Genomic DNA, 57,671 nt, shown 5'->3' with positions numbered 1-57,671 from the left:
TCTGCGACCAGGCCCAGCCGCAGATCAAGAAGATCACTGACGCCAACGCCTCCATCGAGAAGCAGACGGCCGACGAGAGCAAGCCGGCCGACGTCCAGAAGACGGACTCGGCTGCCTTCCAGCAGATCTCCGACGCGTACAAGTCGCTGGCCGACAGCCTCAACAAGGCCGGGGAACCGCCCGTCGAGGACGGCGACAAGACCCAGCAGGAGGCGGCCAAGGAGCTGACCGCGTCCTCCGTCTCGTACGCCGACCTCAAGAAGAAGGTCGACGCGCTCGACACCGGCGACCAGGCGAAGTTCGCCGACGGCCTCAAGGGCGTGGCCGACCAGCTGAACACCATCAGCAAGAGCAGCGACGACGCCCTCAAGAGGCTGGAGTCCGGCGAGCTCGGCAAGGCGATGCAGAAGCAGCCCGGCTGCCAGAAGCAGACCGCCTCCGCGCCCTCCTCCGCCTCGCCCGCCGCCGGTGGCGCCGCCTCCGGGCAGGCGTCCCCCTCGGGCTCGGCGTCGTCGTCGGCGAAGCCCTCGGAGTCGGCGAAGCCCTCGGGGTCCGCCACGCCGTCGGAGTCGGCCAAGGCGTCAGAGTCGGCCAAGCCGTCCGAGTCGGCCAGGCCCTCGTCCTCGGCGAGCGCCGAGTAGCACGCGCGCGGCGGCGCCCCGACGCGTCGCGGACGCCCTCTCGCACGGCCCGGTCCCCAGGTGGGCGCCGGGCCGTGGGTGTTTGTCGGCGCGAGCCGCCACAATGGCGGGGTGAGTACGACCAGTGTTCCCACCGACCCGCCCGCCGGCCTGCCCGTGCCCGACCGCGCGGCCCGGCTCCGCGAAGCCCTGCTCGCCGCCGACTTCACCGCCGACGGCCTGCTCGACCTGCTCGGCGCCCCCGCCTACGCCGCGCTGGCCCGCAGCGAGACGGTGCCCGCCCTGCGCGCGACGCGCGGCGACACTCCGCTCGACACGCTCGTGCGGCTGTTCCTGCTCCAGCAGCCCGTCGCCCACGAGCGTGTCAGGGCGGCCCTGCCGGGCGACGAGGCCCTGGAGGACGGCTGGCTCACCCGGACGGGTGAGGAGGTGCGCGCCGCCGTTGACGTGCGGCCGTACGGCGGTCCCGAGGGGCAGGACTGGTTCATCGTCTCCGACCTCGGCTGCGCCGTCGGCGGTGCGGGAGGCGCGAGCGGCCGGGCGGACGCGGCGATGGTCCTCGGGGTCGGCGGCGCCTCCACCACGCTCGCCGGGCTCACCGTCCGCACGCCCGTCGCCTCCGCCCTCGACCTCGGCACCGGCTCCGGCATCCAGGCGCTGCACGCCGCACAGCACGCGACCCGCGTCACCGCCACCGACCTCAACCCGCGCGCGCTGGCCTTCACCCGGCTCACCCTCGCCCTGTCCGGCGTCCCCGGGGCGGAGCTGCGCGAGGGTTCGCTCTACGACCCGGTGGGCGACGAGACGTTCGACCTGATCGTGTCCAACCCGCCGTTCGTCATCTCGCCCGGCGCCCGGCTGACGTACCGGGACGGCGGCATGGGCGGCGACGACCTGTGCCACACGCTCGTCCAGCAGGCGGGAGCCCGGCTGAACGAGGGGGGTTACGCGCAGTTCCTCGCCAACTGGCAGCACGTGGACGGCGAGGAGTGGCAGGAGCGGCTGCGCTCGTGGGTGCCGCGCGGCTGCGACGCCTGGATCGTGCAGCGCGAGGTCCAGGACGTCACGCAGTACGCGGAGCTGTGGCTGCGCGACGCCGGGGACCACCGCACCGGCCCCGAGGCCTACGCCGAGCGGTACGAGGCGTGGCTCGACGAGTTCGAGGCGCGCGGGACCAGGGCGATCGGCTTCGGCTGGATCACGCTCCACAAGTCCGGCTCCGAGGAGCCCTCGATCACCGTCGAGGAGTGGCCGCACCCCGTCGAGCAGCCGCTCGGCGAGACCATCCGGGCCCACTTCGAGCGGCAGGAGTATCTGCGCACCCACGACGACGCGGCGCTGCTCGCCGACCGGTTCCGCCTCGCCGACGAGGTGGTGCAGGAGCAGGTCGGGCTACCGGGCGCCGAGGACCCGGAGCACGTGGTGCTGCGGCAGAACCGGGGCATGCGCCGGGCCACCACGGTGGACACGGTCGGCGCGGGCTTCGCGGGCGTCTGCGACGGCGAGCTGGACGCGGGCCGCATCCTGGACGCCATCGCCCAGCTGATCGGGGAGGACCCGGTCCTGCTGCGCGACCGCACCCCGGAGTCGATCCGGATGCTGGTCGGACAGGGCTTCCTGGAGCCGGTCGGGCAGTGACGCGCGCGCCTCTGGCCGCTCGTCGGGACGGCCCTGGGCGATGGGCCGCGTACGACAGCTGAGGGAGGGGCGCTCCCGCACGCGGCGGGGGCGGCCCGGTGGAAGGCGCCGGGTGCGGGCAGGGGGGCAAGGGGGTGAATTCGGCCAACCCCACCGGTCCCCGCCGTATCGCCCCGCCCCGCCCGCCGCATCCGTTCACCCCGGCCCCTGCCGTCCCTGCCGACCCCGCGCGCCCGTGCGTCGCGGCCCGGCCGGACGGGGTGCGGCCGTTCACCCGGAGTTCGCCGGGACTCCTTGCGCGGGTGCCAGGATCCGCGCCATGAACGGGATGGGTGGGGCGGAGGCCGGTCCGGCCGTGTTCGCGGGGACGGTCTTCGTACTGTTCGGGGGCGCGCTGCTGCTGTGGACGGGGGTCCGGGTGCGCCACCGGGTGCCCGTGGCGGACGGGGCGGGCCTCGTGGCCTCGGCGGCGCTGGCCGCCCTCGTCGGCGCGCTTTTCCTGGCGGCCGGGGTGTGGTCCTTCACACGCCTGTGAGTCCCGGGGGCCCCGGGCGCCGCGCCGGGCCGCCCGGATCCGTTTCCGGCCCTGCGCTGGGACGAAACGCTTTTCGGAACGCATCGGGACGGTCCAGGCGGCAGACTCGCCGTAAGTCGGGTTACCGTTCGAGTGGCCGCTGCGGGCTTTTGCTGTTTGACACGGGGGCGGGTTGTACCGTCACACTCCGCAGCGACCGTACAGCCAGTACGTGCCACCCGAGTGCCGACCGGAGAGAAGAGCGAAGTTGTCCCCGACCAGCGAGACCGCAAAGGGCGGCCGCCGACTCGTCATCGTCGAGTCTCCTGCCAAGGCGAAGACGATCAAGGGCTACCTGGGCCCCGGTTATGTCGTCGAGGCGAGCGTCGGGCACATCCGCGACCTGCCGAACGGCGCCGCCGAGGTGCCCGACAAGTACACCGGCGAGGTGCGCCGCCTGGGCGTGGACGTCGAGCACGACTTCCAGCCCATCTACGTCGTCAACGCCGACAAGAAGGCGCAGGTCAAGAAGCTCAAGGAGCTTCTTGCCGAGTCCGACGAACTCTTCCTCGCCACCGATGAGGACCGCGAGGGCGAAGCCATCGCGTGGCACCTCCAGGAAGTCCTGAAGCCGAAGGTCCCCGTCCACCGGATGGTCTTCCACGAGATCACCAAGGACGCCATCCGGGACGCCGTCGCCAACCCGCGCGAGCTCAACCAGCGCATGGTCGACGCCCAGGAGACACGCCGCATCCTCGACCGCCTCTACGGCTACGAGGTCTCGCCGGTGCTGTGGAAGAAGGTCATGCCGAGGCTCTCGGCGGGCCGCGTCCAGTCGGTGGCGACCCGGCTCGTGGTGGAGCGGGAACGCGAGCGCATCGCTTTTCGTTCTGCTGAGTACTGGGACCTGACCGGGACGTTCTCCACCGGCCGGGCGGGCGACGCCTCCGACCCGTCCTCGCTGGTGGCACGGCTCGCGGCGGTCGACGGCCGCCGTGTGGCGCAGGGCCGCGACTTCGGTCCCGACGGACAACTGAAGAGCGACGTCCTCCACCTCGACGAGGCCAACGCCCGGGCCCTTGCCGCCGCCCTCGCCGACTCCGCCTTCGCCGTGCGCTCGGTGGAGTCCAAGCCCTACCGCCGCTCGCCGTACGCCCCGTTCCGTACGACGACGCTCCAGCAGGAGGCCTCCCGCAAGCTCGGCTTCGGGGCCAAGGCCACCATGCAGGTCGCCCAGAAGCTGTACGAGAACGGCTTCATCACCTATATGCGTACGGACTCCACCACGCTCTCCGAGACCGCGGTGTCGGCGGCCCGTGCGCAGGTCACGCAGTTGTACGGCGCGGACTACCTCCCGGAGAAGCCGCGTACGTACGCCGGCAAGGTCAAGAACGCGCAGGAGGCGCACGAGGCGATCCGTCCCTCGGGCGACCGTTTCCGCACTCCGGCCGAGACGGGCCTGACCGGTGACCAGTTCCGGCTCTACGAGCTGATCTGGAAGCGGACCGTCGCGTCCCAGATGAAGGACGCGACCGGCAACTCCGTCACCGTGAAGATCGCGGGCCGGGCGAGCGACGGGCGGGACGCGGAGTTCACCGCGTCCGGCAAGACGATCACCTTCCACGGCTTCATGAAGGCCTACGTCGAGGGTGCCGACGACCCGAACGCGGAGCTGGACGACCGCGAGCGGCGTCTGCCGCAGGTCTCCGAGGGCGACGCGCTGTCGGCCGAGGAGATCACCGCGGACGGCCACGCGACCAAGCCCCCGGCCCGCTACACCGAGGCCTCGCTGGTCAAGGAGCTGGAAGAGCGCGAGATCGGCCGTCCTTCGACGTACGCGTCGATCATCGGCACGATCCTCGACCGCGGCTACGTCTTCAAGAAGGGCACGGCGCTCGTCCCGTCCTTCCTGAGCTTCGCCGTGGTCAACCTGCTGGAGAAGCACTTCGGCCGGCTCGTCGACTACGACTTCACCGCGCGCATGGAGGACGACCTCGACCGCATCGCGCGCGGCGAGGCCAAGTCCGTGCCGTGGCTCAAGCGCTTCTACTTCGGTGAGGGCGAGGCCGGAGCGGGCACCGCCTCCGACGCCGGGAACGGCGACGGGGACCACCTCGGCGGTTTGAAGGAGCTGGTCACCGACCTCGGCGCGATCGACGCGCGCGAGATCTCCTCCTTCCCCGTCGGCAGCGGGATCGTGCTGCGGGTCGGCCGCTACGGGCCGTACATCGAGCGCGGGGAGAAGGACGCCGAGGGCCACCAGCGCGCCGACGTGCCGGAGGACCTGGCACCCGACGAGCTGACCGTGGAGCTCGCGGAGGAGCTGCTCGCCAAGCCGAGCGGCGACTTCGAGCTGGGCACCGACCCGGTGAGCGGCAACCAGATCGTGGCGAAGGACGGCCGGTACGGGCCGTATGTCACCGAGATCCTTCCCGAGGGCACGCCGAAGACGGGGAAGAACGCGGTCAAGCCGCGTACGGCCTCGCTCTTCAAGTCGATGGCCCTGGACACGGTCACGCTCGAGGACGCGCTGAAGCTGATGTCGCTGCCGCGGGTGGTGGGCACCGACGCCGAGGGCGTCGAGATCACCGCGCAGAACGGGCGGTACGGGCCGTATCTGAAGAAGGGCACGGACTCGCGCTCCCTGGAGACCGAGGACCAGCTCTTCTCCATCACCCTGGAAGAGGCGCTGGCGATCTACGCGCAGCCCAAGGCGCGTGGGCGCGCGGCCGCGAAGCCGCCGCTCAAGGAGCTCGGCACCGACCCGGTCAGCGAGAAGCCCGTCGTCGTGAAGGACGGCCGCTTCGGCCCGTACGTCACGGACGGCGAGACCAACGCGACCCTGCGGACCGGGGACAGCGTGGAGGAGATCACGCCGGAGCGCGGGTACGAGCTGCTCGCCGAGAAGCGTGCCAAGGCACCCGCCAAGAAGACGGCGAAGAAGGCCGCCGCCAAGAAGGCGCCCGCCAAGAAGACCGCGGCGAAGAAGACGGCCGCCAAGAAGACCGCGGCCACGGCGAAGAAGGCTCCGGCCAAGAAGACGGCCGCGAAGAAGACGGCCGCGGCCGAGTAACCACCGACGGCCCCGGGGGGCCGGACGGACGCGGACGGCACGCGGAACGGACGCGGGACCAACGCGGATCGGACGCGGGTCGTACGTGGAACGGACGCCGAGGGCGCGGCCGGGGTGATGCCCCCGGCCGCGCCACCCGCGAGAGGAATCCGCCCGTATGTTCGGGCGGCCCCTCGGGGACCTGGGCGCTCCGGATAGGCTGGGCGGATGACGCGAGCCGAGCATCCCCAGAGCTCCGAAGGCGCAGGGACGACCCCCACGGTCGTGAGCCCCGTCTCCGACGCCCTTGCCGCCGACTCACGCGAGCGGGCCGTACGCGCCCTGTTGCGCATCCCTCCGTTGCGGCGGTTGTGGAGCGCGCAGTTCGTGGGCGCGACCGGTGACGCTCTGGCCGTCCTCGTCCTGCTGCTGCTCGCGCTCCAGGCGGCGGTCCTGGAGGAAGCCCTCGGCGGGGGCTACCGGGGCGCGGCCTTCGCCGTGGCCGCGGTGCTCGGGGCGCGCGCCTTCGCGACGTTCCTCTTCGGGGCCGTGCTGCTCGGGCCCGTCTCCGCGCTGACCGCGCCCGGCGGCCCCCTGGACCGGCGCTGGACGATGATCGGGGCGGACGGCGTACGCGCCGCGCTGCTGATCGTCGCGCCGCTGTGGATCGACTGGACCCCCGACAACGCGCTCTTCTTCCTGCTGGGCACCGCCTTCGTGGCGGGGGGCGCCGAACGGTTCTGGACGGTGTGCAAGGAGAGCGCGGCGCCCGCGCTGCTGCCCGCGCCGCCGCTGGAGGGCGCCGCCGTGCGCCCGCTGCCCGACCACCTGGACGCGCTGCGGCGCCTTTCACTGCGGACGACGTTCGCGTCCATGCCCGTGGCCGCGGCCGCCCTGCTGGTGGCCGTGCTGGTCGGCAAGGTGTTCGGCAAGGGCATCGACTGGTTCACGCTCCACCAGGCGGCCCTCGGCTCGTATCTGGCGGCCGGCCTCTTCGCCGCGTCCGTCTCCGTCCTGGCGATGCTCCAGCTTCCGGACTCCACGACTCCGCGCGCCCGCTCGCCGCTGGAGGGGCTGCGCAGGCCCTCGACCGGCACCGGCCCCGACAAGGGGCGTACGGGCGCGGTCCCGCTGCTCGTCCTGGCCTGCGGCGCGGTCGCGGGCGCGATCGCCGCGGCGGCGGCCGTCGCCGTACTGCACGCGGCCGACCTCGACGGCGGCCCGGCCTCGTTCGCCCTGCTGGTCCTCGCGCTGATCGGCGGCACGGGCGCCGGCGTCCGCGTCGCTCCCAAGGTGCTGCCGGTGCTGTCGCGGCGGCGCCTGCTGGCGCTCGCGATCGCTGCCACCGGTGTCGCGCTGCTCGCGATGGGCCTGGTCCCGGACACGGCGACCGTGCTGTTCATCGCGCTGGCCGCCGGGGTCGCGGCCGGTGTCGCCGCCAACAGCGGCCACACGCTGATCGACCAGGAGACCGAGGAGTACCGCCGGGCCCGCACCACCGACCACCTCCAGGCGGTCGTCCGGGTCGCGATCGGCCTCGGCGCGATCCTCGCCCCGCTGGTCGCCGCAGCCATCGGCCCGCACCGCCTCGCGGGCGACGGCTTCGTCTTCGCGCACGGCGGTGCCGGGTTCACGCTGATGCTGGTCGGCGCGCTGCTGCTGCCGGTCGCCGCGGTCGTCCTCGCCAAGACCGACGACCGCCAGGGCGTACCGCTGCGGCACGATCTGCGCGACGCGCTGCGCGGCGCCGACCCGGTGCAGGCCCCGGCCGCCACCGGCTTCTTCATCGCCCTGGAGGGCGGGGACGGCGCGGGCAAGTCCACCCAGGCGCAGGCGCTGGCCGAGTGGATAAGGGCCAAGGGTCACGAGGTCGTGGTGACCCGCGAGCCGGGCGCCACCCCGGTCGGCAAGCGGCTGCGCTCGATCCTGCTCGACGTCTCCAGCGCCGGTCTGTCCAACCGCGCGGAGGCCCTGCTGTACGCGGCGGACCGCGCCGAGCACGTCGACTCGCTGGTCCGCCCCGCCCTGGAGCGCGGCGCGATCGTCATCTCGGACCGCTACATCGACTCCTCGGTCGCCTACCAGGGCGCCGGGCGCGACCTGTCGCCGACCGAGGTCGCCCGGATCAACCGCTGGGCGACCGGCGGTCTCGTGCCGCACCTGACGGTGCTCCTCGACGTCGCGCCGGAGACCGCGCGCGAGCGGTTCACCGAGGCGCCGGACCGGCTGGAGTCGGAGCCGCCCGAGTTCCACGCGCGCGTACGTGCCGGGTTCCTCACCCTCGCGGCCGCCGACCCGTCGCGCTACCTGGTGGTGGACGCGGCCCAGGAGCCCGAGGCGGTCACCACCGTCGTACGCCATCGGCTCGATCAGATGCTGCCGCTCTCCGAGGCCGAGGTGAAGGCCCAGGAGGAGGCGCGCCGGGCGGCCGAGGAGGAAGCCAGGCGCAGGGCCGAGGAAGAGGCGGCGCGCAAGGCCGAGGAGGAGCGCCTGGAGCGCGAGCGCCAGGCGCAGCTCGCCAAGCTGCGCGCCGAGGAGGAGGAGCGCAAGCGGCGCGAGCTGGAGGAGGCGCGCCGCCGCGAGGAGGAGCGCCAGGCCGAGGAGGCGCGGCTGCGGGCCGAGGAGGCCAGGCGCCTCGCCGAGGAGGAGCGCGTCCGGCGCGAGGCCGAGGCCAGGGCCGCCGCGGCCGAGCAGGAGCGGTTGCGCAAGCAGGCCGAGGAGGAGGCCCGGCTGCGCGCCGAGGCCGAGGAGCGCCGCCTGGAGAAGCAGCGCAAGGCCGAGGAGGCGCTGCGGCGGGCGGAGGAGGCCCGGCGGCTCGCCGAGGCGGCGACCGCGGCGGCCGCTGCGGCGGCGACGGCTTCGTCCGCCACGGCTGCCACATCTGCCACATCTGCCACGGGGTCGAACGCTGCGGGTGCGGGCACGCGTGCCGGTGCGGCGAAGCGCGGGGACGAGACTCCGGCCACGCGCGCGAAGCGGAAGCCCGCAGCCGCTTCGGCGCCGGAGTCGGCCGCCGAGGTGACGGTCCCGACGCCCGTCGTGGATCCCGCGGCGGGCCGCGGGACCGGCCCCGCGACGAGCCCTGGAGCGGGCGTCGAGGGGAACCACGGGGTGAGCCCCAACGAGGTCACCCAGCAAGTCCGGGTCCCGGGCGCGCACACTCCCGCCCCGGACGCCGAGACCACGGTTCTGCCGCAGTTCCCGGCCGAGGCCGAGGAGACGACGGTCCTGCCGCCCGTGCGGGACGCCGAGGAGACGACGGTGCTGCCGCCCGTGCGGGACGCGGACGAGACGGCCGTGCTGCCGTCCGTAAGGGAAGGGGCCGGGGACGGTGACGGTGACCGGTTCCCGCCGGGGATCTTCCGCGACGAGCGGGAGCGGCCCGGGCGGGACCAGTCCGGACCGGAGCAGTCCGAGCGGCCGAACGAGCGGACGCGGGAGCTGCCGCAGGTCGACCCGGAACGGCTGGGCGCGGATTCCGGCGCGGAGGCCGGGCCCGAGGCACGGCCGAAGGGGGGCAGGCGGCCCAAGCGGCGGTCGGACTGGGCCGAGGAGACCCCGCTGGACGATCTGCCCACGCTCGCCGACGAGCTGCTCGGACCGCACCCGGACGACGATGACGACCGCCGGGGCCGCCGCCGCTGACCTGCGTCGCTGACTTGCACCGCTGATTGCGTCGTTGACCTGTGGGAAGGCCGCCCCGGACGGGATTGTCCGACCCCTGGCCCACAATGGGGTCGTAGCGGGGACGTACGGGGCGGAACAGAGCGCGGAGGCGGTGACCCATGACGGTGTGGGACGACCTGGTCGGCCAGGACCGGGTGCAGGAGCAGCTGGCCGCGGCCGCGCGTGACGCCGACGCGCTGGTGACCGCGGTCTCGGCCGGTGAGCCCGTGCCGGACGGGTCGAAGATGACGCACGCGTGGCTGTTCACCGGTCCGCCGGGATCGGGCCGCTCCACGGCCGCGCGCGCGTTCGCCGCCGCGCTCCAGTGCGTCAGCCCCGACCGCCAGCTGGGCGGTCAGCCCGGCTGCGGGTTCTGCGACGGCTGCCACACCGCGCTGATCGGCACGCACGCGGACGTGCAGATCATCCGCACCGACCTGCTCTCCATCGGCGTCAAGGAGACCCGCGACCTGGTCCGGCGCGCCCAGCTCTCGCCCGCCGTCGGCCGCTGGCAGGTGATCGTCATGGAGGACGCCGACCGGCTGACCGAGGGCGCGGGCAATGTGCTCCTGAAGGCCGTGGAGGAGCCCGCGCCGCGCACGGTGTGGATGCTGTGCGCACCCTCGCTGGAGGACGTGCTGCCCACGATCCGCTCGCGCTGCCGCCATCTGACGCTGCGGACGCCGCCGGTGGAGGCCGTCGCCGATGTGCTGATCCGCCGTGACGGCATCCCGCCGGAGACCGCCCTCGCCGCCGCCCGCGCCACCCAGGGCCACATCGGCCGGGCCCGCCGGCTGGCCACCGACGAGCGCGCGCGGGCCCGCCGGGCCGCCGTGCTGAAGGTGCCGCTGCGGGTCGAGGACGTGGGCGGCTGCCTCAAGGCCGCCCAGGAGCTGGTCGACACCGCCGCCGAGGACGCCAAGCAGCTCGCGGACGAGGTGGACGTGAAGGAGACCGAGGACCTGAAGGCGGCGCTCGGCGGCCAGGCCGGGGGCCGTATGCCGCGTGGCACCGCCGGGGCGATGAAGGAGCTGGAGGACCGCCAGAAGCGCCGCAAGACGCGTACGCAGCGCGACAGCCTGGACCTCGCGCTCACCGAGCTCACCGGCTTCTACCGCGACGTCCTGGCGCTCCAGCTCGGCTCCCGCATCGCCCTGGCGAACGAGGAGGTGCGCGACGGGGTGGACCGCATCGCGCGCGGCTCCACGCCCGAGCGCACCCTGCGGCGGATAGAGGCCGTCCTCGCCTGCCGCGAGGCGCTCGACCGCAATGTGGCGCCCCTGCTCGCGGTGGAGGCGATGACGCTGGCGCTGCGCGCGGGCTGAAGCGCCCGGGCGCACGCTGCCGCCGGTGCCCGCCGGTGCCCGCCGGTGCCCGCCGGTGCCCGCCGGTGCCGCGCGGAACGAGCGCGGGCCGTGCCGGTCGCGCCGGTGCGACACGCCGTCGCGCCGGTTGACCGGCTCACTCGTACGAGCCGTCGTGCGGCGGCCGACGGGGCACATGCCGTCACTCGCCGGTTACGCTCCGGGCATGGACTCCAGGCGTCTGCTCCGTTCCTCCGCCCTCGCCGTCGCGACCGCGGGGCTCCTCGTCTCGGGATGCTCGTCCGGCGGCTCGTCCACCACCGCGACGGCCTCCACCACCTCGGCGTCGGGCGCCCAGACGTCGGCCGCGCTGCGCGCGTACTACCGGCAGAAGCTCACCTGGCGGGCGTGCGGCGTACCGGGCTTCGAGTGCTCCACCATGAAGGCGCCGCTCGACTACGGCCAGCCGACGGGCCCCGCCGTCAAACTCGCGGTCGCCCGCAAGAAGGCCACGGGCCCGGGCAAGCGGATCGGCTCGCTCCTGGTCAACCCGGGCGGCCCCGGCGGCTCGGCCGTGGGCTACCTCCAGCAGTACGCGGGCCTCCGCTACCCCGACCCGGTCCGGGCGCGGTACGACATGGTGGCCGTCGACCCGCGCGGCGTGGCCCGCAGCGAGCCCGTCGAGTGCCTGACGAACCATGAGATGGACGCGTACACCCAGGTCGACCAGACCCCGGACGACGCCGCCGAGAAGACCGCGCTGGCGACCTCGTTCAAGAACTTCGCGCAGGGCTGCGAGAAGCGCTCGGGCAAGATCCTGCCGCATGTCTCCACCGTCGAGGCGGCCCGAGACATGGACCTCCTGCGGCAGCTCCTGGGCGACGAGAAGCTGCACTACGTGGGCGCCTCCTACGGCACCTTCCTGGGCGCGACCTACGCCGAGCTCTTCCCGGACCGCACCGGCCGCCTGGTCCTCGACGGGGCGATCGATCCGTCCCTGCCGGCCCTGGAGATGAACCGCGACCAGACGGCGGGCTTCGAGACGGCGTTCCAGTCGTTCGCGGCGGACTGCGTCCCGCGCAAGGACTGCCCGCTGGGCACGGCCTCGGTGGCGGACGCCTCGGCGCGCCTGAAGAAGTTCTTCGCCGAGCTCGACGCCAAGCCCATCGGGACCGGCGAGTCCCGCAAGCTCGGCGAGTCGCTCGCCACGACCGGCGTGATCGCCGCGATGTACGACGAGACGACCTGGTCCGAGCTGCGCACCAGCCTCACGCGCGCGATGAACGGCGACGGCGGGGGCCTGCTGACCCTGGCCGACTCGTACTACGAGCGGGACGCGGAGGGGAAGTACGCGAACCTCATGTACGCCAACGCGGCCGTGAACTGCCTCGACCTGCCCCCCGCCTTCTCCGGCCCCGACGCGGTGGCCGCGGCGCTCCCGTCCTTCGAGAAGGCGTCCCCGGTCTTCGGCGAGGGCTTCGCCTGGGCGATCCTGAACTGCGCGTACTGGCCGGTCAAGGCCACCGGCACCCCGCACCGCATCGAGGCGAAGGGGGCGGCCCCGATCGTGGTGGTCGGCACCACCCGCGACCCGGCCACCCCCTACAGATGGGCGCGGTCCCTCGCCTCCCAGCTGTCCTCCGGCAGACTCCTCACCTACGAGGGCGACGGCCACACGGCGTACGGCCGTGGCAGCGACTGCATCGACACCGCGATCAACACCTACCTCCTGGAGGGCACGCCCCCGCCCGCCGACAAGAAGTGCACCTGAGCTGCGCCGACCCCCTCGAACAGGGGTGGTCAGGAGCACCCCGCGGAACTGTGTAGACTTGGCCGCGTTGCTGATCGCACCACGGTGCGCACGGCGCGCCGCCTTAGCTCAGTTGGCCAGAGCAACGCACTCGTAATGCGTAGGTCTCGGGTTCGAATCCCGAAGGCGGCTCGGAATCACCCCAGGACTCACTCGCCGTGACCTGGGGTTTTTTCATGTCCGGAGCATGGTCCACGCCCAGTGCGCTTGATGGGCGCGGTGTGCGCACTGCGACGCTCCGGCCAGGCCCGGCGGGGTGATCGCCGCCTGGGCGCCGGTCGGCGGTGTCCCGCCATCTCGTCGACGGGCGCCACGCCAGAAGCCCCGCAGTGGCGTATCTGCCCGGCTCAAGTTCCTGGCGCCCGTGCGTGTGGTTGGGCGATCATGGGCGGATGTCGTCCACGCCGCTCAGTACGCACGAGGCTGCTCAGTTCGAGAGGTTCCGGGGCCGGTTGGAGGCCATCGCCTATCGGCTCCTCGGGTCGGCCGGTGACGCCGAGGACGCGGTGCAGGACACGTTCCTGCGCTGGCACGCGGCCGACCGGGCGCGGATCGAGGTGCCCGAGGCGTGGCTGACCAAGGTGCTCACCAACCTCTGCCTCAACCAGCTCACTTCGGCGCGGGCCAGGCGCGAGACCTATGTGGGGGAGTGGCTTCCGGAACCGGTCCTGGCCGGTGACCGGATGCTCGGCCCGGCCGACACCGCCGAGCAGCGCGAGTCGGTCTCCCTCGCGGTGCTGACCCTCATGGAGCGGCTGTCGCCCAACGAGCGCGTCGTGTACGTCCTGCGGGAGGCCTTCGCGTACTCGCACCGGGAGATCGCGGAGATTCTTGATCTCACCGAGGCCAACTGCCAGCAGATCTACCGGCGGGCCAAGCAGCACGTCAGCGCGGACCGGTCCCGGGTCAAGGTCGACGCGGCCGCCGCGCGGAAGATCGTCGAGGAGTTCCTGGAGGCTGCCCTCAGCGGTGACACCGAGCCGCTGATCCGGTTGCTCGTCGATGACGCGGTCAGCGTCGCCGACGGTGGCGGCCGGGTCAGCGCCCGCCGCAGCCCGGTCGTCGGGGCGCTCGGCGTCGCGCGGTATCTGCGGGGGCTCTTCCGGCCGACCGCGGCCAAGCGGGCGCAGGTCGGTGGCGCCGTCGCCCTCCATTCCGCCGTCGTCAACGGCGGTCCTGCCGTGCTCATCGAGGTCGGCGGGAAGATCGCCGGTGTGATGTGCCTCGACACCGCCACCGGCCGTATCGAGGCACTCCACATCCAGGTCAACCCCGAGAAGCTGGAGCGCATCACGCGTCAGTGGGTGGCCGAGGGCGCCCATGTGCCGGTCGTGAAGGTGTGGTGACGCAGGTCACAGCTGTCATCTGTCAGGGATCGTCGGGCTGTCCGGTTCAGGAGGTGCACGCAGCCAGAGGGGCCGGGCCGACAGGCCGGCCGGGCCGGACAGGAGCCAGTCATGAAGCACCGCATTGTCGTCCTCGGGGCCGGGTACGCCGGAGTCGTCACCGCCGGTCGTCTTGCCAAGCGACTCCACCGTGACGACGTAGAGATCACCCTGGTCAACGGCGACCCGGACTTCGTCGAGCGGGTGCGGATGCACCAGCTGGCGAGCGGCCAGGACCTGCCGAGCCGCCCGCTGCGAGAGCTCTTCGCGGGCACGGGGGTACGGGTCCGCACGGCGTTCGTCACCTCCGTCGACGCCGACCGCAAGACCGTCCACCTCGAAGGGGAGGGCGGCAGGGGCACCGTCGCCCCCCACGGCACTCTGACCCACGGCACCCTCACCCACGAGGCGCGCGGCCATGACACCCTCGCCTATGACACCCTCGTCTACGCCCTCGGCAGCACCGTCGCCGACCACGGCGTCCCCGGTGTCACCGAGTACGCCCACCACCTCGCCGGGAAGCAGGCCGCGCTGCGGCTGCGCACGCGGCTGGGCGAGTTGGCGCCCGGCGCGAACGTACTGGTCGTCGGCGGCGGCCTGACCAGCATCGAAGCGGCCACCGAGATCGCCGAGGCGCACCCGGAGCTCAAGGTGTCCCTCGCCGCGCGCGGTGGCGTCGGCGACTGGCTCAGCGACAAGGCCCAACGCCATCTGCGCACCGCGCTGGACCGGTTCGGCATCACGGTCCACGAGCGGACCGACATCACCCGCGTCGAGGCGGACCGTGCGGTCACCGGCGCGGGCGGCGAGATCGCGGCGCAGGTGACGGTGTGGACCGCCGGTTTCACCGTCCACCCGATAGCGGCGGCCAGCACCCTGGAGGTGTCGGAGACCGGGCGGATCGTCGTCGACTCCACCCTGCGCTCGGTCTCGCACCCCGATGTGTACGCCGTCGGTGACGCCGCTCACGCGATCGGCGCGGGCGGCCGGCCGCTGCGGATGGCCTGCGCCACGGCGAACCCGATGGCGTGGCTGGCCGCCGACGCCCTTGCCGCGCGGCTGACGGGACGCAAGGTGCCCGACGCTCCGGTCGGCTATGTCGCCCAGTGCATCAGCCTCGGCCGCCGCGACGCGATCTTCCAGCGTGTGACCCACGAGGACCGGATGACGTCCTTTGTCGTCACGGGCCGGGCCGGCGCCCTCATCAAGGAGTTCATCGTCGCGGGCACGGTCTGGGGCCTCTCGCACCCGACCAACATGTTCCCGAGCCTCCGCCACCGCGTGGTGGCGAGCCCCGAGCCCGCGAACGCCCAGCCCGCGAGCCCCGAGCCCGCGGGCACCGGCGCGGCCGAGGTTCCCTTGGCCGCGACTCGGTGATCCGGGTCAGTAGTAGTCCTCGTGCTTGCGGTCCCGTCCCGTCGGGGTCAGTTCATGGCGTTCGAACTGCACCGTGTAGTCGTAGTCGTCCACCATGACCGCGTAGGCGGGCGGGACCTCGGGGTCCTTCGGCTCGGTGATGCCGAGGATCGCGCCGAGGCGGCCCGCCAGTTCCGGGCGGCGCGGGGAGTCGGTGATGCGCACTTCGGCGTAGAAGTGGAACGCGTCTTCTGCGGTCTGCTCCATGGCGGTCTTTCCGTTTCCTGCTGTCTGGGCGCCCGTTCCTGCTGTCCGGGCGCCTGCGCCGTCCACTGTCTCATTTGTGTGTGATCTCCCCGTCGAGGGATACGTTCAGATGGCTGCCGTCCCGGCTCAGCCAGCCGAGCTGAGCCTTGCCCTTCTTGCTCAGCTGCACGTCCCACTCGAACGGCTGGCCCGCCGTGCGCGACGGTCCCTTGATCCACTCATTACCGAAGCGGTCGATGTAGCCCTTGCGTGTCCCCCGCGGCAGGCCCGAGTTCACGTTGACGTCCTGCGACGGTACGAACCGGATGCGCCCGGAGGTCGGCAGCTGGGCTTCCTTGATGAGCCCCTTCACTCCGGTCCGCGGCTTCTGCGTCGGCACCGGCTCGTCACACGTCTTCAGCCCCAGCGGGTCGATCATCGACAGCGGCGTGTCGACGTACCCGTGGTGGTTGGGCGCCGGGTCGAGGCCGAGGGGGTCCGCCGACAGATAGCGGGCGGTCTCCGGGTCGTAGTAGCGGAAGTAGTTGTAGTACAGGCCGGTTTCGGGGTCGGCGTACTGGCCGGGGAAGCGCAGGGGGCAGTCGGCCGAACCCTCGGCCGGAGCCGTGGCATGGCGGGCACCCCACAACACGTGGTGGTGCTGCCACGCCAGCTCGCCGTCGACACCGACCAGTTCCGTCGGGGTGCCCGCCGTGTCGGTGATGACCGCGTGGAAGCGGACCGTGCGGTCGGCGGTGGTGTCCTCGGCCAGCGACGACAGGAGGGAGACGCCGCCGGTACGGACGAGGGGGCGGTGGCCGGTCTGGGTCAGCGGGGTGTGCGTGCCCGGGGCGTAGTCCCAGGCGGTGACCCGGCCGTCGGGGGCGGTCTGCTCGGCGAGGCGGGTGTCGTCCCAGGTGAAGCCGGTGCGCTCGGCCTCGGTGCCGTCGTCGAGCAGCCGGTACTTGGCTATTCGGCGGCCCATCGGGTCGTACGCGTACTGCCAGCGCTCACCCTCGGGGGTCACCGCTTCGGTGAGGCGGTCCTCGGCGCTCCAGCTGTAGGTCCAGCTCTGGCGCTTGCCGTTGAGGAGCTTGCGTGTGCGCCGGACCAGCCGCCCCTGGGCGTCGTGCTGGTACCTGGTGTTCCCCGACCGGCGGATCAGGGTCCCCTCGAACTCGCGCGCGTCGGCCGTCCCGTCGGGCTCGGTGGTGCTCGTTGCTCCGGTGGCGGGCGCGGCGGCCCGGGTCAGATTGCCGGAGCTGTCATACGCGTACGTCTCGGTCCAGCCGTGCGCCCGGACCTCCATGACGCGGCCGACCGGGTTGGTGAGGAACTGCCTCGTCCCCGAGGACAGATCGCGGATCTCGGTCAGGAAGCCGTCCGCACGGTAGGCGTAGGTGCGGTGCTGGAGGAGGCGGTCCGCCTGGTCGGAGCGGCCGGTGGAGGACAGGGAGGTGAGGGACTGGGAGGCCAGTCGGCCCCCGGCGTCCCAGGCCTGGTGCAGGGTGACCCCGTCGCCGAAGCGGCGCGAGGTCTCGCGGCCCGCCGCGTCGTACGCGAAGGTCAGCGTGCCCGCGTCCGAGGACAGTTCGACCGGGCGGCCGGTCGGGCTGTACGACCAGCGCGAGAGAAGGCCGGACGGGGTGGTCCGGCCGACGAGCCGCTCGCACGCGTCGTACTCGTACGTCGTGGTGCGCCCGTTCACCGTCTCGGCCGTCACCCGGCCGAGAGCGTCGCGCGCGAGGACGAGCTCCGCGTCGGCGTTGACCGCGCGGACCAGATGGCCTGCCGCGTCATAGGTGTACGTCGTCACAGCGTCCGCGCCGGAGCGCTGTTCGGTGATGCGGCCGAGCGGGTCCCGGGTGAAGTGCAGGGCCTCGCCCGCACCGTTGGTGCGCGAGACCAGCTCGCCCGCCGCGTTGTAGCTGTAGGTGAGGGTGCGGCCGTTGAAGTCGGTCTCGGCGGTAGGGCGGCCGGTCTCGTCGTAGGTGTAGCTCCAGGTCAGGCCCTGGGCGTTGGTGACGCCCGTGAGCCTGCGCTCGGTGTCGTGGGTGAAGGTGTAGGTGGTGCCGTCGGGAGTGGTGCGGGTGGCCGGGACGTCGAAGTGACCTGCCGTGTGGCGGGTGGTGTGGCCGGCCTGGTCGGTGTGGGTGAGCGGATTGCCCTCGGAGTCCCAGGTCCAGGACTCCGTGGTGCCGTCGGGGTGCTCGCGGCGGGCCGGTTTGCCCTCGGTGGTCCAGGTGGTGCGCGTGGTGTGGCCCAGGGGGTCGGTGACCTCGACCGGGCGGCCGAAGGCGTCGCGGCGGATGGTCGTGGTGTGGCCGAGTTCATCGGTGACCGCGACGGGGATGCCCGCCGCGTTCGGGGTGACCCTGCGCACGCCGCCGAGGGGATCGGTGACCGAGGTCAGGTGACCCAGCTCGTTGTACACATGGCTGGTCCGCGCGCCGAGCGGGTCGGTGGTGGTGAGGAGGTTGCCCTGTTCGTCGTAGGTGTGGTGCCAGGTGGCTCCGCCCGGTTCGACGACTTCGACGGCCTGGCCCAGCCGGTTGTAGGCGGCGCGGGCCACCGAGCCGTCGGGCAGGGTGAGTCCGGTGAGGTTGCCGTGGTCGTCGTAGGTGTACCGGGTGGTGCGGCCGAGGGGGTCGGTGCTGGCGAGGGGGTTGTCGCCGCGCTCGTCCCACTGGGTGCGGGTGGTGTGGCCGAGGGCGTCCGTCTCCTCGACGACCAGGCCCTCGGTGTTGTAGCGGTGGCTGGAGGTGTGTCCGAGGGAGTCGGTGTAGGTGGTGGTGCGGGCCGTGTCGTCGTAGGTGAGGGTGCCGGAGAGGATGCCGTCGACGCCTTCGGTGCGCACGACACGGCCGCGCTCGTCGTACACGTAGGAGAACCACGTGCCGTTGCGGTCGGTCCAGCGGGTCATCCGGCCCTGGTCGTCGTAGGCGAACGTCAGGGGCTCGCCGCTGGAGTTGATGACCTCGCTGAGGTTGCCCGCGTCGTCGTAGGCGTAGCGCATCACCACGGTGCCCGCGTCCGGCGGGAGCTGGCCGGTGTAGCGGTCGGGGGCCTGCTCCAGCAGACGCAGGGCGGTGATGCGGGGCCCGTGGGAGTCGACGGCGAGGTAGTAGCCGCCGGAGTGGCGGATGCCCTCGGGGACGCCGCCGGCATTGCGCTCGATGTCGATCCGGGCGCCACTGCGATCCTGCCAGGCGTCGATGGGCAGGTGGAAGATGCCGGGGGTCGCGGAGTTCAGCGGGGTGCTGAAGGAGCGGACGACCCCGGTGGCCGGGTCGGTGACCGTCATGACGCCGTCCGGCTTGCCGTCCCACTCCAGTGGCCAGCGCGGTCCCTTGACCGGCAGCACCGGCTCGCCCGGGACGGGCACCGGGTAGACCAGGCGCATGCCGTCCGCGCCCGCGAAGACGACGCCCTCACTGTCGATCTGGACGCATTCGTCGAGGGTCGAGATCCAGGTGGGGCCGAAGCACACCCCGCCCCGGTAGGAGGACAGATGGGTGCGCTCGAAGACGAACGGGAAGGAGGCGGGCAGGCTCAGGTCGGTCTGCGACATCAGCATCGCGCCGGTCGCCACGTCGATCGGCTCGCCCACGCACCGGGTGCGCTCGCAGTTACGGGCCGCGGGACCCAGCTCCACCAGGTCGGGGCGGAGCGAGGGCGGGCGCAGCATGAACGGGGTGGGGTTGGTGAACGCACCCTCGACGCCCGCCTTCAGCACCCCGCTGCCGGCCCCCAGCGCCCCGCCGAAGATCATGCCGTCCTTGGCGGCCTGGTTGATCTCGTCCAGGCTGAAGCCGCTCTGCAGACCGGTGGCGATCTTCAGCGGCTGGGCCACGGCCAGGTCGACGGTGACCGACTCGACGCCGCCGAACGCCGCCGCCACCAGCGTCCCCGCCGCGATCTCCGCGACCGTGGTGGACACCGCGACGCCCAGCGTGGCACCCATTTCGATGATCACATCGGCCGCTGCGACCGCCGCCCCGGACGCCAGGCCCGCGGTGAAGAACGCCAGCGCGATACCACCCGCGATCACCGCCGCGTCGATACCGATCTGCGTCCACAGCTTGGTGATCGCGTCGTCCACCGCGTCCGCGAACTTCTCCAGCCCCTCCGCCATCTTCCGCGAGGACTTCGACAGATCGCTGAGCCAGCCCGCGTCCTTGCCCTTGGCGTACCGCTCCCAGAACGTGGTGAAGGTCTCGATCGCCTCACCCTTGTTGTTGTGGATGAGCGAGGACGCCGTGTTGTTGACGGGCGTGCGCACGTCGTCCACCGCGTCCGCGAAGGTCCGCCACGCCTGCGCCGCGTGCCGCAGCGTGCCGGAGTTCGCGTCCGGCCACCACATCCCCAGCTTGAGCAGGACCTTCTTCGCCTCGTCCTCGATGCTCACTTCGCACCGTCCTGATGCGGCCCCTGCGGCTCCTGCGGCTTCACCTTGGCGAACATCCCGGCGATCAGCTCGTCGTTGTCCACATGCCCGTCCGACATGTCGATCATCGCCTCGTGGATGCTCGTCAGTCCGAGCACCAAGATCCCGGCCCCGCGCTCGATCGCCTTCTGCTGCGGCTCGTAGGCGTCCCCGAACGCCTTGCCCTGCTCGTCATCGCCCCAGGGCTTGCCGAAACCGTCCAGCGCCTTCACCAGATTCGTCAGCGCCGTACTCAGGTTCTTCGCCTGCTCGTGGAACACCGGAGCCGACAGCTTCAGATCAGCCGTCTTGATGTCCAGAACCTTGCCGTCGTCGCCCACCCGGCACCTTCCCCCGTCGATCCGCACCCGCCCCTGCGTCTGCGCGTGCAACCCCTCGACCGTAAGAGCCTCAGGTCAAGGCATCGCAAAGCGCATGTCGTGGATGGGTAACGAAAGGCCAGGCCGGAACCGTTCCGACCTGGCCTCACTCGTTCGGGTGACGTTTTGGTGCGGGTACTTGATGATCAGTCAGGCGTCAGGCGTCAGTCGATGCCCTGCGCGAACGAGAACACCCCGTACGGGTCGTATTTGGACTTGATGTACGACAGCCGGTCGTAGTTCGCGCCGTAGTACGCGTTGCGCCAGTCCGTCAGCGCCGGGTCGATGAAGTTCTGGTAGGACTCGCCCCGCGAGATCGGGTCGACCGCGGTGAAGCCGTTGTCGACGAAGCGCTGCCCCGAGGCGAGCTGGTCGCCCGAGAGGATGCCGTAGGCGAACGTGTAGTACGACATCAGCAGGGTGCTGTCGCGGTGGACGTACGCCGTCGAGCTCCGCGAGACCTTGTTGGCGGCGCCGCCCAGCGCCATGATCTCGAACTTGTGGAAGTGACCGGCCGTGCGCTCGGTGTCGAAGACGCCGACCAGCCGCGCCCACTCGGTCTCCGAAGGAGATCTGCTCAGCAGCCGGCCGCGGCCCAGGACGTGGCCGAACGGGGCGAGCTTGCCGTTCGCCGGGTCCCAGGTGTTGTTGTGGCACTGCTGCTGCGAATACGAGCCGCAGCCGAAGATCTTCATCATCGCGGACTTGTAGGTGTCGGTATAGACGTTCTGCTGGATCGGGGCCGCGCCGGTCAGGGCGATCAGCCGGGCGATCTCGGTGTCGAACTCCGCGCGCGTGCCGATCGAGGTGACCAGGAGCGTCACCAGAGGGGCGTTGCCCGCCGCCGAGTCGAACAGGTCGATGTTCGAGCGGCTGCCGAACGTGGTGGGCGCGGTCTCCAGCCACTGGGTGAGGCCGTGCATCGCGCCGACCGCGTGGTCGTAGCTGAACAGCAGCTCGGCCACGTTCAGGTTCGGGACGGCGGTCGGGGTGACCGTGTACTGGGTGACGATCCCGAAGTTGCCGCCGCCGCCACCGCGGATCGCCCAGTACAGGTCCGGGTTGGAGGTTGGGGACGCGGTGACCTGACGGCCGCTGGCGAGGACGACCCTGGCCGCGGTCACCTTGTCGGCGCCGAGCCCGGAATTGCGGGTGAGCAGGCCGACGCCGCCGCCCTGGAGGAAGCCGCCGACCGACACGGTCGGGAACATGCCGCCGGGTATCGCCAGGCCGCTCGCGCCGAGCCCGTTGACGACGTCGACCAGCTGAGTACCGCCGCCGATGGTCGCCGTGCCGGAGCCGGCGTTCACCGCGTTCAGCCGGGAGACGTCGATGACCAGGCCGGTGGTGGTGGAGTAGCCGCCGCCGCTGTGGCCGCCGCTTCGGGCCGTCACCGGGATGTCGTTGTACTGGGCGAAGATCAGGCTGGTCGTCACGTCGTCGGCGTTCGCCGCGTACACGACGGCCTGCGGATTGGTGAGGCTGTACTGGCCGTACTCGACGGTCTTGGCCGCCGTGTACGAGGCGTCGGACGGCAGCACGAGCGTGCCCGTCAGACGCGCGCGCAGCCGGTCCCACTGGCCGGCGGTCGTGGCGGTGGCGGTGGTGAACCCCGACAGCGACACGGCCGCTGCCCCTGCGCCCGCCATCCCGATGAACGACCTGCGTGTGATCATGCCTTGCTCTCCCCTGTGATCCTCATCGATCTCCTGAGCCTGCGGTCGCTCCGGGACCATCCGGGGTCCTTCGATCCCCCGCGGACCTCCCCCCGTGATCCCCCGCGTCCGAGGGATCGGAATCCTGCCACGTATCGCGCGCAACGGGTGGGGCAGTTGGCCAGTACGGCGCGGCCTCGACCCATGCTCAAGTCCCACTGGAGCAGGGCATGTTCGAGGTTCGCTCCTCCCGCAGTGCCGTTCAAGTGTGGACCCCGCCGCGGACTTCAAAGACGAGCGCGCCGCCTAGGCTGAGCTGTCGGCGACCACTACGGAGCGGGTGTTTCATGGCGGACTCTTGGGTCAATTACGCGGGGCGGATCGGGGCCGACCTCCATGTGGAACTGGCCGGATCCGGCAGTCGGCGGGCCGCCCTCACGCGCGCGTTGCGCTCGGCCGTCCAGGAGGGGCGGCTCGCGCCCGGGACCCGGCTGCCGCCGTACCGCTCGCTCGCCGCCGACCTCGGGCTCGCGCGCAACACCGTCGCCCAGGCGTACGCCGAGCTCGTCGCCGAGGGCTGGCTGACCGCACGCCAGGGCTCCGGCACGCGCGTCGCGCCGCGCGCCGAGCCTGTACGGTCCGCCCGCGCGGCCGCGAAGACGCAGCCGCGGGCCGCCGCTCCGGCACACAACCTGATGCAGGGGCAGCCGGACGCCGGATCGTTTCCGCGCGGCGCCTGGCTGTCCTCGGCCCGCCGTGCGCTCAACGCGGCCCCCAACGAGGCCTTCGGACCGGGCGACCCGCAGGGCCGTATCGAGCTGCGCCGGGCTCTCGCCGACTACCTCGCGCGCGTACGTGGAGTGCGCACCACGCCCGACCGCATCGTGGTCTGTTCCGGCTTCGCCCACGCCCTGCGGCTCCTCTTCGGCGGCCAGGTGCTGCGCGGCCCGCTGGCCGTGGAGTCGTACGGGCTCGCCTTCCACCGCTCCCTCCTAACCGAGGCGGGCGTACGGACCGTGCCGATCGGGCTCGACGAGCAGGGCGCGCGCGTGGCGGAGCTGACCCGGCACCTGGAGCTCAAGGGCGTACGGGCCACACTGCTCACTCCCGCCCACCAGTTCCCGACCGGCGGACCGCTGCACCCCGAGCGACGCGCGGCCGCCGTGGACTGGGCACGCGCGCGGGGCCGGGTGCTCCTGGAGGACGACTACGACGGCGAGTTCCGTTACGACCGCGAGCCCGTCGGGGCGGTGCAGGGGCTCGATCCCGAGCGGGTGGTCTACCTCGGCTCGGTCAGCAAGAGCCTGTCTCCCGCGGTGCGGCTGGGCTGGATGGTGCTGCCCGAGCAACTCGTCGAGCCGGTGCTCGCGGCGAAGGGTCTCCGTGAGGCATGGGTGAGCGTCCCGGACCAGCTGACCCTCGCGGACCTGATCGAGAGCGGCGCGTACGACCGGCATGTGCGGCGGATGCGGCAGCGCTACCGGGTCCGCCGGGACCAGCTCCTCGCCGCCCTCGACGAGCACGCCCCGCACATCACGGCGGCCGGGATCGCGGCCGGGCTGCACGCGGTACTGAGACTCCCGCCGGGCACCGAAGGGGCCGCTCTCAGGGCTGCGGGCCGGCAGGGGATCGCCCTGGACGGACTCGCCGGATACCGTCATCCGGACGCGACGATGCCCGCCCAGGACGGTCTGGTGGTCGGCTACGCGACTCCGCCCGACCACGCCTATCAGGCGGCGCTGGACGCGCTGTGCAGGGCGCTGCCGCCCGCGCCGTGATCTCGGCCCGGGCATTGTCGGACCCTGACTTTAGGCTGGGAGCCACGGAGATCGGCGGGGGAGCGCGGGGAGCGGGGGAACGACGCACATGACGGAATTGACGGACTCGACGGAGCTGGCGGATGGGGCGGGACTGGTGGGTCCGAAGGGTGGGAATGAGGTGCGGGTCCTGGCGGAAGTGACGGATCTCGTCGGGGAGTTCGACGGAGAGCGGATCAGCTGTGCGGTGGCGGAGCCGGACGGAGTGATCCCTTCCGTCACGGTCGTCCTGCTGCACGGCGCCGGGGCCGGCGACAAGGCGCGGCTCGCGGAGCTGGGCGTGGACTTCCGCTCCCGTGGCCACCGCGTTCTCGCCCTCGACTTCTCCGGACATGGCGCCTCCAGCGGTGAACTCGTCGAGCTGAGCCTGGAGCGCCGCTTCCGACAGGCGCGGGCGGCGATCGACGCCTTTGTCCCGCCCGGCCAGAGCCTGGTCCTGACCGGCTTCAGCATGAGCGGCCAGACCGTCGCCGACCTGGTCGCGCACTACGGCTCCAGGGTCGCGGGAATCGGCTTGTGCGCGCCCGGCGTGTACGCGGACGCGGCCTGGTCCGAACCGTTCGGGGCCGAGCCCGGAGCGCCGGGCACACCGCCGGACGCGCCCGTCTCCCGCTTCACGGAAATCCTCCGTACGCCCGACAGCTGGCGCGGCTCGCGTGCCCTGGAGGTTTTCCGGGCACTGCGCACCCGGGTGGTCCTGGCCGTGCCCGAAGTGGACGAAATAATTCCGCACGCCGTGACCGAGGCCGTGACCGAGGCGCTGGCCGCCGGAAACGAGTCCCGCTTCACCCGCTTGGTGTTCGAGGGCGCGCACCATCGCCTCGGGGTCTGGTTCAAGGAGCACCCGGCCGAGCGCGGACGGTTCGTGGACGCGGTCCTGGACGACCTGGGTGCGGACGGATGGGAGTTGACCCGCCGATGGGTGGACGAGTCCCTCCCCGAGGGCGAACACGTACGGGACGCGGCGGCCCTTCGGGGCGGCTGGACTTCGCAGATGCGCGTGGTGCGTACGGAGGAGACGGGAACCAGGAGTGACAGCCGCATACGTAAGGGGGCCGGAGTCGGCGTCCGTGCGGAGGCTGGTGACGACGTACGTACCGAGGATGGCGACGGCATACGTGCCAAGAGCGGCGACGGCGTGCGGAGGGAGTTGGTCCTGCGGTCCTTCGCCAGGCCCTTCTACCGGCGGCACGCGGCCGGCCTCCTCGCGCGCGAGGCTGCGGTGCTCGGGCTGCTGGCCGGGACGGACGTGCCCGCACCCGTTCTCGTGGCGGCCGACCCGCAGGGGAAGCACTGCGACCATCCGTCACTGCTGATGACTCGCCTGGAGGGTGCGGTCCGGCTCGACGAGGAGGATCTGGAGCGACGGATCGCGCTGCTCGCGCGGCAGTTGCTGGAGATTCACCGCATCCGAGTGCCGCAGAGCTTGCGGCCCAGGGAGTACGAGCCGTGGACCTCCGCCGAAGGTGTGCGTGTCCCCGAGAACACTTCGCGGCCAGACCTCTGGGGCCGGGCGACCGACGCCATACGGCAGTCACCGCCTGCGTATGAGGGGAGCTTCCTGCACCGGGACTTCCACCCTGGGAACGTGCTGTTCAGCGGTGCGGGCGATGAATTGCGGGTCAGCGGGGTCGTGGACTGGGTGGAGACGTCGTGGGGTCCGGCCGCGCTCGATGTGGCGCACTGCTCGACGGCGCTGGCGCTGCTGCACGGGGACGGGGCCGCGCGGGAGTTCGTGGCGCGGTACACCGCCGAGGGCGGACGGCTGGGCGGCGGGCTGCTGTACTGGCAGCTCCTGGACGCGCTGGCCTACGCGCCGGACGCCGAGAAGGTCGCGGGCCCGTGGCGGGAGTCGGGGCGTACGGATCTGACGCCCGAGCTGCTGGCCGGGCGACTGGAGGGGTACATCGCGTCCCTGCTCGACGCGAAGGCGGAAGAAGTCGGAGCGGCTTGAGAGACCGCAGCCGCACCTGCCGCCGTGGTTGCGGTTGCGGTTGGGATCGCGGTTGCGGTTGTTGGGCGTCTGGGCGGCGGCGCGTTCCTGAGCGCACACCGGCGCAAGAACAGGTACGGGCATCGGCACGGCATCGGCCGCGAGGTCCACATGCGGCGAACGGATCAGGCATACGCGGAGGCGGCGCGGACCGGTACGGAAGCCGGGTGAAACATTCTTCGGCCCCTGGCGCGTCAATGAGGTGTAGGGGAGGTCAAGGGGTCGGGGGAGAGCATGAGAAGGCCGGTGCTGCAGAAGCAGCCGAGACAACGGCGCCAGGCGCGCCAAGCACACACGGATGAGTTCCTTGAATTCGCGTCCGGCCGCACGGCCCACCTTTTCCGTGCCGCGTGCCTGCTGACCAGCGGAGACACGCATCTCGCCGAGGACTTGGTGCAGGAGACGCTGGGGCGGATGTACGCCATGTGGGGACGGATGTCCCGGATCGACAACCCTGCGGGATACGCGCAGACGATCCTTGTGCGCACGTTCCTCACCCACCGGCGAAGGCGGTCGGCGGACGAACGACCACTCGGGGAACTGCCCGACCGCGCCGTGACCACGGGCGGCGACCCGGCCCTGCGACTCGCCCTGCTCGACGCACTCGCCCGGCTCGCTCCCAAGGACCGCGCGGTCGTGGTCCTGAGGTACTGGGAGGACCGCAGCGTGGAAGAGACGGCGGACGTGATGCGGGTCAGCTCGGCAGCGGTCCGCACCCGCTCGGTGCGCGCGCTGGCCAAGCTGCGCGAGCACCTGGGCAGCAGTCTGGCGGAGCTCGCCGCGCTCTGACAGCAGGCACCCATGACTACGCAGGCAGCAAGGCAGCAAGGCAGCAAGGCGCCCCCGGGCAATGCGCACGCATCCAGAACTGAGAACCACGAACCACAAAGCACAGCCACTGACCACGAAGCGAGGAGTGGGGTTCCACCATGCCTTTTGAAGACCAGCTCGGTGACGCGATGCGCAGCACCGGTGACGGCTTCGTCCCGCAGGACAGCCGTGCGCTGCTCGACGGCGCATTGATCAGCGGTCGCCGTCGGGTGGCCCGACGCCGGGTCGCCACGGTGACCGGCAGTGTGGTGGCGCTGGCCGCGGTGGGGCTCGGCGGCGCCTGGGCGACCGGAGCGGTCGGTGGCTCCTCCGGTGACAACGGCGGCTCCGGTGGCTCAGGTCATGGCACGTCGGCGTCGGTGGCGGCGCCGCCCAGGTCGACGCTCCCGGACCGGGTGTCAGTCAGCGCGGAACAGATGGTCAAGAACCTCATCGCCCTGCTCCCGCAGGGGAAGACGAGCGGTGAACAGGGCCGGGGCTCGGGCGGCGAGGATGACAAGGTCTCGATGCCAACCGCCTCCGTCGTCTTCGACGACGGCAAGGGCAAGGGGGCGATCAGCATCGCGCTGAGCACCATCGATCCGGCGGGCCAGAGTGCCGCCGAGTATGTGACCTGCCCGTCGAAGGCGGTCACGGACTATGACCACTGCACGGCCGAAGCGCTGCCCGACGGCTCGCGGTTCATGCTCTTCCAGGGGTACGAGTACCCGGACCACCGGGAGGAGACGAAGAACTGGCGGGCCACCCTGGTCACCCCGAAGGGCGTGCTGATCGACGCGAGCGAGTACAACGCCCCTGCCGAGAAGGATGCGAAGACCACCCGGGTCGACCCGCCACTGACGGGGGGGCAGATGAAGGCGCTGGTCACTGCCGAGGTGTGGAAGACGACCATGGCAGGCGCGAAGGTGCCGCGCAGTGAACCGGTGCCGCGGGGTGAGCCGAGCGGCGCCTCGATGCAGCGGGAGCTGGTCGCCTCTCTGCCGAAGACACTCAAGGTCGTCGACCAGGGGAACCAGGGTGGATACGCGTTCGCGGTCGTGGACGACGGCAAGGGCAGAAGCCTGGTCGGCATCAACGTCCAGCCCGGAATGCGAGACGTGCCGCTTCAGGGCTCGGTGTCGACGCTCCCCAACGGCACTCGCGTCGGCGAGGAGCAGCGCCCGGGAGAGAAGGGTGGCGCGGGCGTGGTGTGGTGGACGGTCGACACGATCCGCAGCAACGATCTGCGCGTGGTGATCAGCGCGTTCAACACGGGCAACCAGCACGACCCGGCGACGCGCGCCACGCCCGCGCTGACGATGTCCCAACTGAAGGCGATAGCCCTGGACCCGAAGTGGGACACGCTGCGCTAGCCCCGCTGCGCCGGGGGCACGGCGTATGGCGTCCCGGCGGGCCGCGAAGCCGAGCACGCCGGGCGGGTTCGTGCCCCTCGCCGGGCCCGGGCCGCCGCCCTCCGGGCCCCAACCCCAGCGCAGGGGAGGCTCCGCCCCAGCCACGGGTGAGGAACCACTCCGGCGTGAGGCATCGGTGAGCACCGCCCCGGCGTGAGGCGCCGCCCCAACACGGGCGGGGCACCGGTGAGCACCGGCCCAGTACCGTTGGGCCCCAGTGAGCCTCCGCCCCAGCGCCGCTTCCCGTTAACACCGTTGCCCCCGGCCGGCAGGGAACCGGCCAGGCACTGGCGACGGCCAGGGCGCCTCACTTCGCCTCCGAGTACCGCTCCACCACCGCCGTCGTGAACGGGAACCTCACCGGGGTCTCCCCGAAGGCGATCCGGCCGGCCAGCGCACCGGCCGTGCGGATGGCTTCGACCACCTGGGGCGCCTCGGCCTCGGGGCAGTGCACGACGACCTCGTCGTGCTGGAAGAAGACCAGCTCGGCGCGCATCCCGGCGGTGGCGAGCTCCTGGCGCAGGGCGGCGAGCAGCAGCAGGGCCCAGTCGGCGGCGCTGCCCTGGACGACGAAGTTGCGGGTGAAGCGGCCCCGGGCGCGGGCGTTGGTGGACGCGTAACCCGGGGTGAACTCCGCGTCGGGGGAGGGGAGGTCGCCACCGCCCTCCTGGGGGAGTCCCGCCTCGCCGTCGTCGTCCGCTCCGGCGGCGGGCGGGCTGGTGCGGCCGAGCCAGGTCCGTACGAGACGTCCCTCCTCGCCCGCCTTCGCGGCATCGTCCACGTAGGCCACGGCTCGGGGGAAGCGGCGGCGCAGGGCGGCGAGGTTCTTGAGGCCGTCGCCGGACGTCTGACCGTAGATCGCGCCGAGCAGCGCCAGCTTGGCGTGGTCGCGGTCGCCGGAGAAGGCGCGGTCGGACAGGGCGGTGTAGAGGTCGCCGTCGTGCCCGGCCACCTCCATCAGCCCCGGGTCACGGGAGATCGCGGCGAGCACGCGGGGTTCCATCTGGTCGGCGTCGGCGACGACCAGGCGCCAGCCCTCGTCGGCCACGACCGCCTGCCGGATGACCTTGGGGATCTGGAGGGCGCCCCCGCCGTTGGTGGTCCAGCGGCCACTGACGGTGCCGCCCGGGGTGTACTCGGGGCGGAAGCGGCCGTCGCGCACCCAGTCGTGCAGCCAGCTCCAGCCGTGGGCGGTCCAGATCCGGTACAGCTTCTTGTACGCGACCAGCGGGGCCACGGCCGGGTGGTCGATCTCCTCCAGGGCCCAGCGGCGGGTGGAGGTGAGCCGGATGCCCGCTTCGGCGAACGCCTTGATGACGTCGGCGGGCAGGTCGGGACGGACCCGGCGGCCGAAGGCGGCCGACACCTGGTCCGCGAGTTCGGCGAGGCGGCGGGGCTCGCCGCCGCCCGCGTACCGCTCGCCGAGGAGGTCGTGGAGCAGGGCGCGGTGGACGTCGGCGCGCCAGGGCACGCCCGCGCGGTGCATCTCGGCGGCCACCAGCGTCCCGGCAGACTCGGAGGCGGTGAGCAGCCGCATCCGGCCGGGGTGCTCGGCCCTCTCGTGCCGCCGCTGCTGCTCCGCGTAGACCTCGACCAGGGCTTCGAGGGGGAGGGCGGTGCCGCTCGGGGGCTCGAAGAGGGAGGACTGGCGGCTCGGCTCGGCGGCGCGGGCGGGCGGGTCCGCGGGGACGGGAAGGTGGTGCAGCCGAGCCCAGGCCGCAGCCGCCGAGCGGGGTTCGCCGAGGCGGCCCTCGTGGCCGAGGAGGAGCAGTTCGGCGGCCTCGACGTCGTAGCACCGGTCCACGCGGACGCCGGCGGCGAGCAGGCGCGGGTAGACGTCGGCGGTCGAGCGCCATACCCAGCGCCCCACGTCCGGGCGGGAACGGACGGCCTCGGCCAGGTCGGGCTCGTGCGCCACGGGCCCCTCGGGCAGCCCGTCCCGCCCGAGGGCGACGAGCCGCGCGCCGCCGTCCTCGGTGGGGTCCAGCGCCCACTTGTCGTTCACGAGTGCGAGTGTGGCACCGGCTACTGACATCGGCGTCCGGTGGCGCGACGGGCGCGGCGCCGCCGCAGAGGCCGGGGGACCGGTTCGTGGATGTGTTCGGCAGCTGCGACGATCTGTGCGGTCGGGCACGCACGCGTAAGGAGACACTTCGATGCCGGTGGGGCACACGGTGGAGCGGGCGCTGGCCGCCGCGTTGTACGCGGAGGGCGACGCGGATCTGGACACGGGAGCGTCCCTGCTCGCCGCCGATCCTTCCGCCGACGCCGAGCTCGCCCTGCGTGGGCAGGAGCTGGTCGGGCGGGCGTGGGAGCGGGGGTGGCAGCCGGCGGATGTCGTACGGATGGTCCGGCGTGAGCTGGCGGAGCCGCACGTACGGGTGGCGGTGGAGCTGATCTCCGTACAGCTGAAGCGGTACGACAGGCTGCCGGGGCGGTGGGGCTCGCAGATGGAGGCCCTGGAGGCGCTGGCGGAGGACGGCCGTGGGAGTGGCGAACGGGTGCCGGACCGCTTCACGCGCGCGACGACGGTGCTGGAGCTGTACCGGCTGCTGCTGCGGCTGCCCGCGATCGAGCCGGTGGGGCCGGTGCCGGGGGCGTCCGTGTACGTACCGCCGACGCACGGGGAGCCGAAGACGCTGACCCGGATCCGGGGGTTGCTGGCCAAGGCGGAGGCGACGGAGTTCCCGGAGGAGGCGGAGGCGCTGAGCGCCAAGGCACAGGAGCTGATGGCGCTGCACAGCATCGACGAGGCGGTGCTGGCGGAGGGGCGCAGGGGGGACGCGCCGGGGGCGTGCCGGATCGGTGTGGACGCGCCGTACGAGACGGCCAAGGCGATCCTGCTCGACGCGGTGGCCTCGGCCAATCACTGCCAGGCGGTGTGGAACGGGGAGTTCGGCTTCTCCACGGTCGTGGGCTACGAGGCCGATCTGGAGGCGGTCGAGCTGCTCTACACCTCGCTGCTGGTGCAGGGGACGGCGGCGATGACGCGGGCGGAGGCGGCGCAGCGGGCGGGCGGACGTAAGCGGACGAAGACGTTCCGTCAGTCGTTCCTGCTGGCGTACGCCAATCGCCTGGGGGACCTGCTGTCGGCGACGGCCCGCCAGGTGGAGTCCACGGCCTCCGCCGACCTGCTGCCGGTGCTGGCGACGAGAGCGGTGGCGGTCGCGGGACGGGCGGAGGAGATGTTCCCCCGGACGGTACGGACACGGGTGCGGGGGGTCACGGATGAGGCGGGGTGGCGGGACGGCAGAGCGGCGGCGGACCGGGCCCGGCGAGCAACGAACCGCCCAAGCCTGCCCCCGCCCTGACCCCTCCCAGGTCGCCCCGGCCCCGAACCCCTCCCGGGTCGCCCCGGCCCCGGGCCCCTTTCGGGTCGCCCCGGCCCCGGGCCCCTTTCGGGATGGCCTTCGTCCTGCGCTCCTTCCGGGCCTGCCTGCGCCCCGGGCCCCCTTTCGGGATGGCCTCCGTCCTGAGCCGCTTCCGGGCCTGGCCCCGCCCCGGCCCCTTTCCGGGCCTGCCCGCTTCTGAGCCCCCGTTCCGGGCTGCCGTCCTCGCCCCCGTTCCGGGCTGCCGTCCTCGCCCCACTGCCGGTCTGCCGCCCTCGCCCCCTTTCCGGGCTGTCGCCCTGGCCGTATTCCGGGACCACCTCCCGCCCCGAGCCCCACAGTTCCCGAACCCCACAGTTCCCGACCTCCCCAGTGCTGCCCCTTCCCGAGTCCCCCGGGCGACCCGGCCCTTCAAACCCGGGCAACCCGGTCCTCCAAAAGGAGCGACCCCCCGCCCCCCGATACGCTCGGACCATGGGCTGGGTCGCCGCGTTGAAGGAGGCTGGGCGGTCGGGGTTGAGCGTGGAGCGGCGGCGGCTCGAACCCGCCGTGGCGCTGCGCGGTGCCGCCGGTGTCGCCCTCGTCGTCGGCGTCAGCCTGGTCGCGCTCGGGCCGACCGCCGCCGTGAGCTCCGCGTTCGGCGCGTTCCAGGCGGCCATCGCCACCTTCCAGCGCAGCTGGCGCCCCCGTCCGGTGCTGGCGCTCGCCTCCGGGGCCAGCCTCGCCGTCTCCACCTTCCTCGGCTACCTCGTCGGCGCCCATTCCCCGTTCTTCCTGGCCCTGCTCGCGCTGTGGACGTTCACGGCGGGCCTCGCCTGGGCGGTCGGCCCCACCGCCGGGATCATCGCCTCCTCGAACGTGGCGATCATGCTCGTCACCGTCACCCTGCCCACCTCGATCGCGGCTGCGGCCGGGCACGCCGGCATGATCGCGGCGGGCGGTGTCGTCCAGGCCGCGCTCGTGGTGCTCGTCCCGATCCGCCGCTGGGGCGCCCAGCGCGACGCGCTCGCCGACGCCCTCGCGGCCGTGGCGGACTACGCCCGGCGCCTCCGGCACGACCCGCGCGCGCCGTTCGATCCGCAGCCCCTGATGACGGCCCGGCTCGCCGCGGCCGTCACCCCACGCGAAGCCCGCCGCCGCCCGGCGGAGCTGCACGGGTCCCGGGGCGTCGCCGAGCGCATCCGCCCGGTCCTCGCCTCCCTCGCGGACCCCGCGATCGGCGCCCCGCAGGAGGGACCCGAGCGCGACCGGGTGCGCGAGCTGCTCGGTGCCGCCGCCTCCGTGCTCGACGCGGCGGCCCGGGCGATCCGGCACGGCGAGGCCGTGCGCATCCCCCCGCCCGCCGAGGCCGCCCTGCGCACGCCCGACACCGGTGCCATCCTCACCGGCCCCGCCGGGCGCGCCGCCGCCCGGCTGACCGCGCTCCTCGGCGACGTCATGGAGACGGCAGAGGGCACCGGCGGCGAGGGGGCCGGGCCGCTGCTGCGGCCCACCCTGCCCCGGCTCGTCCCGCTCGCCCTCGCCACCATGCGCAAGGAGCTCGGCCGCCGCGACTCCCCGGTCTTCCGGCACGCCGCCCGGGTCTGCGCGGTCGCCGCCACCGGCTACCTCCTCGGCAAGGCGCTCCCGCTCGGCCACGGCTACTGGGCGCCCATGGCCGCCGTCATGGTGATGCGCCCGGACTTCTCCCAGACGTACTCCCGCGCGGTCGCCCGCTTCGGCGGCACCCTGGTCGGCGTCGCCCTCGCCACGGGCCTCGTCCAGCTCACCCACCCGGGCCCGGGCCTGTCCGTCACGCTGGCGGTGGTCTGCGCGTTCCTGATGTACCTGCTGATGCGTACGGGGTACGCGGCGGCCAGCGCGTGCGTGTCCGCGTATGTGGTCTTCCTGCTCGGCACCGGGGGTTCGCAGTGGACCCAGACCGTTCCCGACCGGGTGCTGCTCACGCTGCTCGGCGGGGTGCTGGCGATGGCCGCGTACGCGCTGTACCCGGCGTGGGAGACGCCCCGGCTGCGTACCCGGCTCGCCGACTGGCTGACTGCCTGCGGGCGGTACGTGGCGGCCGTCACCGAGCGGTACGCCGATCCCGCGACCGCCGCCGACCAGGTACGCCGGGCGCTCCTCGACACCCGCGCGGCCCGGCTCGCCTGGCAGGAGGCGCTGGAGCGCGCCACCCACGAGCCGGTGCGCCACCGGGGGCTTTCCCGGTCGGCGGCCGAGGAGGCCGGGCGGGCGGTCGAGCAGCTCGGCCGGATCGCGATGCTGATGGAGGCGCACGTCCCCGAGCGGGGCGCGCCCCCGGTCCCGGCCGTCGGGGCGTTCGCCGGGGCGCTGCGCCGGGCCACCGAGCGCGGCGCGCGGGCGGTGCGGGAGCGGCGGGTGCCTCGGTGGGACGAGGTGGAGGAGGCGCTGGCCGCGTGGGACGAGGAGGCGGCGCCCGACCGTTCCGACCGGGTGGTGCGCAAGGGCGCGGGGTTGCTGCTGCACCGCCTGACGGAACTCTCGGACGCGCTCGCCCCACCCGCCCCGCCTATGGCAGTCAAGGACGCCGGGCCTGCCTCCCGCAGGGGTAGTCCGTGAGGAGTGAGGTCCGGGTCCCCTCGCCCGCCTTGCCGATGGCCGTCAAGGACTCCGCGCCCATCTCCCGCAGCGGTAGTCCGTAAGGAGAGTGCAATCCGCGCCCCACTCCCGCAGCCATAGTGGGCAGGGAGGGTGCGGTCCGGGTCAGGGGGTCGGGAGGCCCGTTGTCGGGATGGCCGTCGGCAGTTTCCCGTCAAGGTCAGACTTGGTGAAGGTGTCGGTCTTGCCGCCCTCCCACTTCACCGTGAGGGTCTTGCCGTCCTTGCTCAGCGACGGCATGCCGGCCGCGCGGTCGGTGTTGCCGTCCGCGCACTTGAGCTCGATCATCGCCATGCCGTTGTCGCTGACCGTGCCGCTGCACGTGTGTTCGCCGCCGAGTGCCACCGTCGTGCCGCTGATCACCAGCGCGGTCGGCCTCCCCTGGAGGACGGCCGCCCAGGCTCCGGCGATGTCCTTGGCGGCCACCTTGCCGCCACCGCTGCTGCCGTTGCCGGTGCCGCCGCTCGCGGTCGGGCTCGCGCTCTGCCCGCCCTCGGGGCTCTTGTCCTTGGACTTGTCGCCGCTGTCCGAACTGGAGCACCCGGCCAGGGCGAGACAGGCGGCGAGGGCCACGGCGCCCGCCCCGTCACGTACATGCCTGCGCACTGTTGTGTTCCCCTTGCTTCGACGATTTCCGGACGCGACAAGCTACCAGCGCGTGAACCTTGCGGGCGTGGGACGCGTCTATACCCAGTGGACGAGTAGTCCAACCCGGTGGAATTGCCTGTAACGACCCGAGTACCGCGCGTGCACGTGCATATGCTCATGCAGGCGCACATGAACACGGCTATGATCCGGGGCAGTTGACCTTTCACAGATGTACGTCTGCACATCCCCCCGGGAGCGACCTTGCACCACGCGTACAACGGCATGGCGGCAACGGAGCTTCAGGGTGTCGTCTGGCAGAAGAGCCGCCACAGCAACTCCCAGGGGACGTGCGTGGAGTTCGCGCGACTGCCCGGCGGGAGGGTCGCCGTTCGCAATTCGACGTTTCCCGACGGCCCCGCGCTGGTCTACACGCGCGCGGAGATCGAGGCGATGCTCCTGGGCGTCAAGGACGGGGAGTTCGACCACCTGATCATCGACTGATCACCGACTGATCAGCCACTCCCGAAACGCGAACGGGCCCCCGCGCGGGGGCCCTCATGACGTACGGGTGCGACGAGTACGACGCGTACGACGGGTACGGCGCGTGCGACGGGTACGGAAAGAAGATGCCCGTCCGGGCTCAGTCGGCCGGCTGGAGACGGAACAGAGCCCAGACCACCTTGCCGCTCAGCGTCCCGGTGAGCGGGTGCCAGCCCCAGGAGTCGCTGAAGGAGTCCACCAGGAACAGGCCGCGCCCCGACTCGGCGTCGCAGTCGTCGGAGCCGGGCGAGGACGGACAGTCCATGCTGGGGTCGCGCACCGCGCACACCAGCCTGCTGGTCCAGCGCATCAGATGCAGCCGCACCGCCGGAGCCTCCGGCTCGCGGGCGGTGTCGCCGGGCAGTGCGTGCCGCAGGGCGTTGGTGACGAGCTCCGAGACGACCAGGGCCACCTCGTCGAAGCGCTCCGACAGCTCCCACTGGCCGAGCGTCTTCTTGGTGAACTGGCGTGCCCCGCGCACGGCTTCGAAGCGGGCGGGCAGCGCGCAGGAGGCGGAACTGGCCACTGCGGAGGGGTCGATGGGCGGGAGGGCCTGCCTTAAAGGCTCCAACGGCTCCAGCATGGTCGATCCATTCGTCCCCATGCGAGGCACTCCCGGGATTCGCGGCCGTGGCGGTACAGGCGAACGTGGCGTACAGCAGAACACAACGCTAGGCACAGCAGGACACAAGACGAGCACGCAGGTGCGCGAGGACCATGGTTCCGAATGGCCGCTCCTGATGCAAGGGCAGATGCACGTGCACGCGCCGGGCCTGTCCGAACCCGTGGTGATTGTTGCTCATTTCTTCCCGCGGCCGATTTCGGAGCTTGACCATTTCCGTAATCGAATGAGTACGGGGTGAAGCGTTTTGGTGGCAGACTGCCGTGCACCGTCGGTTGGGGAGGGACAGCGAAGTGACCGCAGGAGAGTCGAGCGGGTCGGTGGTCCGGCGCATTCTGCTGGGATCGCAGCTCAGGCGCCTGCGCGAGTCCCGGGGCATCACCCGTGAGGCCGCCGGGTATTCGATCAGGGCGTCCGAGTCGAAGATCAGTCGTATGGAGTTGGGGCGGGTGAGCTTCAAGGCGAGGGATGTCGAAGACCTGCTGACGCTCTACGGGGTCACCGACGACGCCGAGCGCGCGTCGCTCCTGGGGCTGGCGAAAGAGGCCAACATCGCGGGCTGGTGGCACAGTTACGGCGACGTGCTGCCCGGCTGGTTCCAGACGTACATCGGCCTGGAGGGCGCTGCCTCGCTCATCCGGGTCTACGAAGTGCAGTTCGTCCACGGCCTGTTGCAGACCGAGGCGTACGCCAACGCCGTCGTCCGGCGCGGCATGCCGGGCGGCTCGAGCGCGGAGATCGACCGGCGGGTGGCGCTGCGCCTGGAGCGCCAGAAGGCGCTGGTCTCCGAGCGCGCCCCGCAGTTCCACGCCGTCCTCGACGAGGCGGCGCTGCGTCGCCCCTACGGCGAACGGGACGTGATGCGCGGCCAGTTGAAGCACCTCATCGAGGTGTCCGAGCAGCCGAACGTGACCCTCCAGGTGATGCCGTTCAGCTTCGGCGGCCACGCCGGTGAGAGCGGGGCGTTCACCCTGCTGCGCTTCCCCGAGTCCGACCTCTCCGACATCGTCTATCTGGAGCAGCTCACCAGCTCGCTCTATCTGGACAAGCCCGAGGAGGTCGCCCAGTACGAGCGGGCGATGGAACGGCTCCAGAAGGACAGTCCGGGACCGGAGGAGAGCCGCGATCTTCTCCGTGGACTGCTCCAACTCATCTGATACGTCAGTACGATGACGTCACATCAGGGTTGTGTACCGGAAGCGGGGGACACAGTGGACGCGACGACGGACACGGTGGCGGCGCAGTGGCAGCAGTAAGGAATGGCATGTCCTTCTTCACCGACCTGGCCCACCAGTACATCGACGGCGAGTGGCGTACCGGCAGCGGGTCGTGGGACATCATCGACTTCGATCCGTACAACGGGGAGAAGCTCGCCGCCATCACGGTCGCCACGGTGGACGAGGTCGACGAGGCCTATCGCGCGGCCGAGCGCGCCCAGGTCGGCTGGGGTGAGACCAACCCCTACAGCCGAAGACTGGTCTTCGAGCGCGCGCTGCGGATCACCGAGGAGCGCGAGCCGGAGATCATCGAGGCGATCGTCACCGAGCTGGGCGGCACCCGCCTCAAGGCCGGGTACGAGGTGCACCTCGCCAAGGAGTTCCTGCGCGAGGCGATACAGCTGGCGATACGGCCGGAGGGCCGGATCCTGCCCTCCCCCGTGGACGGCAAGGAGAACCGCGTCTACCGGCTGCCGGTCGGTGTGGTCGGGGTCATCAGCCCCTTCAACTTCCCCTTCCTGGTGACGCTGAAGTCGGTCGCGCCGGCCCTTGCGCTCGGCAACGCCGTCGTCATCAAGCCGAACCAGAACGCGCCGGTGGTCGGCGGCGGCCTCATCGCCAAGATCTTCGAGGACGCCGGCCTGCCGGCCGGACTGCTGAACGTGCTGGTCACCGATATCGCCGAGATAGGCGACGCGCTCATAGAGCACCCGGTGCCCAAGGTGATCTCCTTCGCGGGCTCCGACCGCACCGGCCGCCATGTGGCCGCCGTCGCGGGCAGCCACTTCAAGCGGGCCATCCTGGAGCTGAGCGGCAACAGCGCGCTGGTGGTCCTGGACGACGCGGACATCGACTACGCGGTCGAGGCGGCGGTCTTCAGCCGCTTCGTCTACCAGGGCCAGGTCTGTATGGCCGCCAACCGCGTCCTGGTGGACCGGAGCATCGAGCAGAAGTTCACCGAGAAGTTCTGCGCCCGGGTCGCGGCCCTCAAGACCGGTGACCCGGCCGACCCGGCGACCGACATCGGCCCGGTCATCAACAGCTTCCAGGCGGACGCGCTCACCTCGCTCGTCGACCAGGCCCTCGCCGAGGGCGCCACCGCGCTGGTACGGGGGCGTACGCGCGGCAGCCTCGTCGAGCCCACCGTGCTGACCGGGCTCCCCGACGACTCCCCGCTGCTGCGGCAGGAGATCTTCGGCCCGGTGGTGCTGCTGCTCTCCTTCGACGGCGAGGAGGAGGCGGTACGGATGGCCAACGACAGCCCGTACGGCCTGAGCGGCGCCGTCCACACCGGCAACGTGGAGCGGGGCGTGCGGTTCGCGAAGCGGATCGTCACCGGGATGATCCACGTCAACGACTCGACCATCCAGGACGAGCCGTTGGTGTCGTTCGGCGGCGAGAAGTACTCCGGGCTCGGCCGTCTGAACGGCGACTCCACGATCGAGGCGTTCACCACCCAGAAGTGGATCTCCGTGCAGCACGGAAGGAGCCTGTTCCCGTTCTGAGCCCCTTCCGCGCGAGGAGCTGGTTGCTCCCGCGAACGGTCCAGGTCATAGGCTGACGCGCATGTCAGCGATCCGACTCCTCGTCCTCGGCGCCATCCGCCAGCACGGCCGGGCGCACGGCTACCAGGTCCGCAACGACCTGGAGTACTGGGGCGCCCACGAGTGGTCCAACGCCAAGCCCGGCTCGATCTACCACGCCCTCAAACAGATGGCGAAGGAGGGCGTGCTGCACGCCCACGAGATCGCGCCGAGCACGGCGGGCGGTCCGCCGCGTACCGAGTACGAGCTGACCCCGGCCGGCCGCGAGGAGTACCTGAAGCTGCTGCGGGCGGCGCTGACCTCGTACGACCAGAAGATGGACATGCTCTCGGCTGCCATCGGCTTCATGGTCGACCTGCCGCGCGCGGAGGTGGTGGCGCTGCTGCGCGACCGCCTGGAGCGGCTGGCGGCCTGGCGGGGCCGGGTGACCGAGCACTACACCCCCGAGGAGGGGCCCGAGTCCCTCGGCCACATCGGCGAGATCATGAACATGTGGGTCCACTCGGCGGACGCGGAGGCGGCGTGGACGGGGGGCCTGATCGCCAGGATCGAGGCGGGCGCGTACACGTTCCGGGGCGAGGGGGAGCCGTTCGTGGGGGTCCTGGCGGAGGGTGAGGAAAACCCGTACGCCGGGGCGTGAGCGCCTCTGCCCGCGGGTCGGCGGGGGCTGGCCGCACAGCTCCCCGCGCCCCTCGGGGGCTGCCGCCACGGATGCCCGCGCGTCAGATGCCTCAAGGGGCGCGGGGAACTGCGCGAGCAACCACGCACGATCCGCAGTCGAACACGCACCGCACCCCGCGCCACCGCACCCCGCGCCACCGCCCTCCGCGCCACCGCCCTCCGCGCCACCGCACCCCGCGAATGCGCACCGCGCCGCACCGCCCCCGCCGACAGCTCAGTGGTGGAAGGCCGTGGCCTCCGTCTCCTCCCGCCCCAGCGGAGCGCCCTGCCGCCGCAGCTCCGGCAGCAGCCGCCCCAGGTCCTCCATCAGCATCCCCGCCAGGTCCGACGAGAACCCGTTGCGGCACACCACCCGCAGCACCGACAGGTCCTCGCGGTGCGGCGGGAACGTGTACGCCGGGACCAGCCAGCCCCGCTCCCGCAGCCGCCGCGACACATCGAACACGTCGAACCGCTTCACCTCCGGCGCGGTGGTGAACGCGAACACGGGCAGCTCCGTGCCGCGTGTGAGCAGCCGGAAGTCACCCAGCGCCTCGATGCGGTCGGCGAGCGAGCGCGCCACGTCCCGGGTGGTCCGCTGCACCGCCCGGAACCCCTCCCGGCCCAGCCGCAGGAACGTGTAGTACTGCGCCACCACCTGCGCCCCCGGCCGGGAGAAGTTCAGCGCGAAGGTGGGCATGTCACCGCCCAGGTAGTTCACCCGGAAGACCAGCTCCTCCGGGAGCTCCTCGGCCGAGCGCCACAGGGCCCAGCCCACCCCCGGGTACACCAGGCCGTACTTGTGCCCGGAGGTGTTGATCGAGGAGACCCTGGGCAGCCGGAAGTCCCACACCAGGTCCTCGTCGAGGAAGGGCGCCACCATCGCCCCCGACGCGCCGTCCACATGGACCGGCACGTCAAGACCCGTACGCTCCTGCAACGCGTCGAGGGCCGCGCAGAGTTCCGCGATCGGCTCGTACGATCCGTCGAAGGTCGAGCCGAGGATGCCCACCACGCCGATCGTGTTCTCGTCGCACAGCTCGGCCGCCGCCTCCGGGTCGAGGTGGAAGCGGTCGCCCTCCATCGGGACCTGGCGCGCCTCGACCTCCCAGAAGGCGCAGAACTTCTCCCAGCAGACCTGGACGTTCACTCCCATCACCAGGTTCGGCACCGCGTCCCGCCCGGGATAGCGGTCCGCGTTCCGCTTCGCCCAGCGCCGCTTGAGCGCCATCCCGGCGAGCATGCACGCCTCGCTCGACCCGGTCGTCGAACAGCCCACCGCCCCGGCCGGGTCGGGCGCGTGCCACAGGTCCGCGAGCATCGCCACGCAGCGCCGCTCCAGCTCGGCGGTGCGCGGGTACTCGTCCTTGTCGATCATGTTCTTGTCCCGGCACTCCGCCATCAGCACCGCCGCCTGCGGCTCCATCCAGGTGGTGACGAACGTCGCCAGGTTGAGGCGGGAGTTGCCGTCGAGCATCAGTTCGTCGTGGACGAGCTGGTACGCCGTGGAGGGGGCCAGCGGCCGGTCCGGCAGCCGGTGCCGGGGCGGCGCGGAGGTCATGGAGCCGACCGGGTCGGCCTCCCCGTAGAACGGGTTGAGGGCGAGCCGCCCGTGGTCCTTCTCGTGCTCCCGCGCCTTCTCGCCGCCACCCGGGTGCAGTGCCATGGTCGGAGTTCCCCGTCTCAGAGCTGCCTCAGAGCTGTCTCAAAGCTTCGTGATCACGACCGCCGTCCCGTACGCGCAGACCTCCGTCCCCACGTCGGCGGCCTCTGTGACGTCGAACCGCATCATGAGGACGGCGTTCGCCCCACGCGCGCGTGCCTGCTCGACCAGCCGCTCCATCGCCTGGTTGCGGGTCTGCACCAGCGTCTTGGTCAGCCCCTTCAGCTCGCCGCCGATCATGGACTTCAGCCCGGCGCCGATCTGGCTGCCGAGGTGCCGCGAGCGCACGGTCAGACCGAAGACCTCGCCGATGACCTGCTGGACCTGGTAGCCGGGCACGTCATTGGTGGTCACGACCAGTACGTCGGACTGCGGGCCCTGCCCGCCACCGAAATCCTCGATGCTCATCGCGTCGCCTTCCTCGGGGATCCTGGGACCCAGCTTCGTACCCGCCCGGGCACAGCGCATCCCCAGGAAGCCGGTGGAACCTGGAGCCCGCGAAAGGCGTTGATAGCTTTGGCCCGTCAACGCGCGCTTACGCGCCCCCCGCCCCCACCCTCACCCAGGAGCGCCGGAACCCGTGACCACCCTCGCACTCGGTCCGAGCTGGCTGGACCCCGACCAGCTGCTGTCGTCGTTCGGCCTGGCCGGTCTGTTGGTGATCGTCTTCGCCGAGTCCGGCCTGCTCATCGGCTTCTTCCTGCCGGGCGACTCGCTCCTGTTCACCACCGGTCTGCTGGTCACCAGCGGCAAGATCGGCACTCCGCTGTGGCTGGTGTGCCTGATGGTGGTGGCCGCCGCCGTCGTGGGCGACCAGGTGGGCTACCTCTTCGGCCGCAAGGTCGGCCCCTCGCTCTTCAACCGGCCGGACTCCAAGCTCTTCAAGCAGGAGAACGTGGAGAAGGCCCACGAGTTCTTCGAGAAGTACGGCCCGAAGTCGCTGGTGCTGGCCCGGTTCGTGCCGATCGTGCGGACGTTCACGCCGATCATCGCGGGCGTGAGCCGGATGAACTACCGCTCCTTCATCACGTACAACGTGATCGGCGGCACCCTGTGGGGCGCGGGCGTGACGCTGCTGGGCGCGGCGCTGGGCAACGTCGAGTTCGTGCACAAGAACATCGAGCTGATGCTGGTCGCGATCGTGCTGGTCTCGGTGGTCCCGATCGCGATCGAGTTCCTGCGGGCACGCTCCAGGGCGAAGAAGGCGGGTCCGGGAAGCGCGTCGGCCCCGCCCGCGCAGCGGCAGCGCAGGCGTCACGCGAAGCGCTGAGCGGTGGGGGGCGTGCAGCCCCTGCCGGCCTGCGGGCGGACGACCGGTCAGAACCCCCGCGTCCGCTTGGCCGCCTTGCGGGCCGCCCCCGGTGCCTTGAGGAACATCCGCGACATCTCGCTCCCCAGGTTCACCCCGATCGCGATCGCCATCGCCAGTGCCGCCGCCTTGAGGATGTTGGCGAGTCCCTGGTCCCGGTGGTTCTGGGCGATGGCCAGCACCCCGAAGTACGTGGCGCTGCCCGGCAGCAGCGGTCCGATCGCCGCCGTCACGTACGGCAGCGCCGAGGTGTTGCGGTAGCGCGCGACCAGCTGCCCGAAGAGGCCGACCAGGCCCGCCGCCACCGCCGTCGCCATGATGGGCGATCCGTGGGCGGTGACGGCGATCGACGCGTAGATCACCCAGGCGACCCCGCCGTTCAGCGTGGCGATCCACACGGTGGACCGTTCCTGCTGGAGCAGGACCGCGAAGGTCAGACAGAGCGCCATCGAGGCCAGCGTCTGCACGACGGGCCGCTCGATGGGGCTCAGCGCGCCCTCCGGGTTCAGCTTGGCGTCGACCTGGAGCCCTCCGTACAGCACGGTGAGCACACCGATCACGATCGCCACGAAGAAGTACGTGACCTCCAGCAGGCGGGCGGAGGCGGTGATGTAGAAGCCGGTCAGGCCGTCCTGCACGGCGGCCACCAGCGCCCGTCCGGGGATCAGGGCGAACAGTCCACCGGTGATCACCGCGGAGGGCCGCAGATCCCAGCCGAGCAGGCTGAGCGCCACCCCCATGGCCGCGGGCGGCATCGCCGCCACCACGAACTGGTAGAACTCGGGCAGTCCGCGCGCCGCGCAGAGCCAGGCGAGCCGGTCGCCCAGGATCGCGCCGGCCGCCGCCACCAGGAACACCGTCGCGCCGCCGCCGACCAGCACCGAGGCCGCCCCGGCGAGGACGCCCGCGGCGAGGGTGAGGACCCAGCCGGGGTACGGGTGCCGGTTGCGGCGGATCTCCGCGAGGCGGCGGTAGGCCTCTTCCAGGGTGACGTCGTGGTCGGAGCTGGTCATGTCCGTGACGAGCCGGTGGACGGCCGCCAGGCGCGTGTAGTCGGTGCCCCGGCGGCGTACCGTCCGGTTCGCCGTGACCGGGTCGTCCACCAGGGACGGCTGGTGGGTGACGGCGAGCAGGGTGAAGGTCACCGTCGGCTCGCAGCGGTCCAGGCCGTAGCTGCGGCAGATCGCGAACATCGCCGCCTCGACGTCCTCGGCGCCCTCGCCGCCCGCGAGCAGCAGCTCGCCGATACGCAGCGTCAGGTCGAGCACGCGCGGCACGGCCGGTCCGGCGTCGTCGGTCTTCAGGGCCGTCTCCGGCACCGGCCGCTCACCCACCGGCATCCGCAGCATGGTGCGCATCCGGTCCTGCCAGGGCGCGTCCTTGGACAGGCGCACCAGCGGCAGTCCGGCGGTGGTGATGGTGGAGGAGGGCGCCTCGCGGGCCGAGTAGGTGCTGGGCGGGGCGAAGGCCGAGGTGGGGATCTGTTCGGCCGGCGGCTCGGGCTCCGGCACCCCGGCGGGCAGCGCGAACTCGGAGGTCGGCGCGTCCTCCTCCGGGGGACCCGGCTGCGCCACCCCTTCGGGAGCCGCGAAGGCGCTCCGCGCCTCGTCAGAGGGCTTGCGCTCCTCCGGTTCCTGCTGCTCAGGCACCCTTTGCCTCCCTCCGGTCCCTTGCGTACGCAAGCGTGTGCCCAGTATGTGGGCGATCATCAAGTCGTACGACAACGGGCGGCGCACCCCGGAAGGTGCACCGCCCGTCGTCGTACCGGTTCACAAGCGCGTCAGTGCGCGCCGCCCTGCGCCTCCAGGCGCTTGTAGGAGGCCTTGATCTCCTCCTCGGCCTCGGCGCGGCCGACCCAGTTGGCGCCCTCGACGGACTTGCCGGGCTCCAGGTCCTTGTAGACCTCGAAGAAGTGCTGGATCTCCAGGCGGTCGAACTCCGACACGTGGTGGATGTCGCGCAGGTGCTCGACACGCGGGTCGGACGCGGGCACGCAGAGCAGCTTGTCGTCGCCGCCCGCCTCGTCGGTCATGCGGAACATGCCGATGGCGCGGCAGCGGATCAGGCAGCCCGGGAAGGTGGGCTCGTCCAGGATGACCAGCGCGTCCAGCGGGTCACCGTCCTCGCCGAGGGTGTTCTCCACGAAGCCGTAGTCCGCCGGGTAGCTGGTCGAGGTGAAGAGGCGACGGTCCAGGCGGATCCGGCCGGTCTCGTGGTCCACCTCGTACTTGTTCCGCGAACCCTTCGGGATCTCGATGGTGACGTCGAACTCCACGGGTGGCTCTCCTCCATGATCAGCACATGCATTGGTCGGTTCCCGCGTCCCCCGGGTCGGGCCCGGGACACTCAGCCGGATGGGGACGCCGGTGCTGACCCGGAGTGCCATGTTCGCGGCAAGACGCAGTTCTGGTGATTAAGTGTCCCTCACGCAGGTGTGTGATCGCGAAAGGGGCTGGTCCTCGGTGCCGGGACCCAAGACTTGGCAGCTCATGGCGGGTGCGGCTGCGGTGGGCATGGCAGTGGCGGCCGGAGCGGTGGCCACGGCCGGTCCCTGGGACTCGGGTCAGCGTACGGCGGAGCGCGACCGCGCAGCGGCTCACCGGTCAACAGGTGGCGCACATCACCTGGGCGCGCCCCCCGCACCGGCGCCCGCGCCCAGCGCCAGGGGCGTGCTCGCCGCATTGAGCGCCCCCACGGACGCGCCGGCGACCGCCGTGCTCGACCAGGTCCTCGGCCCCCTGCTCGCCTCGCCCGGCCTCGGCCCGCAGCCCGCCGCCGCGGTCTACGACACGGTCACCGGCAAGCAGCTCTACGGGCAGCGCGCGGACACCGCCATGACGCCCGCCTCCACCGTCAAGATCGCCACCGCCGTCGCCGCCCTGTCCGCGCTCGGCCCCGGTCACCGCATCCCCACCACCGTCGTCGCCCCCGCCACCGGCACCGACCTCACGCTGGTCGGCGGCGGCGACCCCACCCTCGGCCAGGACGGCCTGCGCGCCCTGGCCGACGCCACCGCCCGCGCCCTGCGCGCGCGGGGAGCCACCACCGCCTCCCTCACCTACGACCTCTCCCGCTACAGCGGCCCCGAGCGCCACCCCATCGGCCCCAACGAGAACATCGCGCCCGTCGTCGCCCTGATGACCGACGAGGGACGGATCGGGGGCACCTCCCAGGCTTCCGGCTCCGGCGCGGGCGGCGACAGCGGCCCGGCCCCGCGCAGCTGGGACCCGGCCGGGGACACCGCCCGTACGTTCGCCTCCCTGCTGCGCGAGCGCGGCATCACCGCGGGGCAGCCCCGGCCGGGACGGGCCCCGCAGGGCGCCGGGGAGCTCGCCCGCACCGTCTCCGCGCCGCTCTCGGACCTCGTCGAGCGGATGCTCACCAACAGCGACAACGACCTCGCCGAGGCGCTCGGCCGCCAGACCGCCATCGCCGCCGGGCAGCCCGCCGACTTCGACGGGGCCGCCCGGGCGATCACCGACCGGATCGCCGCGCTCGGCCTTCCGCGGGCCGCCGGCGCCCGGTTCGCGGACGGCAGCGGCCTCAGCCGCGAGAACCGCGTCAGCGCCCAGTTCCTGACCCTGCTCCTCGCCCGCGCCGCCGACCCCGCCCACCCGGAGCTGCGCCCGGTCCTGACCGGTCTGCCGGTCGCCGGGTTCACCGGCACCCTGCGCGCCCGCTACGGGACCGCCTCCGCCGGGACCGGACTCGTCCGCGCCAAGACCGGCACCCTCTCGGGCGTCAACGCGCTCGCGGGCACGGTCGTGGACGCCGACGGCCATCTGCTCACCTTCGCCTTCCTCGCCTCCGGCACCGCCGGCCCCGACGCCGCCCAGCACGCCCTCGACCGGCTCGCCGAGCGCCTCGCCCGGTGCGGCTGCCGGGCCGGCTCCCCGGCCCCCGCCCCGTAATCGCCCGGCGTCGACCCCCCTCCCCCGCGCGGGAGGACAACGTACGGTTGACGCATGACGAGCATCGGTGGTGCCGCTTCTTCTGGGATGGTCGACTGGAACCTCGCGGTGGCGACCGCGACCCGCCTGGTGAGGCCGGGCCCGGAGGTGAGCCGCGACGAGGCGCGGGCCGTCGTCGCGGAGCTGCGCGGGCACGCGAAGGCCTCGGAGGAACACGTACGGGCGTTCACCCGGATGATCCCGGAGGGTGTGCGGCCCGCCGACACCCCCGTCCTCGTGGTCGACCGGGCGGGCTGGGTCAAGGCCAATGTGGCCGGATTCCGGGAACTTCTGAAGCCCCTGCTCGACAAGATGCAGGAGCGCCGGGGGAGCGGCCCGGGCAGCGCCGTCTTCGGTGCGGTCGGCGGCAAGGTCACCGGCGTCGAGGTGGGCATGCTGCTGAGCTTCCTGTCCTCGCGCGTGCTCGGGCAGTACGAGACGTTCGCGCCGGCCACCCGCGAGCTCCCGGCCGGGGAGAACGGCGGCGGACGGCTGCTCCTGGTCGCGCCCAACATCGTCCACGTGGAGCGCGAGCTCGACGTCGATCCGCACGACTTCCGGCTCTGGGTGTGCCTGCACGAGGAGACCCACCGGACCCAGTTCACCGGTGTGCCCTGGCTGCGCGACCACCTGGAGGGCGAAATCCAGTCATTCCTCGGGGAGACCGACGTCGACCCGATGACCGTCCTGGAGCGGCTGCGCGAGGCCGCCCAGTCGCTCGCCGGAAGCCGCCCCGAGGGCGAGGAGGGCGACAACGGGCGCTCGCTGGTCGAACTGGTGCAGACGCCCGCCCAGCGGGAGATCCTCGGCCGGCTCACCGCCGTGATGTCGCTCCTGGAGGGCCACGCCGACTTCGTGATGGACGGCGTCGGGCCGCAGGTCGTGCCCTCGGTGGCGGAGATCCGCGAGAAGTTCCAGCAGCGCCGCGCCAAGGGCGCCTCCCGCCTCGACCAGGCCCTGCGCAAGCTCCTCGGCCTCGACGCCAAGCTGCGCCAGTACCGTGACGGCGAGCGGTTCGTCCGGGCCGTCGTCGACCAGGTCGGCATGGACGGCTTCAACCGGGTCTGGACCTCGCCGAACACCCTCCCCACCAAGGCGGAGATCGCCAAACCGGCGGACTGGGTCGCGCGGGTGCACAACAGGACGGACGGCTGAGCGGGCGGGCGCCGCCCGCACCCACGTACCCGGAGGCCACGGCTGTCCCCCGGAAATGCGCAGGATCACCCATCCGAGGGACCGTAGGGCATGGGTAGGCGTGCAATGCTCGGGTATCGGCTCGGTTCTGTCACCATCTACGCACTCTGTGTGACCGAACTTTCCCCCTCGTCCCGAGGCACCCCCCAAAACTTCACCGAAGGGCACCGGACATGGGTCCCCATCCTGCGGTCGCGGCGATACGCCTGGCGGTCCGCCGCGTACTCCACGACGTCCTGCGCGACGCGCTCGTCCTCCACGACGGCCGCACGCCCCCCGACACCCTCCCCGACCACCCGCGCGCCACCGCGCGCGAGGGCGGCGCCGACGGACCCCTGGTCCTCGTCGCCTGCTCCGGAGGCGCCGACTCCATGGCGCTCGCCTCCGCCCTCGCCTTCGAATCCCGCAAGCTCTCCGTCCGCGCCGGCGCCATCACCGTCGACCACGGCCTCCAGCACGGCTCGGACCTGCGCGCCGCCGAGGTCGCCGCCCGGCTCACCGCCCTCGGGCTCGACCCGGTCGAGGCCGTCACCGTGAAGGTCGGCCGCGAGGGCGGCCCCGAGGCCGCCGCCCGCGACGCCCGCTACGCCGCCCTGGACGCCGCCGCCGAGCGCCACGGCGCCGCCGCCGTGCTGCTCGGCCACACCCGCGACGACCAGGCGGAGACGGTCCTCCTCGGCCTCGCCCGGGGCTCGGGCACCCGCTCCCTGTCCGGCATGGCCGCCGTCTCCGGCGCCCACGGCCGCTACCGCCGCCCCTTCCTCCAGCTCGACCGGCACACCGCCCGCAAGGCCTGTCTGGTCCAGTCGCTGCCCGTCTGGGACGACCCGCACAACGCCGACCCCGCCTACACCCGCTCACGGCTGCGCCACGAGGGCCTGCCCGCCCTGGAGAAGGCGCTCGGCAAGGGCGTCGTGGAGGCCCTGGCGCGCACCGCCGAGCTCTCCCGCGACGACGCCGACGCCCTGGACGCCTGGGCCGCCGAGGCCGACCCCTCGGTCCGGGACGAGGCGGGCGAGCTGCTGTGCGGAAAGCTCTACGCGCTGCCCGCCGCGGTCCGCCGCCGGGTGCTGCGCAAGGCCCTCATCCACGCCGGTTCCCCCGCCGGCTCGCTCTTCGCCCGCCATGTCGAGGAGGTCGACCGCCTGATCACGGGCTGGCGCGGCCAGCGGGCCATCAACCTCCCCGGGCGCGTCGAGGCACGGCGGCAGGGTGGCAGACTGGTCATCCGGCAGAGCTGAGCCCAGTTACGTACAACGAACCAAGAAAGCGGCCCGGGTGAACGAGAAGGACATGGGCACCGACCTCCAGTCGGTGCTCATCACCAAGGAAGAGATCGACGCCAAGCTGGCCGAGCTGGCCGCGAAGATCGACGCGGAGTACGCGGGCAAGGACCTCCTGATCGTCGGCGTCCTCAAGGGCGCCGTCATGGTCATGGCGGACCTGGCCCGCGCGCTGTCCACCCCGGTCACGATGGACTGGATGGCCGTCTCCTCCTACGGGGCGGGCACCCAGTCCTCCGGCGTCGTCCGCATCCTCAAGGACCTCGACACCGACATCAAGGGCAAGCACGTCCTGATCGTCGAGGACATCATCGACTCCGGCCTCACGCTGTCCTGGCTGCTCTCCAACCTCGGATCCCGCGAGCCCGCCTCCCTGGAGGTCTGCACGCTGCTCCGTAAGCCGGATGCCGCAAAGGTCGCGATCGACGTGAAGTGGATCGGATTCGACATTCCGAATGAGTTCGTCGTCGGATATGGCCTGGACTACGCCGAGAAGTACCGCAATCTCCCCTTTGTCGGAACGCTCGCCCCGCACGTGTACGGCGGCTGAACCGGGTACCCGGACGGGAACTCGGAGCCCCCTTCCCGCGTTGGAGCTTGGGAAGGCGGGTTTGTCAGCCGTCCCTTGCGGTCTCGGGTGACAATGCTGGGGTACCGTCCGAAGAACAGTCTTTACTCACAGCAGCATTTACCTACGGGCAGGAGGGACGGGGCGTTCTCGCTCCGTATGGATGGACGTGAAGCGATACTTCCGTGGGCCGGTCATGTGGATCGTGCTGGCCGTCCTCGCCGTGGTCGTGTTGATGCAGGTCGTCGGCTCGTCGGGCGGCTACAAGACGGTGGACACCTCCGAGGTCGTCCAGGCGATCGACAAGAACCAGGTAGACGAAGCCAAGATCACGACCGGCGACGAGTCGGTCATCAAGGTCGACCTCAAGGACGGCCAGAAGGTCAAGGGCGCCAACAAGATCCAGGCGAGCTACATCGGCGACGCCCAGGGCACCAGCCTGGCCAACAAGCTCCAGGGCAAGTTCGACAGCGGGGACCTGACCAAGGGCTACACGGTCTCCCCCTCGAAGCAGAACCCGATCGTGGGGATCCTGCTCTCGCTGCTCCCCTTCGTCCTCATCGTCGTCGTCTTCCTGTTCCTGATGAATCAGATGCAGGGCGGCGGCTCCCGGGTCATGAACTTCGGGAAGTCCAAGGCGAAGCTCATCACCAAGGACACCCCGAAGACGACGTTCTCGGACGTCGCCGGGGCCGATGAGGCCGTCGAGGAGCTCCACGAGATCAAGGAGTTCCTCCAGGAGCCGGCGAAGTTCCAGGCCGTCGGCGCCAAGATCCCCAAGGGCGTGCTGCTGTACGGCCCGCCCGGCACCGGCAAGACCCTCCTCGCGCGCGCCGTCGCGGGCGAGGCCGGCGTCCCCTTCTACTCGATCTCCGGCTCCGACTTCGTCGAGATGTTCGTCGGCGTCGGTGCCTCCCGGGTGCGCGACCTCTTCGAGCAGGCCAAGGCGAACGCCCCGGCGATCGTCTTCGTCGACGAGATCGACGCCGTCGGCCGGCACCGCGGCGCGGGCCTCGGCGGCGGCCACGACGAGCGCGAGCAGACGCTCAACCAGCTGCTCGTCGAGATGGACGGCTTCGACGTGAAGGGCGGCGTCATCCTGATCGCCGCCACCAACCGGCCCGACATCCTCGACCCGGCCCTCCTGCGCCCCGGCCGCTTCGACCGCCAGATCGCGGTCGACCGCCCGGACATGCAGGGCCGTCTGGAGATCCTCAAGGTTCACCAGAAGGGCAAGCCGGTCGCCCCGGACGTCGACCTCGCGGCCGTCGCCCGGCGCACCCCCGGCTTCACCGGCGCCGACCTGTCGAACGTGCTGAACGAAGCGGCGCTCCTCACGGCGCGCAGCAACCAGAAGCTCATCGACAACGACATGCTGGACGAGGCGATCGACCGCGTCGTGGCGGGCCCGCAGAAGCGGACCCGGATCATGTCCGACAAGGAGAAGAAGATCACCGCGTACCACGAGGGCGGACACGCTCTGGTCGCGGCCGCTTCCCCGAACGCGGACCCTGTCCACAAGATCACGATCCTGTCGCGCGGCCGTGCCCTCGGCTACACGATGGTCCTGCCGGACGAGGACAGGTACTCGACCACGCGCAACGAGATGCTCGACCAGCTCGCCTACATGCTGGGCGGGCGCGCGGCCGAGGAGCTCGTCTTCCACGACCCGACCACGGGCGCGGCGAACGACATCGAGAAGGCCACGGCCACCGCGCGCGCGATGGTCACGCAGTACGGCATGACCGAGCGGCTCGGCGCGATCAAGTTCGGCGGCGACAACACGGAGCCGTTCCTGGGCCGTGAGATGGCGCACCAGCGCGACTACTCGGAAGAGGTCGCGGCGCTGGTCGACGAAGAGGTCAAGAAGCTCATCGAGACCGCGCACAACGAGGCGTGGGAGATCCTCGTCGAGAACCGCGACGTCCTCGACAACCTGGTCCTGCGGCTGCTGGAGAAGGAGACGCTGGGCAAGGAGGAGATCGCCGAGATCTTCGCCCCCATCGTCCGGCGCCCCGCGCGCCCGGCCTGGACGGGCTCCTCGCGGCGTACGCCGTCGACGCGCCCGCCGGTCCTGTCGCCGAGGGAGCTGGCCCTGACCAACGGCGCCACCACCGCCAACGGCTCGGCCCCGACCGACGCGGTCCCGACCGAGCAGCTCCCGGCCCCGGAGGACCGACCCGAGAGCTGACTCCCGGCTCCCAGGACCCGGAATGCACGCCGCGCCCCCCAGGTTTTAGCCTGTGGGGGCGCGGCGCATTCGTACGTGCGTGCAGAGACACGAGGAACGAGGCACAGATGACCGACCCGGTGACGCTGGACGGCCAGGGCCGTATCGGCGAGTTCGACGAGAAGCGGGCCGAGAACGCCGTGCGCGAGCTCCTCATCGCGGTCGGCGAGGATCCCGACCGCGAGGGCCTCCGGGAGACGCCTGCGCGGGTGGCGCGGGCTTATCGGGAGATATTCGCCGGGCTGTGGCAGCAGCCGCGGGACGTGCTGACGACGACGTTCGACCTCGGCCACGACGAGATGGTCCTGGTGAAGGACATCGAGGTCATGAGCAGCTGTGAACACCATCTGGTGCCCTTCGTGGGCGTGGCGCACGTCGGATACATCCCGTCGGCGGACGGGAAGATCACGGGCCTGTCGAAGCTGGCCCGTCTCGTCGATGTGTACGCGCGTCGTCCGCAGGTGCAGGAACGGCTGACCACGCAGATCGCGGACTCGCTGATGGAGATCCTGGAGCCGCGGGGCGTCATCGTGGTCGTGGAGTGCGAGCACATGTGCATGACCATGCGTGGGGTGCGGAAGCCAGGCGCCAAGACGATCACGTCCGCGGTGCGGGGGCAGCTGCGCGACCCCGCCACGCGCGCGGAGGCGATGAGCCTCATCATGGCCCGCTGAGGCGGCGCGGGCGTCGCTCGACGGGTGCGGTGCCGACTGCGGCCCGGTGGGCGGCTGGTCGCGCGGTTCCCCGTGCCCCTAAGGGGTTGCCTCCCGGCCCACAGCGACCCCGCTCCTCAGGGGGCGCGGGGAACCGCGGCCAGCCACAGGCGGCCGGCAGACGAACACGACACCCCTGACACGGCTTCGCCGCGTGCGCGCGGCCAGCCCCAGTCGAGCCCCGGCCCAGGCTATGGCGCGGCCGTCGCCCCGCCCTCGTCCTCGTCGTCCGGGAGTCTGCACACCCGTTCCAGGAAGAGCGCCGCCGCTACCACCGCGATGCCCGCGGCCACCGAGAAGGCCGCGTAGATCGCCTGGTCGCGGCGGGCCGGGATGTCCAGGGAGTCCAGGAGGAAGACGCCCGTCCCGCCGTACATCCCCGAGACCAGGGCCGCCACCAGGGCGCTGGACTGGCCGAAGACCACCGCGCGGGCCGCCATCAGCGGTTCGACGCCCTTCGCGCCGGGGCGCCGTTCGCGCTGGGCGCGCAGGCGGGCGCGGAGGGAGAGGGCCGTGGCCAGGAGGATCACGGCGATCACGGCCAGGACGATCGGCGCGGCCAGGGGGACGCTCGGCAGGGTGCCCAGTGAGTCCCACAGCCGGGCGCCCGCCCAGGAGAGCACTCCGGCGACGGCGAAGAGTCCCGCCAGTACGCCCAGCCTCAGTTGTTTCACCGAAGAGTGCCCTTCATGTCGCCGGTCTTGCTCGCCGTCAGCAGCCTAACGATTACTCGGGCAGGCGGAGTTCCAGGTCGGCGCGCGGCAGCACACCTTCGCGGCCGATCGTGGCGAGCAGGGTGGCGACGGGGCCGCGGCCGGGCACCTGGGCCTGGGGGTCCACGTCCTGCCAGGGGGCGAGGACGAACGCCCGCTCGTGGGCGCGCGGGTGGGGGAGCGTCAGGACCGGGTCGTCCAGGACGAGATCGGCGTAGGCAACGATGTCGACGTCGATCGTGCGCGGGCCCCAGCGCTCGTCGCGGACGCGGTCGAAGGCCTCCTCGATGGCCTGGCCGCGCTCCAGCAGGGAGGACGGCGGCAGGGTCGTCTTCACCACGACCACCGCGTTGAAGTACGAGGGCTGGGAGCCGGGGGCGACGCCCCACGGCTCCGTCTCGTACACCGGGGAGACCGCCTTGACCCGGAGGCCGGGCGTGTCCTCCAGGGCGTCGATCGCGCCCTGGAGCGTCTCCAGGCGGTTGCCGAGGTTGGAGCCGAGCGAGATCACGGCTCGTTGCGGGTTGTTCAGGGTGACGTCGGCCGCGTCCACCTGCTCGACCACGGACGTGGGCACCGGCTGGACGGTCGGGTCGCTCTGCGAGCTCTTGTGGGAGGACACAGTCATACTCGGCTCCGGGTGATGGTGATGGTCACGTCGTCGAAGGGGACGGTGATCGGCGCGTCGGGCTTGTGGACGCACACCTCCACCTGCTGGACCCCCGCATGCTTCAGACACTGCTGGGCGATGCGCTCGGCCAGCGTCTCGATCAGGTCGACCGGCTCGCCCTGGACGACGTCCACGACTTCCTCGGCCACCACGCCGTAGTGCACGGTCTTCGCCAGGTCGTCGTCGGCCGCCGCGGGGCGGGTGTCGAGGCCGAGCACCAGGTCCACGATGAAGGTCTGGCCCTCCTCGCGCTCCCGGGGGAAGACGCCATGGTGCCCACGGGCCTTGAGGCCGCGCAGCGCGACACGATCCACGCGAATCACTCCTGCTGTCGTTGGTCGGTCGGGCACCCGCCGCGTGCGGGCGGCTCCGTACCCGCCATCGAATCTACCTGCGGGCACTGACAGTGCTCGCCCACGGGGGCTATGGACAGACGGCGTCGGGACTGGTACCCGCCCCTACCCGAACACCCCCGTTTCAACCCTCGGGACGGGTCTCTTCAGCCGCCGGAATCCGGGGCTTCAGTCCTCGGACCCCTCGTCGTCGTCCGTTTCGGTGAGGACGGGCGAGCCGTGGTGGGACCAGAGCTTCCAGCCCTCGGATGTGCGGCGGAACACATTGGTGGCGACCACGAGCTGGCCCACCAGCGGTCCCAGCTCGCCGCTCTCCTGGGCAGGGCCGCCACTGAGGATGTTCTCGGTGCAGGTGACCAGGGCGGTGTCGGTGAGGACGACGACCTTCACATCGGTCAGGAAGAACTGGATGTACTCCGTGTTCGCCATGATCAGCGCGTAGGAGCGGAGCACCTCGCCGCGTCCGGACAGGACCGGCCAACCGGGGTGGACGCAGGAGATCGAGGTGTCCCCGGCGTCGACGGCGCTGAGCCACAGGTCGGAGAGCTCGTCGAAGTCGCCGCGTTCCAGAGTCTCGTAGAAGGCGGTGTTGGCCTGCTCGACCGCCTCGACGTCGGTGCGGGCCGTCACGCGGTCGCCCCGGTCGTCCCGGTCGACTTTGTGGTCCCGGACGGCCCGGTGGTCCCGCCGGCGCCGGTCGTCCTCGTCGTCCCCGTCGCCCCTGGAATCCCCGAGGCCCCGTCCGCCGTCGCGCCCGAGGCTCCTTCGACCGCGCGCGCGACGCGTACGGCGTCGGCCGTGGCGCGGACCTCGTGGACCCGGACCGCCCAGGCGCCCTCGTGGGCGGCGATGGCGGAGACGGCGGCCGTGGCGGCGTCCCGTTCGCGGGCGGGTGGCGGGCCGGAGCCGTCCCCGGCCAGGACGTGGCCCAGGAACCGCTTGCGGGAGGCGGCGACGAGCAGGGGGCGGCCCAGCGCCCGCAGCTCGGCCAGGTGGGCGACGAGCGCCAGGTCGTGCTCGGCCTGCTTGGCGAAGCCCAGACCGGGGTCGATGACGATGCGCTCGGGGGCGATGCCGCCGACGACGACGGCCTCCACGCGCGCGTGGAGCTCGGCGAGGACTTCGGCGACCACGTCCCCGTACACCGCGCGGCTGTTCATGTCCTGGCTGAAACCGCGCCAGTGCATGACGACGAAGGGGGCATCGGTGGCGGCGACCACAGGGATCATGTTCGGGTCGGCGAGGCCGCCGCTGACGTCGTTGACCAGCAACGCGCCCGCGGCGACGGCCTGTTCGGCGACGCTGGCGCGCATGGTGTCCACGGAGACGGTGACGCCCTCGGCGGCGAGGCCGCGCACCACGGGCACGACCCGGCGCAGCTCCTCGTCCTCGTCGACGCGGGTGGCGCCGGGGCGGGTGGACTCGCCGCCGACGTCCACCAGGTCGGCGCCCTCGGCGACGAGGTCTAGGCCGTGCTTGACCGCGGCCGCGGTGTCGAACCAGCGGCCGCCGTCGGAGAAGGAGTCCGGCGTGACGTTGACCACGCCCATCACCGCACAGCGGTCCCACTCGGGCAGTCCGGTCACCGTGCCCCGTCGGCGCAACGTACTCATACGTCCAGCGTAGGCGTCAGCCGGTGGTCCGCGGACCAGACGTCAGCCGACGGCCCGGGGGCGCGGGCCGGAGCGGGCGGCGGGGCCGGTGAACAGGCGGCGCAGCAGTGCGTGCAGGGCGTCGCGGTCGGCGGTGGGGAGGGCGTCCAGGGCGCTGTGGGTGCCGTGCATCCCGGCCCGGACGGTCTCGACCGCCCGCACGCCCTCCTCGGTGAGCAGGACGTTCTTCACCCGGCGGTCGGTGGGGCTGGGCTCGCGGCGGACCAGGCCGCGGGTCTCCAGGCGGTCCACGATGCCGGTGACGTTGGAGGCGTCGCAGTGCAGCGTGGTGGCGAGCGAGCGCATGGCGGCGGGGCCGCGGCGCAGCACGGTGAGGGCCTTGGCCTGGCTGGCGGTGAGGCCGGCCTCTGCGGCGGCGGTGGTGAAGTCGCCGTAGTAGTCCGCCAGGGAGTCCCAGAGGGCGTCCATGAGCGCGTCGTTCGTGACGGCGTCGGTCGCGGCGGCCGGGCGGCTGGTTCCAGACATGGCGCCACCTTACCGCGAGAAACTTGACGATCTCAACCTTTGAGGTTTACCGTCACTCTAGTTGCTTGGGGTAATCAAGCACTTGAGGTAGTCAAGCATTGAAGGGGCGCCGGACCGGCGCCGCGGAAGCGCTGAAGCCTCCCGAACATCCCTCCCTCCGGACTCCTACGGAAGAAACCGTGACTCCCACACATCACGCGGCGCCCACGCGCCCCACCGGCGGCCCCGCGCTCGTCCTGGTCCTCGGGCTGGCCGCCATGGTCGTCTCGATGATGCAGACCCTGGTCGTGCCGATCCTCGGCATCATCCAGAACGACCTCGGCACCTCCACCGCCAACGTCAGCTGGGTCACCACCGCGACCCTGCTCTCCGCCGCCGTCTTCACCCCGCTGCTCGGCCGCTTCGGCGACATGCACGGCAAGAAGCCCACGCTCATAGGCGTCCTGGTGCTGATGGTCGCGGGCTCGGTCCTCGCGGCCACCACCAGCTCGCTGCTGTGGCTGATCGTCGGCCGCGTCATGCAGGGCGCCGCCACCGCGATCTTCCCGCTGGCCCTGTCGGTCCTGCGCGAGGAGATCCGCCCGGAGAAGCTGCACGGTGCGATGGCGCTGGTCAGCGGCACCCTGGCGTTCGGCAGCGGCCTCGCCCTCGTCGGCGCCGGTCTGCTGACCCAGGGCGACAACCCCGACTACCACCGCGTCTTCTGGCTGGCCGCCGTGCTCGCCGTCGTCGCCCTGGTCGCCGTCGTCGCGGGCGTCCCCGCCTCGCGCCACAAGCCCGGCGGGCGCACCGACTGGCTGGGCGCGGCGACCCTCGCCGCCGTGCTGGTCCTGCTGCTCCTGCCGATCTCGCAGGGCCACGAGTGGGGCTGGACCTCCGTGCGCACCCTGGGCCTCTTCGTCGCCTCCGTGGTCATGGCGGGGGTCTGGGTCCTGGTCGAGCTCAAGGTCAAGGCGCCGATGGTGGACATGAAGATGTTCGCCCACCGCCCGGTGCTCTTCACCAACCTGGCCGGCCTGCTGCTCGGCTTCGCGATGTTCTCGCAGTTCATCGGCGTCTCGTACCTGGTGCAGATGCCCGAGAAGGTCACCGGTTACGGGTTCACCGCTTCGGTGCTGCGCGCCTCGGTCGAGTACCTGCTGCCCACGACGATCATGTCCCTGGTCGCCGCCCAGGCCGGCGGCATGCTGGTGCGCCGCATCGGCGCCCGCTTCACGCTGGCGGCCGGCGCCGCCTTCGGTGTCCTCGGCTTCGCCTGGCTGACCGGCGCGCACGACTCCAGCGCCTCGGTGATCATGGCCGGCATGGTGATCGGTGTCGCGATCAGCTTCGGTTACGCGGCGATGCCCGCGCTGATCGTGGCGAGCGTCCCGCACCACCAGACGGGTATCGCCAACGGCATCAACTCCATCTCCCGGTCGGTCGGCAGCGCGATCGCCAGCGCGGTGATCACCTCGCTGCTCGCCTCCAAGACGATCGAGCACCTGCCGGCCGGGGTTCCGCCGCTGCCGCAGGAGAGCCAGTTCACGCTGAGCTTCGCGCTCGCGGGGGCCGCGTTCCTGGCCGTCGTGGCGGTCGCCCTGGTGGGCCTGCACTCGGACCGGAAGCCGCAGGCGCCGCAGGCGTCGCAGGCGGACGCCGTGACGGAGAAGGCCGCCGAGCC

At 72.0% G+C, this 57,671-nt stretch carries 44 protein-coding genes and 1 tRNA gene (2 of these 45 only partly in view); 28 read left to right on the top strand and 17 right to left on the bottom strand.

The features are described from left to right. The 10 genes from ACZ4MU_RS27135 to ACZ4MU_RS27090 form a co-directional block, all read left to right on the top strand. A protein-coding gene (locus tag ACZ4MU_RS27135) for a small secreted protein (protein ID WP_467881554.1) crosses the window boundary here: on the top strand, positions 1 to 641 show its 3' portion. 112 nt of this gene lie to the left of the window's left edge; the window shows 641 of its 753 coding nt (coding positions 113-753); its start codon lies off the left edge, out of view; it ends in the stop codon at positions 639 to 641. A 111-nt stretch (positions 642 to 752) separates the two neighbouring features. Next, positions 753 to 2,279 (top strand): DUF7059 domain-containing protein, encoded by a 1,527-nt coding sequence (locus tag ACZ4MU_RS27130; RefSeq protein WP_467881552.1) that lies wholly within the window; start codon positions 753 to 755, stop codon positions 2,277 to 2,279. A gap of 319 nt (positions 2,280 to 2,598) precedes the next feature. After that, positions 2,599 to 2,814: a hypothetical protein gene (locus tag ACZ4MU_RS27125; RefSeq protein WP_467881550.1), complete on the top strand. Its 216-nt coding sequence runs from the start codon at positions 2,599 to 2,601 to the stop codon at positions 2,812 to 2,814. Positions 2,815 to 3,061: 247 nt separating this feature from the next. After that, on the top strand, positions 3,062 to 5,866 hold the full coding sequence (gene topA / locus ACZ4MU_RS27120) for a type I DNA topoisomerase (protein ID WP_467881548.1): 2,805 nt from the start codon (positions 3,062 to 3,064) through the stop codon (positions 5,864 to 5,866). A gap of 207 nt (positions 5,867 to 6,073) precedes the next feature. Continuing rightward, positions 6,074 to 9,490, top strand: a complete 3,417-nt coding sequence (tmk, locus tag ACZ4MU_RS27115) for a dTMP kinase (protein WP_467881546.1) — start codon at positions 6,074 to 6,076, stop codon at positions 9,488 to 9,490. A 140-nt stretch (positions 9,491 to 9,630) separates the two neighbouring features. Beyond that, positions 9,631 to 10,836: a DNA polymerase III subunit delta' gene (locus tag ACZ4MU_RS27110; RefSeq protein ID WP_467881544.1), complete on the top strand. Its 1,206-nt coding sequence runs from the start codon at positions 9,631 to 9,633 to the stop codon at positions 10,834 to 10,836. Between the two features lie 205 nt (positions 10,837 to 11,041). After that, positions 11,042 to 12,586: an alpha/beta hydrolase gene (locus ACZ4MU_RS27105; RefSeq protein ID WP_467881542.1), complete on the top strand. Its 1,545-nt coding sequence runs from the start codon at positions 11,042 to 11,044 to the stop codon at positions 12,584 to 12,586. Positions 12,587 to 12,683: 97 nt separating this feature from the next. Beyond that, positions 12,684 to 12,757 (top strand) — tRNA-Thr (locus tag ACZ4MU_RS27100). A gap of 260 nt (positions 12,758 to 13,017) precedes the next feature. Beyond that, positions 13,018 to 13,971: an RNA polymerase sigma-70 factor gene (locus ACZ4MU_RS27095; protein ID WP_467881541.1), complete on the top strand. Its 954-nt coding sequence runs from the start codon at positions 13,018 to 13,020 to the stop codon at positions 13,969 to 13,971. Positions 13,972 to 14,082: 111 nt separating this feature from the next. Beyond that, positions 14,083 to 15,387 (top strand): NAD(P)/FAD-dependent oxidoreductase, encoded by a 1,305-nt coding sequence (locus ACZ4MU_RS27090; RefSeq protein ID WP_467881539.1) that lies wholly within the window; start codon positions 14,083 to 14,085, stop codon positions 15,385 to 15,387. A gap of 6 nt (positions 15,388 to 15,393) precedes the next feature. Here the strand turns inward: ACZ4MU_RS27090 and ACZ4MU_RS27085 are convergent, their stop codons facing one another. From ACZ4MU_RS27085 to ACZ4MU_RS27070, 4 genes are all read right to left on the bottom strand, one after another. After that, entirely contained in the window at positions 15,394 to 15,633 is a 240-nt protein-coding gene (locus ACZ4MU_RS27085) for a hypothetical protein (RefSeq protein ID WP_467881538.1), read from the bottom strand. 70 nt (positions 15,634 to 15,703) lie between these two features. After that, positions 15,704 to 20,020, bottom strand: coding sequence for a polymorphic toxin type 17 domain-containing protein (locus ACZ4MU_RS27080; RefSeq protein ID WP_467881536.1), 4,317 nt, complete (start codon positions 20,018 to 20,020; stop codon positions 15,704 to 15,706). Further along, the gene (locus ACZ4MU_RS27075) at positions 20,017 to 20,430 is read right to left on the bottom strand and encodes a hypothetical protein (protein WP_467881534.1); all 414 of its coding nucleotides are present in this window, start codon (positions 20,428 to 20,430) and stop codon (positions 20,017 to 20,019) included. Before ACZ4MU_RS27075 ends, ACZ4MU_RS27080 begins: the two co-directional genes overlap by 4 nt. Before the next feature lie 152 nt (positions 20,431 to 20,582). Further along, on the bottom strand, positions 20,583 to 22,094 hold the full coding sequence (locus ACZ4MU_RS27070; protein WP_467881532.1) for an FAD-binding oxidoreductase: 1,512 nt from the start codon (positions 22,092 to 22,094) through the stop codon (positions 20,583 to 20,585). Positions 22,095 to 22,420: 326 nt separating this feature from the next. Between ACZ4MU_RS27070 and pdxR the strand changes: the two genes are divergently transcribed. The 4 genes from pdxR (at position 22,421) to ACZ4MU_RS27050 (ending at position 28,066) form a co-directional block, all read left to right on the top strand. Next, on the top strand, positions 22,421 to 23,851 hold the full coding sequence (gene pdxR, locus ACZ4MU_RS27065) for a MocR-like pyridoxine biosynthesis transcription factor PdxR (RefSeq protein WP_467881531.1): 1,431 nt from the start codon (positions 22,421 to 22,423) through the stop codon (positions 23,849 to 23,851). 88 nt (positions 23,852 to 23,939) lie between these two features. After that, on the top strand, positions 23,940 to 25,844 hold the full coding sequence (locus ACZ4MU_RS27060) for an alpha/beta fold hydrolase (RefSeq protein ID WP_467881529.1): 1,905 nt from the start codon (positions 23,940 to 23,942) through the stop codon (positions 25,842 to 25,844). 285 nt (positions 25,845 to 26,129) lie between these two features. After that, positions 26,130 to 26,672 (top strand): SigE family RNA polymerase sigma factor, encoded by a 543-nt coding sequence (locus ACZ4MU_RS27055; RefSeq protein ID WP_467881528.1) that lies wholly within the window; start codon positions 26,130 to 26,132, stop codon positions 26,670 to 26,672. A gap of 140 nt (positions 26,673 to 26,812) precedes the next feature. Beyond that, positions 26,813 to 28,066, top strand: coding sequence for a hypothetical protein (locus ACZ4MU_RS27050; RefSeq protein WP_467881527.1), 1,254 nt, complete (start codon positions 26,813 to 26,815; stop codon positions 28,064 to 28,066). A 346-nt stretch (positions 28,067 to 28,412) separates the two neighbouring features. Here the strand turns inward: ACZ4MU_RS27050 and ACZ4MU_RS27045 are convergent, their stop codons facing one another. Continuing rightward, a complete protein-coding gene (locus ACZ4MU_RS27045; RefSeq protein WP_467881526.1) occupies positions 28,413 to 30,110 on the bottom strand; it encodes a bifunctional 3'-5' exonuclease/DNA polymerase in 1,698 nt (565 codons plus the stop codon). Between the two features lie 151 nt (positions 30,111 to 30,261). Here ACZ4MU_RS27045 and ACZ4MU_RS27040 point away from each other — a divergent pair, with 151 nt between their 5' ends. Further along, positions 30,262 to 31,416, top strand: coding sequence for a DUF2786 domain-containing protein (locus ACZ4MU_RS27040; RefSeq protein WP_467881524.1), 1,155 nt, complete (start codon positions 30,262 to 30,264; stop codon positions 31,414 to 31,416). Positions 31,417 to 31,908: 492 nt separating this feature from the next. Beyond that, on the top strand, positions 31,909 to 34,014 hold the full coding sequence (locus ACZ4MU_RS27035; protein ID WP_467881523.1) for an FUSC family protein: 2,106 nt from the start codon (positions 31,909 to 31,911) through the stop codon (positions 34,012 to 34,014). A gap of 144 nt (positions 34,015 to 34,158) precedes the next feature. On the opposite strand, the gene ACZ4MU_RS27030 is transcribed toward ACZ4MU_RS27035, so the two are convergent. Then, positions 34,159 to 34,659 (bottom strand): hypothetical protein, encoded by a 501-nt coding sequence (locus ACZ4MU_RS27030; RefSeq protein WP_467881522.1) that lies wholly within the window; start codon positions 34,657 to 34,659, stop codon positions 34,159 to 34,161. Between the two features lie 243 nt (positions 34,660 to 34,902). Between ACZ4MU_RS27030 and ACZ4MU_RS27025 the strand changes: the two genes are divergently transcribed. Then, positions 34,903 to 35,142 carry a DUF397 domain-containing protein gene (locus ACZ4MU_RS27025; RefSeq protein WP_467881520.1) on the top strand — a complete coding sequence of 80 codons (240 nt, stop codon included), beginning with the start codon at positions 34,903 to 34,905 and terminating at the stop codon, positions 35,140 to 35,142. A gap of 139 nt (positions 35,143 to 35,281) precedes the next feature. On the opposite strand, the gene ACZ4MU_RS27020 is transcribed toward ACZ4MU_RS27025, so the two are convergent. Next, complete coding sequence (locus ACZ4MU_RS27020; protein ID WP_467881518.1) at positions 35,282 to 35,785, bottom strand: ATP-binding protein; 504 nt, start codon at positions 35,783 to 35,785, stop codon at positions 35,282 to 35,284. 311 nt (positions 35,786 to 36,096) lie between these two features. Here ACZ4MU_RS27020 and ACZ4MU_RS27015 point away from each other — a divergent pair, with 311 nt between their 5' ends. The 3 genes from ACZ4MU_RS27015 (at position 36,097) to ACZ4MU_RS27005 (ending at position 39,204) form a co-directional block, all read left to right on the top strand. Continuing rightward, positions 36,097 to 36,960, top strand: a complete 864-nt coding sequence (locus ACZ4MU_RS27015; RefSeq protein ID WP_467881516.1) for a helix-turn-helix domain-containing protein — start codon at positions 36,097 to 36,099, stop codon at positions 36,958 to 36,960. 107 nt (positions 36,961 to 37,067) lie between these two features. Next, entirely contained in the window at positions 37,068 to 38,525 is a 1,458-nt protein-coding gene (locus ACZ4MU_RS27010; RefSeq protein ID WP_467881515.1) for an aldehyde dehydrogenase family protein, read from the top strand. Between the two features lie 61 nt (positions 38,526 to 38,586). Further along, positions 38,587 to 39,204, top strand: a complete 618-nt coding sequence (locus ACZ4MU_RS27005; protein ID WP_467881513.1) for a PadR family transcriptional regulator — start codon at positions 38,587 to 38,589, stop codon at positions 39,202 to 39,204. A 255-nt stretch (positions 39,205 to 39,459) separates the two neighbouring features. Here the strand turns inward: ACZ4MU_RS27005 and ACZ4MU_RS27000 are convergent, their stop codons facing one another. Together ACZ4MU_RS27000 and ACZ4MU_RS26995 are read right to left on the bottom strand one after the other, a co-directional pair. Continuing rightward, positions 39,460 to 40,890: a glutamate decarboxylase gene (locus tag ACZ4MU_RS27000; RefSeq protein ID WP_467881511.1), complete on the bottom strand. Its 1,431-nt coding sequence runs from the start codon at positions 40,888 to 40,890 to the stop codon at positions 39,460 to 39,462. A gap of 39 nt (positions 40,891 to 40,929) precedes the next feature. Continuing rightward, a complete protein-coding gene (locus ACZ4MU_RS26995; RefSeq protein WP_358831932.1) occupies positions 40,930 to 41,295 on the bottom strand; it encodes a YbjQ family protein in 366 nt (121 codons plus the stop codon). Positions 41,296 to 41,467: 172 nt separating this feature from the next. Here ACZ4MU_RS26995 and ACZ4MU_RS26990 point away from each other — a divergent pair, with 172 nt between their 5' ends. After that, entirely contained in the window at positions 41,468 to 42,157 is a 690-nt protein-coding gene (locus tag ACZ4MU_RS26990; RefSeq protein WP_467881509.1) for a DedA family protein, read from the top strand. 47 nt (positions 42,158 to 42,204) lie between these two features. Here ACZ4MU_RS26990 and ACZ4MU_RS26985 read toward each other — a convergent pair whose 3' ends face one another. Together ACZ4MU_RS26985 and ACZ4MU_RS26980 are read right to left on the bottom strand one after the other, a co-directional pair. Next, a complete protein-coding gene (locus tag ACZ4MU_RS26985) occupies positions 42,205 to 43,905 on the bottom strand; it encodes a threonine/serine exporter family protein (RefSeq protein ID WP_467881508.1) in 1,701 nt (566 codons plus the stop codon). A gap of 71 nt (positions 43,906 to 43,976) precedes the next feature. Further along, complete coding sequence (locus ACZ4MU_RS26980; RefSeq protein WP_101389400.1) at positions 43,977 to 44,471, bottom strand: inorganic diphosphatase; 495 nt, start codon at positions 44,469 to 44,471, stop codon at positions 43,977 to 43,979. A gap of 214 nt (positions 44,472 to 44,685) precedes the next feature. Here ACZ4MU_RS26980 and dacB point away from each other — a divergent pair, with 214 nt between their 5' ends. The 6 genes from dacB to folE all read left to right on the top strand — a co-directional run bounded on the left by dacB (position 44,686) and on the right by folE (position 52,095). Continuing rightward, entirely contained in the window at positions 44,686 to 46,107 is a 1,422-nt protein-coding gene (gene dacB / locus ACZ4MU_RS26975; RefSeq protein ID WP_467881646.1) for a D-alanyl-D-alanine carboxypeptidase/D-alanyl-D-alanine endopeptidase, read from the top strand. 54 nt (positions 46,108 to 46,161) lie between these two features. Beyond that, positions 46,162 to 47,301: a zinc-dependent metalloprotease gene (locus ACZ4MU_RS26970; RefSeq protein ID WP_467881506.1), complete on the top strand. Its 1,140-nt coding sequence runs from the start codon at positions 46,162 to 46,164 to the stop codon at positions 47,299 to 47,301. 212 nt (positions 47,302 to 47,513) lie between these two features. Continuing rightward, positions 47,514 to 48,581 carry a tRNA lysidine(34) synthetase TilS gene (gene tilS / locus ACZ4MU_RS26965; protein ID WP_467881504.1) on the top strand — a complete coding sequence of 356 codons (1,068 nt, stop codon included), beginning with the start codon at positions 47,514 to 47,516 and terminating at the stop codon, positions 48,579 to 48,581. A 52-nt stretch (positions 48,582 to 48,633) separates the two neighbouring features. Further along, positions 48,634 to 49,173 (top strand): hypoxanthine phosphoribosyltransferase, encoded by a 540-nt coding sequence (gene hpt, locus ACZ4MU_RS26960; protein WP_067161225.1) that lies wholly within the window; start codon positions 48,634 to 48,636, stop codon positions 49,171 to 49,173. Between the two features lie 181 nt (positions 49,174 to 49,354). Continuing rightward, a complete protein-coding gene (ftsH, locus tag ACZ4MU_RS26955) occupies positions 49,355 to 51,382 on the top strand; it encodes an ATP-dependent zinc metalloprotease FtsH (protein ID WP_467881502.1) in 2,028 nt (675 codons plus the stop codon). 107 nt (positions 51,383 to 51,489) lie between these two features. Beyond that, on the top strand, positions 51,490 to 52,095 hold the full coding sequence (gene folE / locus ACZ4MU_RS26950) for a GTP cyclohydrolase I FolE (RefSeq protein WP_467881500.1): 606 nt from the start codon (positions 51,490 to 51,492) through the stop codon (positions 52,093 to 52,095). 230 nt (positions 52,096 to 52,325) lie between these two features. On the opposite strand, the gene ACZ4MU_RS26945 is transcribed toward folE, so the two are convergent. The 6 genes from ACZ4MU_RS26945 to ACZ4MU_RS26920 form a co-directional block, all read right to left on the bottom strand. Further along, the gene (locus tag ACZ4MU_RS26945) at positions 52,326 to 52,808 is read right to left on the bottom strand and encodes a DUF3180 domain-containing protein (RefSeq protein WP_467881498.1); all 483 of its coding nucleotides are present in this window, start codon (positions 52,806 to 52,808) and stop codon (positions 52,326 to 52,328) included. A gap of 52 nt (positions 52,809 to 52,860) precedes the next feature. Next, the gene (gene folK / locus ACZ4MU_RS26940) at positions 52,861 to 53,475 is read right to left on the bottom strand and encodes a 2-amino-4-hydroxy-6-hydroxymethyldihydropteridine diphosphokinase (RefSeq protein WP_467881497.1); all 615 of its coding nucleotides are present in this window, start codon (positions 53,473 to 53,475) and stop codon (positions 52,861 to 52,863) included. Then, the gene (gene folB / locus ACZ4MU_RS26935; RefSeq protein ID WP_101389407.1) at positions 53,472 to 53,831 is read right to left on the bottom strand and encodes a dihydroneopterin aldolase; all 360 of its coding nucleotides are present in this window, start codon (positions 53,829 to 53,831) and stop codon (positions 53,472 to 53,474) included. Before folB ends, folK begins: the two co-directional genes overlap by 4 nt. Positions 53,832 to 54,038: 207 nt before the next feature. Beyond that, a complete protein-coding gene (locus tag ACZ4MU_RS26930) occupies positions 54,039 to 54,500 on the bottom strand; it encodes a nuclear transport factor 2 family protein (protein WP_467881496.1) in 462 nt (153 codons plus the stop codon). After that, a complete protein-coding gene (gene folP, locus ACZ4MU_RS26925) occupies positions 54,497 to 55,483 on the bottom strand; it encodes a dihydropteroate synthase (RefSeq protein WP_467881494.1) in 987 nt (328 codons plus the stop codon). Before folP ends, ACZ4MU_RS26930 begins: the two co-directional genes overlap by 4 nt. A gap of 42 nt (positions 55,484 to 55,525) precedes the next feature. Further along, entirely contained in the window at positions 55,526 to 56,008 is a 483-nt protein-coding gene (locus tag ACZ4MU_RS26920; protein ID WP_467881493.1) for a MarR family winged helix-turn-helix transcriptional regulator, read from the bottom strand. A gap of 179 nt (positions 56,009 to 56,187) precedes the next feature. On the opposite strand from ACZ4MU_RS26920, the gene ACZ4MU_RS26915 reads away from it, so the two are divergent. Beyond that, on the top strand, positions 56,188 to 57,671 hold the 5' portion of the coding sequence (locus ACZ4MU_RS26915; protein ID WP_467881492.1) for an MFS transporter. The gene runs 19 nt beyond the window's last position; only the first 1,484 of its 1,503 coding nucleotides appear in the window; it begins with the start codon at positions 56,188 to 56,190; the stop codon falls past the right edge of the window.

This window comes from Streptomyces sp. NPDC026377 (assembly GCF_055567715.1).
This window is presented reverse-complemented; position numbering and strand designations above follow the sequence as displayed.

Bases quoted from the DNA above. Each gene is read 5' to 3' on its own strand.
- ACZ4MU_RS27125 (WP_467881550.1), top strand. From the start codon at position 2,599: ATGAACGGGATGGGTGGGGCGGAGGCCGGTCCGGCCGTGTTCGCGGGG.
- tmk (WP_467881546.1), top strand. From the start codon at position 6,074: ATGACGCGAGCCGAGCATCCCCAGAGCTCCGAAGGCGCAGGGACGACC.
- ACZ4MU_RS27110 (WP_467881544.1), top strand. From the start codon at position 9,631: ATGACGGTGTGGGACGACCTGGTCGGCCAGGACCGGGTGCAGGAGCAG.
- ACZ4MU_RS27105 (WP_467881542.1), top strand. From the start codon at position 11,042: ATGGACTCCAGGCGTCTGCTCCGTTCCTCCGCCCTCGCCGTCGCGACC.
- ACZ4MU_RS27095 (WP_467881541.1), top strand. From the start codon at position 13,018: ATGTCGTCCACGCCGCTCAGTACGCACGAGGCTGCTCAGTTCGAGAGG.
- ACZ4MU_RS27090 (WP_467881539.1), top strand. From the start codon at position 14,083: ATGAAGCACCGCATTGTCGTCCTCGGGGCCGGGTACGCCGGAGTCGTC.
- ACZ4MU_RS27085 (WP_467881538.1), bottom strand. From the start codon at position 15,633: ATGGAGCAGACCGCAGAAGACGCGTTCCACTTCTACGCCGAAGTGCGC.
- ACZ4MU_RS27070 (WP_467881532.1), bottom strand. From the start codon at position 22,094: ATGATCACACGCAGGTCGTTCATCGGGATGGCGGGCGCAGGGGCAGCG.
- pdxR (WP_467881531.1), top strand. From the start codon at position 22,421: ATGGCGGACTCTTGGGTCAATTACGCGGGGCGGATCGGGGCCGACCTC.
- ACZ4MU_RS27060 (WP_467881529.1), top strand. From the start codon at position 23,940: ATGACGGAATTGACGGACTCGACGGAGCTGGCGGATGGGGCGGGACTG.
- ACZ4MU_RS27050 (WP_467881527.1), top strand. From the start codon at position 26,813: ATGCCTTTTGAAGACCAGCTCGGTGACGCGATGCGCAGCACCGGTGAC.
- ACZ4MU_RS27040 (WP_467881524.1), top strand. From the start codon at position 30,262: ATGCCGGTGGGGCACACGGTGGAGCGGGCGCTGGCCGCCGCGTTGTAC.
- ACZ4MU_RS27035 (WP_467881523.1), top strand. From the start codon at position 31,909: ATGGGCTGGGTCGCCGCGTTGAAGGAGGCTGGGCGGTCGGGGTTGAGC.
- ACZ4MU_RS27020 (WP_467881518.1), bottom strand. From the start codon at position 35,785: ATGGGGACGAATGGATCGACCATGCTGGAGCCGTTGGAGCCTTTAAGG.
- ACZ4MU_RS27010 (WP_467881515.1), top strand. From the start codon at position 37,068: ATGTCCTTCTTCACCGACCTGGCCCACCAGTACATCGACGGCGAGTGG.
- ACZ4MU_RS27005 (WP_467881513.1), top strand. From the start codon at position 38,587: ATGTCAGCGATCCGACTCCTCGTCCTCGGCGCCATCCGCCAGCACGGC.
- ACZ4MU_RS27000 (WP_467881511.1), bottom strand. From the start codon at position 40,890: ATGGCACTGCACCCGGGTGGCGGCGAGAAGGCGCGGGAGCACGAGAAG.
- ACZ4MU_RS26995 (WP_358831932.1), bottom strand. From the start codon at position 41,295: ATGAGCATCGAGGATTTCGGTGGCGGGCAGGGCCCGCAGTCCGACGTA.
- ACZ4MU_RS26985 (WP_467881508.1), bottom strand. From the start codon at position 43,905: ATGATCGCCCACATACTGGGCACACGCTTGCGTACGCAAGGGACCGGA.
- dacB (WP_467881646.1), top strand. From the start codon at position 44,686: ATGGCGGGTGCGGCTGCGGTGGGCATGGCAGTGGCGGCCGGAGCGGTG.
- ACZ4MU_RS26970 (WP_467881506.1), top strand. From the start codon at position 46,162: ATGACGAGCATCGGTGGTGCCGCTTCTTCTGGGATGGTCGACTGGAAC.
- tilS (WP_467881504.1), top strand. From the start codon at position 47,514: ATGGGTCCCCATCCTGCGGTCGCGGCGATACGCCTGGCGGTCCGCCGC.
- hpt (WP_067161225.1), top strand. From the start codon at position 48,634: ATGGGCACCGACCTCCAGTCGGTGCTCATCACCAAGGAAGAGATCGAC.
- ftsH (WP_467881502.1), top strand. From the start codon at position 49,355: ATGGACGTGAAGCGATACTTCCGTGGGCCGGTCATGTGGATCGTGCTG.
- folE (WP_467881500.1), top strand. From the start codon at position 51,490: ATGACCGACCCGGTGACGCTGGACGGCCAGGGCCGTATCGGCGAGTTC.
- folK (WP_467881497.1), bottom strand. From the start codon at position 53,475: ATGACTGTGTCCTCCCACAAGAGCTCGCAGAGCGACCCGACCGTCCAG.
- folP (WP_467881494.1), bottom strand. From the start codon at position 55,483: ATGAGTACGTTGCGCCGACGGGGCACGGTGACCGGACTGCCCGAGTGG.
- ACZ4MU_RS26920 (WP_467881493.1), bottom strand. From the start codon at position 56,008: ATGTCTGGAACCAGCCGCCCGGCCGCCGCGACCGACGCCGTCACGAAC.